Here is a 57,671-nt window from a genome sequence, read left to right as displayed (position 1 = left end):
TGCGGCTGGCGATCACGATCACCGGCATCGTCATCAGCGCCAGCGTCAAGCCGCCGACGAGCGGGCTCGCCTGGCACAGGCCGAACCAGTTGATGAACACCGCGAGCGCGAGCAGGCCGAAGATGATCGACGGCACCGCGGCGAGGTTGTTGATCGACACTTCGATCAGGTCGGTCCAGCGGTTCTTCGGCGCATATTCTTCCAGATAAAGCGCCGCGAGCACGCCGGTCGGAAAGGCGATGAGGAAGGCGATGAAGATCGTCAGCACCGACCCCTTGAGCGCACCCCAGATGCCCGCGACCGCGGGATCGGTCGCGTCGGCGTTCTTGAAGAAGGGCCAGTGGATGCCGGTCGACAGCTTGCCGTTCTTCTCCAGCGCATCGACGCGCGCTCCGAGCTCGCCGCGCGCGCCTTCCTTCGCCATGATGTCGACTTCGGACGCGGCGGGCAGTTCGAACACGGTCGTGCCATCGAGCAGGTCGGGATCGGCCTTGATCGCGCTGCGCACTTCCTTCCACGCATTTTCGCTGATCAGTTCGGCCCCGCCGTCGCCCAGCGCCTCGTCGGCGGCAAAGGCGACGATGTCGGCAAGCCCCGCGTTCGCGATCACCTGATCGGCGTCCGCGTCGCCCAGCCGCGCTTTGTCGATCGTCAGCGGCATGCCCACGAAATCGACCGGCACCGCGACATGCGTATAGGTAAAGCCGCGCGCGCCGTTGCCGACCATCACGAACAGCAGGAAGGCGAGGAAGGCGCCCGACAGCAGCACGGCGCCGAGCCCCATCAGCTTGAAGCGGCGTTCGGCGGCATAGCGGCCCGCGATGCGCTTCTGCATCGCCGCGCCCTTCCAGTCGGTGGGGGAAGTTTCCCTATTCATATGCTTCCCGATATTTCTTGACGATGCGCAGCGCGACGATGTTGAGCAGCAGCGTGACGAGGAAGAGGACGAGGCCGAGCGCGAAGGCCGCGAGCGTCTTGGCGCTGTCGAACTCCTGATCGCCGGTGAGCAATTTCACGATCTGCGCCGTCACCGTGGTGACGCTGGCAAAGGGGTTGGCGGTCATGTTCGCCGACAGGCCCGCCGCCATCACCACGATCATCGTCTCGCCGATCGCGCGGCTGATCGCGAGCAGGATGCCACCCATCACGCCGGGCAGCGCGGCGGGGATCAGCACCTGACGGATCGTCTCGTTCGGCGTCGCGCCCAATGCCAGCGATCCGTCGCGCATCGCCTGCGGCACCGCGTTGATGCTGTCGTCGGCCATCGAGGAGACGAAGGGGATGATCATCACCCCCATCACGATACCCGCGGCGAGCGCGCTTTCGGTGCTCGCGTTCGGGATGCCGAGCATCACCGCGAATTCTCGCAGCGCCGGCGCCACGGTCAGCGCGGCAAAATAGCCGTAAACCACCGTGGGCACGCCCGCGAGTATCTCGAGCAGCGGCTTCACCCATTTGCGCACCGCCGGCGCGGCATATTGAGTGAGGTAGACTGCGGTCATCATGCCAATGGGAATGGCGACGATCATCGCGATGATCGCGCCGATCAGCACCGTGCCCCAGAAGAGCGGAATGCCGCCGAAGGTGTCGGGCTGCGGCGCGCCGCTCGTCGGCGCCCAGGTCGTACCGAACAGCAGCTCGGCGGGCGAGACGAGGCGGAAGAAGCGGATCGATTCAAAGAGCAGCGAGAGCACGATGCCGAAGGTCGTCAAGATCGCGACGAGCGATGCGAGCAGCAACAGCAGCATCACGATCTTTTCGACCCGCGTGCGCGCCCGGAAATCGGGGCGGATGCGCGTGAAGGCGTAAAGCCCGCCCGCCAGCGCGAGCGCGAGCATTGCCGCGATGCCGATCCACGCATATTTATGGCTCGCATCGGCATAGGGCTTCACCAGCGGCGCCGCGGCGGGCAGCCGCACGTCGGCCTGCCGCCCCTGCGCGACATTGCGCGCATCGGACAGGATCGCGCCGCGCTCGAACCCGAACTCGGGCAGGCTCTGCGCGGCCTCGCTCGTCAGCACCTGGTTCGTGATCAGCGCCGGCGACACCGACGACCAGACCGCGAGGAACAGCGCGGCGGGCGCGAACAGCCACAGCGCGACATACCAGCCATGATATTGCGGCCGCGAATGGAGTTTCGCCGCCGCGCGGCCGGCGAGCAGGCTCGACCGCGCGCGGCCGGCCAGCCAGCCGATCAGCGCGAGGCCCGCGATCAAAAGCAAAAGGGCGGCGGCGTTGAAGGTCACTCGATCTTCATCCGGTCAAACCTTCGTCATTGCGAGCGAAGCGAAGCAATCTCCAGCTATCGCAATAGCCGGGCGAGAGCTGGAGATTGCTTCGTCGCTACGCTCCTCGCAATGACGATCATGAAAAAATCGGCGGCCGGACCGGGCGAACCCGCCCGGCCACCAAGCGGGAGGTAAGCTATTTCAGCTCCGCACCATCCAGCGCGGTCATATTCTTGCCGTTCGCCGCCGCGGCGTCGGCGACCGTCTTCGGCGACACGATCAGACCCTTGGCGTTGAGGTATCCGCCTTCGCCCGCGCCCTTCAGGAACTCGGCGACATATTCGGCGAGGCCGGGGACGACGCCGACGTGCGCCTTCTTCACGTAGATATAGAGCGGGCGCGAACCGGGGTAGCTGCCGTCGGCGATCGCCGCATAGGTCGGCGCGACGCCCTGGACCGGCACCGCCTTGATCTTGTCCTTGTTGGCATCGAGATAGCTGAAGCCAAAGATGCCGAGGCTCGTCGGGTTCTTGTCGAGCTTCGAGATGATCAGGTTATCATTCTCGCCCTGCTCGACATAATAGGGCGAACCGCGCAGCGTCGTGCACACCGCCTCATGCTTCTCGGCATCGCTTGCCTTCAGCGCCTTCATCTCCGCATTGGCGTCGCAGCCGGTACCGAGGATCAGTTCCTTGAACGCATCGTAAGTGCCGCTCGTCGACGGCGGGCCGAATACCGAGATCGCGACCGCGGGGAGGGCGGGGTTCACGTCCTTCCACGTCTTCGCGGTGTTGGGCTTGCCATAGGGGTTCGCCGCGAGCGCCTTATAGACGTCCTCTTCGGTCAGCTTGAAGCCCGGGCCGCGCGCCGCTTCGCCGAGCGCGATGCCGTCGATGCCGATCTGGACTTCGACGATCTCCTTCACGCCGTTCGCGACGCAGCTGTCGAATTCTTTCTTCTTGATGCGGCGCGATGCGTTCGCAATGTCGGGCGTGTCGCCGCCGACCCCGGTGCAGAAACGCTCGAAACCGCCGCCGGTGCCCGTGCTGTCGATCTTCGGCGTCTTGTTGCCCGTCGCTTCGGCGAACTTCTCGCCGACCGCGGTGGCAAAGGGATAGACGGTCGAGGACCCGACCGCGCTGATATAATCGCGCGCGCCGCCGCCCGAAGACGCCTGATCCTGGCACGCGGAAAGCGCCAGCGCGCACGTCGCCGCACCAGCGATAAGACCGAATTTTTGGAACATCGGGAAATCCTGTCGGGGGTCGTTACCGAACCAAGCCACCACCCCCGCGGCGACTCGCTGAGCCGCCAATGGGGGTTTTGTGTGACGCGTTTGTGACAGGGAGTGTCATGGAAGTGTCATGGACCGTGGACGAAATGGTCCGCGAAATAGGAGGCGGATCGGCGCTCGTTCAAACGTCTATTCCTATCGAGGCCTCTCGGCCTCTGGATGTCGGGAGTGAGGCGTTGAAGGAATTATCGAATTTCGAGGCGGAAGTGCTCGCAACTTTTGTCGGTCGAGGATATCCCGACCACGGGCTCCTTGCGCTCGGGATGATGATGGGCCGCAGGCTGTTGCCCACGGTTCCGGTTTGCGGCGGCGGCCTTCTCGCCTTCCTCGCCGGACGAAACGGCTTCGGAGCGGAAGATAGCGACATGATCCTAATCACCGGCCACGTCATCCTCACCCCCGAGCATCGCGGGCGCATGATCGCGCTCGGCGTCGAGCATAGCGCGCGGTCGCGGGGCGAGGCGGGGTGTCTGGCGCATCATTGCCATGTCGATGTCGAGAACCCCGACCGGCTGATGTTCGTCGAGGAGTGGGAGAGCGTGGACGCGGTCCGCGCCCATTTCGCGCTGCCCGCCTCGCGCGCCTTCGTCGCCGACATGCGCGCGCTGTCGCCCGCGCCGCCGGTGATGCGCATTTATGCCGCCGAGGATGTCACTGCGAAGCTGATGGGGTGATGGCTCCCCTCCCGCCTGCGGGAGGGGTTGGGGGTGGGCATGCACCGTTTCAGATACCCACCCCGCTGCGACTAGCGAACGAGTTCGCAAGTCTCGCTGCCCCTCCCGCAAGCGAGAGGGGGTTTGCTTACTTCCCCAGCAGCGGCGCCAGATACTGCCCGGTGAAGCTGCGCTTTTCCTTCACTACCTGCTCGGGCGTGCCAGCCGCGACGATCTCACCGCCCTTGACCCCGCCTTCGGGGCCGAGGTCGAGGATCCAGTCGGCGGTCTTGATGACGTCGAGATTATGCTCGATCACCACGACGCTGTTGCCCTGATCGACCAGCGCCTGCAGCACCTCGAGCAGCTTGCGGACATCCTCGAAATGCAGCCCCGTCGTCGGCTCGTCGAGGATATAGAGCGTCTGCCCGGTCGAGCGGCGCGACAGCTCCTTGGCGAGCTTCACCCGCTGCCGAAGGCGTCATCACCACCGGCCGGGCGCGCCTTGGACAGCTCGGTCACCAGCTTGATGCGCTGGGCCTCGCCGCCCGACAGCGTCGTCGCCTGCTGCCCGACCTTGATGTACCCCAAGCCCACGCGGACGAGCATCGCCATCTTGTCGCGGATCGCGGGCACCGCCTTGAAGAAGTCCGCCGCGTCCTCGACCGTCATGTCGAGCACGTCGGCGATGCTCATGCCCTTGAACTTCACCTCCAGCGTTTCGCGGTTGTAGCGTTTGCCGTGGCACGTCTCGCACGTCACATAGACGTCGGGCAGGAAGTGCATCTCGATCTTGATCAGCCCGTCGCCGGTGCAGGTTTCGCAGCGCCCGCCCTTGACGTTGAAGCTGAAACGCCCCGGCTTGTAACCGCGCGCCTGCGCCTCGGGCAGCCCCGCGAACCAGTCGCGGATCACGGTGAAGGCGCCGGTGTAGGTCGCGGGGTTCGAGCGCGGGGTGCGGCCGATCGGCGACTGGTCGATGTCGATCACCTTGTCGCAATGTTCGAGGCCGGTCAGGCTGTCGTGCGGCCCCGCGACCATGCGCGCGCCGTTGAGCGTTCGCGCCGCGCTGGCATAGAGCGTGTCGATGATCAGGCTCGACTTGCCGCTGCCGCTGAGGCCGGTGACGCAGGTGAAGGTGCCGAGCGGGATCTTCGCGGTGACATTCTGCAGATTGTTCGCCCGCGCGCCCTTGAGCACGAGGTCGAAGCCGTTGCCGGGGCGGCGGTGCGCCGGCACCTCGATCTTCTTCGCGCCGGTCAGATACGCCGCGGTCAGGCTCTTCTTGTTCGCGAGCACCTGTTTCAGCGTGCCTTGCGCGACGATCTCGCCGCCATGGACGCCCGCGCCGGGCCCCATGTCGACGACATAATCGGCGTGGCGGATCGCATCCTCGTCATGCTCGACGACGATGACGGTGTTGCCGAGGTCGCGGAGCCGCTTCAGCGTCGCGAGGAGGCGGTCGTTGTCGCGCTGGTGGAGGCCGATGCTCGGCTCGTCGAGGACGTAGAGCACACCCGACAATCCGCTGCCGATCTGCGAGGCGAGGCGGATGCGCTGGCTCTCGCCGCCCGACAGCGTGCCCGAGGTGCGGTTGAGGTTGAGGTAATCGAGCCCGACATTGTTGAGGAAGCCGAGCCGCTCGTTGATCTCCTTGAGGATCGCCTTGGCGATCTGCTTCTGCGTGTCGTTCAGCTTCTCCTCGAGCGTGCCGAACCAGTGGAGCGCGTCGGCGACGCTGCGCCGCGCCGACTGGCTGATGTCCTCGCCCGCGATCTTCACCGCGAGCGGTTCGGGGCGCAGGCGCGCGCCGTGGCACGTCTCGCACGGCTGCGCGGTCTGATATTTGCTCAGTTCCTCGCGCATCCACGCGCTCTCGGTCTGCAGCATGCGGCGATTGAGGTTGCCGATGACACCTTCGAACGCCTTGTGCGTCGTATAGGTGCGCTTGCCGTCCTTGAAGGTCAGCTCGACCGGCTTCCCTCCGCTGCCATAGAGGATGATCAGTTGAACTTCGCCGGGAAGGTCTTGCCACGGCGTCGTCAGATCGAAACCATAGGCTTTGCCGAGGCTTTCGAGCACCTGCATATAATAGGGGGAGGGCGGGTTCGATTTCGCCCACGGCACCACCGCGCCCTTCTTGAGGCTGAGCGCATGGTTGGGGACGACGAGGTCGGGGTCGAACTCCTGCCGCTCGCCGAGCCCGTCGCATGCGGGGCAGGCGCCCTGCGGCGCGTTGAAGCTGAACAGCCGCGGCTCGATCTCGGCGATCGTGAAGCCCGACACCGGGCAGGCGAATTTCTCGGAGAAAATCAGACGGTTGGCGGGAATGCCCGCGCCCTTCATCGCGCCGCCGGTGTCTTCCTCCTCGCGCCCCGGCACGGGACCGTCGGCGAGGTCGATATAGGCGAGACCTTCGGCAAGTTTCAGCGCGGTCTCGAAACTGTCGGCGAGGCGCGTTTCGAGGCCCTCGCGCACCGCGACGCGGTCGACGACCACCTCGATGTCATGCTTGTATTTCTTGTCGAGCGCCGGGGCGTCGCCGATTTCGTAAAACTCGCCATCGATGCGGACGCGCGTGAAACCGTCCTTCTGCCACTGCGCGAGTTCTTTTCGATACTCGCCCTTGCGGCCGCGCACGACGGGGGCGAGCAGATAGGCGCGCGTGCCCTCGGGCAGTTCCATCACGCGGTCGACCATCTGGCTGACCGTCTGCGCGCTGATCGGCTCGCCGGTGGCGGGCGAATAGGGAATGCCGACGCGTGCCCACAGGAGGCGCATATAGTCGTAGATCTCGGTCACCGTCGCGACGGTGGACCGTGGGTTTCTGGACGTCGTCTTCTGCTCGATGCTGATCGCCGGCGATAGCCCGTCGATATGCTCGACATCGGGCTTCTGCATCATTTCGAGGAACTGGCGCGCATAGGCGGACAGGCTCTCGACATAGCGCCTTTGCCCCTCGGCATAGATGGTATCGAAGGCGAGCGATGATTTGCCGCTGCCCGACAGGCCGGTGATGACGATCAGCGCGTCGCGTGGCAGGTCGACGTCGACGCCCTTGAGGTTGTGCTCGCGCGCGCCGCGAACCGAAATATGGGTGAGACTCATGGGAGGGGTTTGTTCCAGATTTGTTCTGATGGCGCAAGAGCGGTTTGCGCCCGTTCGCCGCATAGATAGGAGGCCGGATGCAAGGCCGCAATGCGGTCGTTTCCACCAACCCCACAAAGGCTTCGACCAGCGTCGGGCCGCTCGCTTGACCCTCCGGCGCGGCGGGCGGACAATTATGGTCATGCGCGCCGCTCGATCCGGCGGCGCCGGGGAACGGGAGCTGGGAATATGAAGGATTTCACTTCGAGCGTCGCGGGACTGGCGATTGCGGTGGCGCTGGTCGCGACGCCCGCGATAGCGAACAATATCGATGCGCGGGGCGCACTCAAGGCTGCAGCGGAAACGGGCGAGGGAGGGGCCTCGGCGGAAGGTTCGTTGACGGCGCTGACTTTTGGCAAGTGGGGCGTCGATCTGGACGCGCGCGACACGATGGTGAAGCCGGGCGACGATTTCGACAAATATGCCAACGGCCGCTGGTTCGCGCGGACCGAAATTCCGGCCGATCAGGCCTCGGCGGGGGTCGATTACGACGTCTATAACCTGACCCAGCGCCAGCTTCGCCAGCTTGTCACGAGCGCGCCGGCCACGAGCCAGGTCGGCGGCCTTTACCAGAGCTTCATGAACGAAGCGCGGGTCGAGGCGCTCGGCGTCAAGCCGCTGATGGCCGACATCGCCGCGGTCGCCGCGATCGAGGACAAGAGCGCGATGGCGCGCTTCATGGGCGGCACGCAGGGCGGCTTCGGGTCGTCGATCGTCAGCGGCGGCCCCTATGCCGACACCGCCGATCCGACGGTCAATCTATTGTGGTTGGGGCAGGCGGGGATCGGCCTGCCCGAGCGCGACTATTATCTCAATGACAGCTTCAAGCCGCAGCGCGATGCCTATCGCGCCTATATCGCGCGGACGATGAAGATGACGGGCAATACCGATCCCGAGAAAGCGGCCGACGCGATCATGGCGTTCGAGACCGAAATCGCCAAGGTCAGCTGGGCGATCGCCGATCGCCGCGACATCGGCAAGATCAACAATCCGATGTCGTCGGACGAACTCGCCGCCTATGCGCCGGGGTTCGACTGGACGGCGTGGTTCGAGGGCGCCGGCATTGCACCGCAGAAGCGGATCATCGTCAACGAAAAGACCGCGGTGCGCGACATCGCGGCGCTCTATGCCACGACCCCGCTCGACACGATCAAGCTGTGGCAGCAGTTCCACGTCGCCGACAATGCCGCGCCCTATCTCGACAAGGCGTTCGTCGACAGCCGTTTCGAATATACGAAGGCGCTGAGCGGGGTGGGCGAACTGCGCCCGCGCTGGAAGCGCGGGTTGACGCTCGTCGACGGCAGTCTCGGCGAGCTCGTGGGCGAAACCTATTCGAAGCAATATTTCCCGGCGAGCGCGAAGGCGAAGATGGAGGCGCTTGTCGCGAACCTGAAGCTTGCGATGGGCGATCGAATCCGGGCCAATAGCTGGATGGCGCCCGCCACGAAGGATGCGGCGCTCGCCAAGCTCGCGAAGATGGATGTGATGGTCGGTTACCCCGACAAATGGCGCGACTATTCGGCGCTGAAGATCGACCCCGCCGACCTTTACGGAAATGTGAAGCGCAGCGCCGCCTTCGAATATGCCTATGCGCTGTCGGACCTGAACAAGGCGGTCGATCGCAAGAAGTGGGCGATGAACCCGCAGGAGGTGAACGCGTACAACGGCGGGCTCGAGAACAAGATCGTGTTCCCGGCCGGCATTTTGCAGGCGCCCTATTTCAGCGAGAGCGTCGACGATGCGGTCAATTACGGCGCGATCGGCGCGGTGATCGGCCATGAAATCACCCATGGGTTCGACGATCAGGGCCGCAAGATCGATGCCGAGGGTGCGGTGCGCGACTGGTGGACGGCGGAGGACGCGGCGCGCTTCGATGCCCAGGCGAAGGCGTTCGGAGCGCAATATGCGACCTATGAAGCGGCGCCCGGCGCCTTCATCAATCCCGAGTTGACGATGGGCGAGAATATCGCCGATCTGGCGGGGCTCGAGGTCGCATATGACGCCTATCACCGCTCGCTGGACGGCAAGGATGCGCCGGTGATCGACGGGCTGACCGGCGATCAGCGTTTCTTCCTCGCCTTCGCGCAGGCGTGGCGCGACAAGGCGCGCGAGGATGCGATCAAGCAGCAGGTGGCGAGCGACCCGCACAGCCCCGCGCGCTGGCGCATCATCGGACCCGTGCGCAACGTCGATGCGTGGTACAAGGCGTTCGGCGTCGAAGCGGGGGCGAAATATTATCTGAAGCCCGAGGCGCGCACGAAAATCTGGTAGTCCTGAGACCCCTTTCTCAGGATCGGGCGGGGGCGGCTTCGCGCCGTCCCCGTACCGCCATCACGGTCAGCGACAGCGCGGCCCCGGCGATGACGAACAGCGCCGGGAAGCCGCCGAGCACCGACATCATGCGGATGCCGTCGATGCCGCCGCTCGCCACGAGCACCAATGCGACCAGCCCGACGGTGACGCCCCACACCGCCTGGACCCACAGGGGGGCCTCGGGGCGTTCGGGCGAGATGCCGTGCGTCGACAGCGCGCTCATCGCCGAGACATTGGCGTCGGCGCCCGCCACGTAAGAGAGGAAGATGGCGAAGAGCACGATCGCCGCGACGACCGGGCCGCCGCCGAGAGCGCTGAACAGGCGGAACAGCACGGGGTCGGGGCCCTGCGCGGTGAGGATCGCATAGAGGCCGGCGCCGCTTTGCTGGTCGAGCGCGATCGTCGCGCCGGCGATGGCCGTCATCCACACTGCGCCGAACAGCGAGGGCAGGATCAGGTTGTAGAGGATGAAGGCGCGGACGCTGTAGCCGACCGCGAGGCGGCCGAGGAAGAGCGCGGTGACCGGCGCCCAGGCGAACCAGTTCGCCCAGTTGAAGATCGTCCATTGCCGGTGCCAGCCCGTGTCGACGTCGAGGCCGAGGTTGCGGGGGAGGAAGGTCTGGAAGTAGTCGAAGGTGCCGCGGAGCGCGAGGGCGAGCATGTCGGCGGTTGGGCCGGCGAGGAGGACGAAGGCGATAATTGCGAAGAAAATCCAGGTATTTAGCACCGACAGGCCGGCGATGCCTTTTTGCAGGCCGGTCGCCGCCGAGATGAGGAAGCTCGCGACGATCGCCGCCGCGATCGCCCAGCGCAGCGCGGTGCCGCCGTCGAAACCGCCAATCCCCTCGATCCCGCCGGCGAGCGCGAGCAGGCCGGCGCCGAGCGAGGCCGCCATGCCCGCGACGAGCGCGTAGAGGCAGATGATGTCGATGCCGGTGCCGACCGGCCCGTGCGCGCGCCGGCCGAGCAGCGGGACGAACAGCGACGACAGGCTGAACGGTTCGCGGCGGTTGTAGTAGACGAGCGCGAAGGCCAGCCCGGCGACGGTGTAGATGGCATAGGGCGTCAGCGTCCAGTGGAGGAACATCGTCGACATGGCGAAGGTCGCGGCGGCGTCGCTGCCGGGTTCGAGCCCCAGCATCGCGGGCGGATCGTTGAGGTGGAACAGGGGCTCGGCGGCGCCCCAGAAGAGGATGCCGGTCGCGATGGTGGTGCAGAGCGTCACCGCGAACCAGCGCCAGCGCGAGAGGATGGGCGCGGCGTCCGGCCCCCCGATGATCCGCCCGCCGAGCGGCGAGAGCGCGATGCCCGCGAGCAGAGCCAGAAAGCCGACCCCGGCCCAGGCGAAGAGCGGCGAGAAATTGCGCAGGATCCAGTCGTTGACCGCCGTCTCGGCCGCGACGAAGGCGGGCCCCTGCCACAGGCTGAGGAGGACGGCGACGAGCAGCACCGCGAGCGGGGTGAAAAAGACCGGGCGGTTGAGCGGATGCTTCGGGGGTGCTGGCAAAGAGTCGGCCGATCGGACAGGGGGGACGGACCCAGCATGGCGGCAGCCCCGCGCGAGGTCAAATCGGCGGGAACGGTCCACCGGGCCGCGCGTTCGACCGCCGGAACGGATGATTTGAAGGAGTGACTTCGATGACCAGAAGCATTTGGGCGGCGACCGCCGCTTTCGCGCTGCTCGCGTCGGGGCAGGCCATGGCCTGGCAGACGCCCGAGCCGGCGCCCGCACCAGCAACCGAGCCCGCACCCGCCGCCGAAGAAAAGGCGCCCGACGGCACGACGGCGGAGGAGCGCGCGAACACGGCGCGGCTCAACGCCGAACAGGCGGCGCAGGCGCGCACCGATAATACAATCTACGCGCAGGAAGTGTCGGCGCAGCAGCAGCAGGTGGCGCACGACCAGCAGGTCTATGCCGATGAAACCGCGGCCTATGAGGCGGAAAAGGCGCGCGTCGCGGCCATGTCGGCCGAAGAGCGGATCAAATGGGAAGCCGATGCCGCGGCGTGCAAGGCGGGCGACACGACGCGCTGCGCGCCGCCGGCGGTCACGCCGCCGAAGTAGGGGCTGGGAGGTAGGGGCTGGAGAGCGGCCGTTTTTAATCGTCATCCCGGCGAAGGCCGGGATCCCGCCGTCTCGGCCTGACGCACGGGCGAGATCCCGGCCTTCGCCGGGATGACGGGAGAGTGGCGACGCCTTTCATCCAAACGGTCGAGAGAGCTTCGGTCGAGCCTAAGCCCCTCCCCTGAAGGGGAGGGGCTTGATTCCGGGTCGACGTTCGGCGTCTCGATCCGCGGAGCGGGATCGGGAAAGCGGCCGCCATATCGGTAGCCGTCGTCGGCCGGCTCGGGGACCGGTTCGGGGGGCAGCGGCGCGTCGGTATCGACCGCGCCGAGTTCGCGGAAGGCGCTCTCCATCCTCGACTCGCGTTCGGCGCGCAGCCGGGCCGCGACGCCATAGCTGTCGGGGCAGGCGAAACACGGGGCGGCGGTTTCGCCCTGCGGCAAGCGTGCGTCGGGATTGGCGCTGTACCGCGCATAAGAACCGGGATCGCCGCCGCCGCGCGCTGCCGCGAGCGGTTCGGCACTCTCTTCCCCGAGCAGCACCCCGGCGAGCACCCCCGCGAGCGTGAGCAACAGCAGACGGACCAGCCGTTCGCCGCCGCGCCGACTCGTCGCGAAAGATAATTTCCTCGGCACGCAGGCATTTCGCCATGATCGGATGCCCGATGCAAGTCCGGCGCCATGATATTGCCCCGCCGCCGGCCATTCGTCGACAGATGGACGCGCTTCGTCCGCAAATCGAGCGGCCGTTTGCTCCGATCGATCCAAAGATGAATCCCATGACGTCCAGGGGGTATCACCCGTGTTGCGGGATATCGGAAGACGGTCTCCCCGGTCCGCCAGCCGGTATCCCGCATCCCTTGTAAGAGAGGACTCCCCCATGGCGAAATTTTCCCTGATGCTGCTGGCCGTGCCGCTGGCGACAGCCGGCATAGCGGCCCCCGCTTTCGCAGAGGACGATGTGCGGAGCGTTACCGTATCCTATGACGATCTCAACCTGTCGAGCGAGCGCGGCCGCGAACGGCTGACGACCCGCGTCAAGATGGCGGTCCGCAAGGTTTGCGGCGTGCCGGGCCGCGCCACGCTGCGCGAGCGCGCCGCCGAAAACGCGTGCAAGGCGCATGCGATGCGCGACGCCGAAACCAAGCTTGCGGCGCTGTTCAACGGCGGCGGCACGCGGCTGGCCGACCAGGGACCGGTGGTCGTTTCCGCTCCCTGACGCTAAACGGCCGTATGTTGTCCCAAGAAGGCGGTCATGCCCCGGCGGCATGGCCGTCTTTTTTCGGCCGGTAACGGACATTGCGCTTTAATATATCCGTTCGCATCGAGCGAAGTCGAGATGTCCCTCGGGCCAGGCGCTACATCGATGGGTGTCTCGACTTCGCTCGACACGAACGGAACAAGGGAACATCCGCTGCGGACGGGTTGCTGCCGTCTCTTTATTCGTCACCCCGGACTTGATCCGGGGTCCATTCTCGCAGCGTTGAAAGAATGGATCCCGGATCAAGTCCGGGATGACGAATGTCTGAGATCGACCGGAAGGCGACGCTTCGTATCTTATAACTCGTCATTCCCGCGAAAGCGGGAACCCAGTGTGGGGTCAGCCGACGCATGCGCTGGGTTCCCGCTTTCGCGGGAATGACGAAGGTAGGGAATGGCCGCTCCCCACCCCAAAGTGGCCCTTTCATGGCCGCCTTTTCGTCAGGCGTGCATGATCGCCTTGACGTCGTGGAGATAGGTACGGCCGATGCGGTGGACGCCGCCTTCGCCCAGGTCGACGCTCCACGCGCCGTCGCCATGATGCTTCAATCCGACGATCCCGTCGCGGCGGATCATCTTCGACCGGTGGATGCGCATGAACTGGTCGGGGTTCATGCGCGCTTCCAATGACTTGATCGTCTGGTGGATGAGCCAGCTGCGGCCGCCGACGTGGAGGCGCATATAGTCGCGCTCGGCCTCGATCAGATCGACCTGACCTGCGTCGATGCGCAGCATCTCGCCGCGGTTCTGGACCCAGAATTCGTTGATCCACTTGCTTTTTTGCGCGGGCGCTCGCTCGGTCGCGCGCCATTCGCGGACGCGCGACAGCGCGCGCGCGAGGCGATCGGGCGATACGGGTTTGAGCAGATAGTCGACCGCGGCGACGTCGAACGCCGCGACGGCGTAGCGGTCGAAGGCGGTGACGAAGACGACCGCGGGCGGATTGTCCATTCGCTCGATCGCCGCGGCGACCTCCAGCCCGTTGAGATCGGGCATCGCGATGTCGCAAAGCAGGAGGTCGGGCGCGAGCGCGTCGACCATGCGCAGCGCCGAGGCGCCGTCGCTCGCGGTGCCGACGAGCGAAATGCCGTCCTGCTGCCCGGTCAATATCTGGAGCCGCTCGATCGCAAGCGGTTCGTCGTCGACGATCAGGGTGCGAAGCGTTTGCAGCATGGTCAACAAACCTCCCGTGACAAGGGCAGCCAGAGCGACACGACGAAGCCGCCGCCGTCCGACGGACCCCATTCGCAGCCCGCGGTGGGGCCGTAGCGCGTGAGCAGACGCTCGCGGACATTGCCAAGGCCGAGGCCGGTGCCCGAGTTCGGAACCGGCGCCCTGGGGTCGATGTCGTTTTCGATGCGCAGGATGAGCAGCCCATATTCGGCGCTGGCGGAGAGGCGGATCGCGATTTTCCCCTTGCTGGGCGCGACGCCATATTTGATCGCATTTTCGATGATCGGTTGCAGAATCAGCACCGGGACGCACGCATTTTTCAGCTCGTCGGGCATCGTCACCTCGACCTGGAGCCGGTCGGGAAAACGCGTCTGTTCGATGTCGAGATAGAGGCGCTGAAGCGCGATTTCCTCGTCGAGGCTGACGAGCTGTTCGGGGTCGACGGCGAGACTCGAGCGGAGGAAGGAGGAGAGGTTCATGATCATCGTCTCGGCCTCGCTCTTCGACCCCTTGAGCACGAGGGTCGACAGCGAGTTGAGCGTGTTGAACAGGAAATGCGGATTGACCTGGTAATGGAGCGCGCGGAGCTGCGCGGTCTGCGCTTCCATGCGGAAATGATTGGCGCGCCGTTCGACCGCGCGCATCTCGTTGGCATAGCCGAAGGCGACGTAGAGCGCGGCCCAGACGGCAAAGAAGAAATACCAGCGGATCGAGCTGTCGAGGATCAGCACCATTTCCCACGCGACGGGGAATTTCGACTGCACTTCCTCGATGATCTTGGCGGTGTCGGGGGCGGGGAACCAGTAGAAGAAGACAAACAGGTTGATCGTCGCATAGACGACGACGAGCGGGATCGCCGCGCCCATCGCGGCGGCGAGGCGCGCGCCGAAGCTCTGCGGCTGGGCACGCTGGAGCAATTGATAGAGGACGAAGGTGCATAATATGCCCGCGACGACGACGATCGCGCGGCGGCCGGCATAGGACCATTGTTCGGGCGCGCCCGTCAGCATCGCGAGGCCGGTGGTGATCAGGAAATAGATCAGCCACATCGCGATGATCGACCCGATCGCGACGCGCGGATTGACGCGGGCGTCGGAGGCGCGCCAGTCGGGCGCCGCCGCCAGCATTTTCGCGCGCTGGTCGCGCAGCGCGTCTTTGCGGTTCGTCACATTCATTGACGATGCTTTAGCGGCAAAAGCCGGTCGATGGCTAGCGGGCGCCGGGCCGCCAGTCGAAGCGGCGCGGGCCTTGGTCGAAAGCGGGCGCGATCATTCTTTTCTGGATCGTCATCCCGGCGAAGGCCGGGATCTCGCCGTCTCAGCCTGACGCACCGGCGAGATCCCGGCCTTCGCCGGGATGACGATTCAGGAAAGCAGGGTCATGCTCTACGCACCCGGTTGCGGCAGCGCGCGGCGCCAGTTGCCGCGCCGGTAGATCGCCCACGCCATCGCGAGCGAGGCGAGTGACGACAAGGGAAAGCTCCACCAGAGGATGTCGCTGCCCACCGCCGGATAGAAGAAATAATAGATGCCGAGGCGGATCGGGAACATCGACAGAAAGAGGATGACCAGCGGCGGCACGACCGAGCCGTTGGCGCGCAAGGTGCTGATCAGCACGATCGTCGTGCCGAAGGGCAGGAAGGTCCAGGTCGCGATCAGCTGGATATTGCGCGCGACGTCGATCGCCGGGCTTTCGCTGCCGAGGAAGAGCGCGAGCGCGGCGCGGTCGAAAGCGAGGAGCAGCAGGATCAGCACGCCGGTCATCGCGAGGTTGATCGCGATGCCGCTGTTCGTCACCGACGCGACGCGGTCCCACCGATTCGCGCCAATATTCTGCGCCGCCATCGAGCTGACCGCCGCGCCGACCGCGAGCGCGGGCATCTGGATATAGTTCCACAGCTGGAGCGTCGCGCCATAGGCGGCGGCGGTGACGAGCCCCTCGCGGTTGACGAGCCCGACCATCACGAGCCCGGCGCCCGAGATGACGAGCATCTGCGCGCCCATCGGCAGGCCGCGGCCGATGATGAAGCGCAGTTCCCCGGCGCTGGGGAGCAGATAGGCGAGCTCGCGCCCGCGCAGGCGCAGCACATGATCCCTGGCGTAGAACCAGGCGAGCATCGCGGCGAGGCTGATCGTTCCGGCAATCGCGGTCGCGAGCGCGCTGCCCGTGATGCCGAGCCGCGGGAAGGGGCCGAGGCCGAGGATCAGCACCGGGTTGAGCAGGATGTCGAGCCCGACCGACAGGATCATGAAGCGCAGCGGCGTCACCGCATCGCCGGCGCCGCGCGAGGCCATCATCAGCGTGACCATCAACATGCTCGCGGGAATCGCGATGAAGGTGACACGGAGATAGTCGTGCGCGAGCGCGAAGGCTTCGGGCGGGGTTTCGAGCAGCCGCAGGATCGCGTCGGACGCGAACCAGCCGACCCCCGCGATGACGAGCGAGAAGAGCAGCGCGAGCCCCACCACGCCGCCGGTCGCGCGGCGCGCGGCGTCGACGTCGCCGCGGCCGATCGACTGGCCGATGAGCACCGTCGCCGCCATGCCGAAGCCGAAGAAGGCGCCGAACATCAGGAACATGATGATGTTCGCATTGGCGGTCGCGGCGAGCGCGGCTTCGCCGAGGAATTGCCCGACCCAGATCGAGTTCACCGATCCCGAGAGCGTCTGGAGGATGTTCGACGCGAGCGTCGGCAGCGCGAAGAGGATCAGCGTCTTGGTGATCGGGCCTTGGGTGAGGTCCATCCGCCCGCCGCGCGCGGTCTGGCGCGGCGGGACCGGGCTCGCGGTGGGGTCCGCCGCCGCCGCGACGGGTGTCGGCGTGACGGGGCTTTCGCCGTCCGTCACCCCAGGCGGGCCAGGGCGGCGGTCAGGCGGTCGGCTTCGGCCTCCTTCGCGGCATGATCGGCGCGGGCCTTTTCGACCGCTTCGGGCTTGGCGCGCTCGACGAACGACGGGTTGTTCAGACGGCCCGCGAGGCCATCGCGTTCCTTCTGCGTGCGCGGGGGCGCCTTGGTGATGGGCTCGCGCACGGCGCCGATGTCGATCACGCCTTCGAGCGGGACGGTAATGGTCTCGCCCTCGACGACGAGCTGAGCCGAGGCGCCGGCGGGAGCGGGGTCGAAGCGGACGCTTTCGAGACGCGCGAGGCGGTCGAGCTGCGCCGACAGCTTGTCGGTGCGGGGCTTGAGCGATGCCGGGAAATGCGCGGTCAGGCGCGCGCCGGGGGGGAGGCCGAGTTCGGCTTTGGCGGTGCGCAGCTCGCTGACGAGCTTGATCAGCCAGTCGATATCGGCGCTGGCGTCGGCATCCTTTTCGGCAGCCGGCGCGGGCCATTTGGCGATGATCAGCGGATAGTCGGCGCGGTCGCCGAGCCCCGTCCACAGTTCTTCGGTGATGAAGGGCATGAAGGGGTGGAGCATGACGAGGATCTGGTCGAGCACCCAGCCGGCGACGGCCCTGGTCTCGTCGTCGATGCTTCCCTTGATCAGTTCGAGATACCAGTCGCAGAAGCGGTCCCAGGCGAAGCTGTAGATCGCGTTCGCGGCCTCGTCGAAGCGATAGGCGGCGAAGGCGGTCTCCATCGCGGCGACGGTGTCGGCGACCTCGCCGATGATCCAGCGGTTGACCGGGAGCGTCGCGGGCGGCGCTTCGAGGCTGGTCGAGGCGGCGATGCCGTTGGCTTCGCAGAAACGCGCGGCGTTCCAGAGCTTGGTCGCGAAGTTGCGATAGCCCGCGAGGCGCGCGTCATCCATCTTGATGTCGCGGCCCTGGCTTTCCATCGCGCTCATGAAGAAGCGCAGCGCGTCGGCGCCATACTGGTCGATCAGGCCGAGCGGGTCGACGACATTGCCCTTCGACTTCGACATCTTGGCGCCGTCGGGCGCGCGGACGAGGCCGTGGAGATAGAGCGTCTTCCAAGGGACGTCGCCCATGAACTCCATCCCCTGCATCGCCATGCGCGCATCCCAGAAGAAGAGGATGTCGAAGCCGGAGATGAGGACGTCGTTGGGATAGTGGCGCTTGAGCAGCTCGGTGTTTTCGGGCCAGCCCAGCGTCGCGAAGGGCCAGAGCGCCGAGGAGAACCAGGTGTCGAGGACATCCTCGTCGCGGTTGAGCGCGACGCCCGCGCCGGCTTCGGCCTGCGCTTCCTCTTCGGTCTCGGCAACGAAGATGCGGCCGTCCTCGGCATACCAAGCCGGAATCCGGTGACCCCACCAGAGCTGGCGCGAGACGCACCAGGGCTGGATATTCTCCATCCAGTTGAAGAAGGTCTTTTCCCATGTTTTGGGGACGATGTTGATGCGTCCGTCGCGCACCGCCTGCATCGGCGGCTGCGCGAGCGTTTCGGCGTCGACATACCATTGGTCGGTCAGCCACGGTTCGATCACCACGCCGCCGCGGTCGCCGAAGGGAGTCTGGATCGTGCGCGGCTCGGCGTCATGCTCGTCGCCGTTCTTGTCGATGTGGGGGATCAGGAAGCCGGCTTCCTTCATCCGCGTCACGACGAGTTCGCGTGCGCCGTCGACGCCGTCGCGCTTGAAGCGGTGGAGGCCGAGATATTCGTCGGGGACAAGGCCGTCGGCGGTCTGGATGACGTTGGCGTCGCCGTCGAACATGTTGAGCATTTCGCCGGGCTTGAAGCCCGCGCGCTTGCCGACGTCGAAGTCGTTGAAGTCGTGCCCCGGGGTGATCTTGACGGCGCCGCTACCCAATTCGGGATCGGCATGTTCGTCGGCGACCACCTTGAACCGGCGGCCGGTGATCGGCTGGAGGATGTCCTTGCCGATCACGCTCTTGTAGCGCGTGTCGTCGGGGTGGACGGCAACCGCCATGTCGGCGAGCATCGTTTCGGGGCGCGTCGTCGCGACCTCGATATAATCGCGGCCGTCGTCGAGCGTCACGCCGTCGGCGAGCGGATATTTGAAGTGCCAGAAGCCGCCCTGCACCTCGTGCGTCTCGACCTCGAGGTCCGAGATCGCGGTCTTGAGCTTGGGGTCCCAGTTCACCAACCGCTTGTCGCGGTAGATCAGGCCTTTTTTGTGCAGATCGACGAAGACCTTGACCACCGCGCGGGTGAAATGCGGGTCCATCGTGAACTGCTCGCGGCTCCAGTCCATCGAGCAGCCGAGGCGGCGGAGCTGGCCGGTGATCTGGCCGCCGCTCTCCGCCTTCCACTGCCACACCTTGTCGATGAATTCCTCGCGGCTGTAGTTGGTGCGCTTGTCCTGCCGCGCCTCGAGCTGGCGTTCGACGACCATCTGCGTCGCGATGCCGGCATGGTCCATGCCGACGACCCACAAGGCATCCTTGCCGCGCAGGCGCTCGTAGCGGACGAGCACGTCCTGCAGCGTGTTGTCGAGCGCATGGCCGATGTGCAGCGCGCCGGTGACGTTCGGCGGCGGGTTGACGATCGTGAAGGGGGTCGCGTCGGGACGATCCGGGCGGAACAATCCACGGCTTTCCCACTCATGGGCCCATTTCGCCTCGATAGCGGCGGGATCGAAGGTTTTTTCCATCGGCATAGCCGGGCGCCTTTGCCAGCAGGGGGGCGAGGCGGCAAGGGGGAACGCGTACGCACCCTCGCATCGCGCATCGCGCGAATTGAAAAGTCGTGTGCTCCCGCGGAGGCGGGAGCCCATCTCCGGTTGGTGCCATTCAGAACCGGCAGGAGATGGGTCCCCGCCTTCGCGGGGACACGGTGGAGTTTTGGGGTTAGCGGGTCCTACTTCTTCAAATGCTCACCCAGCCAACCCAACACCGTCCGGTGCCACTGGACGCTGTTCGCGCCCTTCAGCACCCAGTGATTCTCGTCGGGGAAGACGAGCAATTGCGACGGGACGCCGCGGCGCTGGAGCGCGGTGAAGGCGGCGAGGCCCTGGCTGTACGGGATGCGGAAATCCTTTTCGCCGGTGATCACCAGCATCGGGGTCTTCCACTTGGCGACATGGTTCACCGGGTTCCATTTTTCGGGGTCGGTGCGCTCCCACCACGGGCCGCCATGATCCCATTCGTCGAACCACAGCTCCTCGGTCTCGAACGCCATGGCGCGCAAGTCGAAGACGCCGTCGTGCTGGACGAGGCATTTGAAACCGTCGGTCCACTGGCCCGCGATCCAGTTCATCATATAGCCGCCGTAAGAGGCGCCGAGCGCGCAGGCGTTGGCGATTTCGAGTTGCGCATCCTGCTGGCCCGCGGCGGCGAGGCCGAGCTTGAGGTCCTCGAGCGGCTTGCCGCCCCAATCCTTGTTGATGCTGTCGGTGAAGGCTTGGCCGTAGCCGGTCGAGCCGTGGAAATCGACGGTGACGACGCCATAGCCCTGCTGCGCGAAGAGGCGAGGGTTCCAGCGCGTCGACCAGCTGTTGCCGAAACTGCCCTGCGGGCCGCCATGGACGATGAAGGCGACCGGCAATTTGCCGGTGCTGTTCGCGGGCTTCAGGATCATGCCCCACACCGTGTCGCCGTTCGCGCCGGCGAACCGGATCTTTTCGAGCTTGACCGGATCGAATTCGGCGAGCGTCGCCGCGTTGACCGCGGTGAGCTGGGCGACCTTGCCCCTGGCATCGCGGACGAACAGGTCGGTCGGCGCGAGCGCGCTGTTGCGCGAATAGAGCAAAGCGCCGCCGGGCAGCGGGGTGACGTCGCCGATATTGCCTTCGAAGGCTTCGGGCGAGGCTTTCAGCCGTTCGACCTTGCCCGTCGCGGCATCGACGCGGAACACCGGATGTTCGAGCGTGTCCTGCGCGGTGACATAGAGCGACTTGCCGTCGGGGGCCCAGGCGATCGAACCGACCGAGCGGTCCCACGCGTCGGTCAGCTTGCGCGTTTCGCCGCTTTCGAGGTCGCGCAGCATCAGCACGAGGCGGTCGGCCTCATAGCCCGGGCGCGCCATCGCGGCATAGGCGAGCCATTTGCCGTCGGGCGACGGCGTCGGGAAAGTGTCGGTCGCCTGATTGTCCTGCGTGAGGTTCGCCGGCATCATCCGGCTGTCGACGCGCCAGCTGTAGATGTCGAGATTGGTCGACATCGGCTCGTTGCGGTCGGCCTTGCGCAGCGTGAAGAAGATGGTGCGGCTGTCGGCGCCCCACGCGAGTTCCTCGCCGCCGCCGAAGGGTTTGGAGGGGGTGTCGCCGATCAGGCCGGCGTCGGCCGGGCGCGGGGCGGTCGCCTTGCCGCCCTCGAGGTTGAAGACGAAGGGGCGGCTGTAGGTGCCGGGGGTTTCCCAATGATCCCAATGGCGGACGAAGCCCGCGCCGTCCTTGTAGAGACGGCCGGTGCCGGGGCCGGGAAGCGCGCCCTTGTCCTTCGCCTCGCAGCCGAAATCGGTGCATTCCTTCGGAATGTCGCCCCAGGCGAGCAGCTTCGTCGCGTCGGGCGAAATCTTGAAGCCCGCGACGTCGGCCTGCGTATCGGTCACCTGCGTCGCGGCACCGCCCGCCTTCGGGTCGATGCGCCAGACCTGATCCTTGCCCGAGGCGTTCGAGAGGAAATAGAGGAAACCATCCTTGTCGAAGGCGGGCGAGGTTTCGTTCTTGCCTGCGGTGTCGGCTACCGGGGCCGGTTTCGCATTTCTGGCATTGCGGTCGACGAGCCAGAGGCCGGTCGAACGCTTGTAGGTTTCGCCCTCGGTCTCGGTCATCTGGAACACGACCCAGCGGCCATCGGGCGATGCCGTCGGCGCGGCGACGCGCTTCAGCGTCGCAAGGTCGACCTCGGTCATCGGGCGGGCCATGGCGGGGGTGGAAAGGGCGGCGGCGAGCGCGATCGCGCTGGTGAGAAGATGGTTTCGCATGAAAGCGGTTTAGCTGCGCGGCGCGTGTGTTCAAGCCGTTACGTCGCCAAGTTGCGTCTATGATGTCTGTTTTGGGGTGGGGAGCGGGCGTTGCCTATAACCGTCGCCCCCGCGAAGGCGGGGGCCGCCAGCGGCCTTAATCAGCGGTGCCCACGTAAACCGACAGCGGCCCCCGCCTTCGCGGGGGCGACGGCTAGTTTCGGTCGGTTTCAGCCCCTCGTCATCCCGGGCTTGACCCGGGATCCCGCTTTTTGGGGCATCGACCGGTCTTCGGCATCAAGCGGGACCCCGGATCAAGTCCGGGGTGACGAATAAATAGACGGCAGCAATCGGTCGGTTCCAGACAATCGTCGTCCCCGACTTGAAAAGCCCGACCAGTCGAGCCGCGTCGCGCCAGCGGGCGCCTGTCCGCACGGTCCGACCGCCTTGATCCGCTCGGCCTCGATGGCGATGCCAGGAGGGATGCCGACGATCGCGGCGCTCAGATGGCGGTATCGAAGGCGTTGCACTGGCGCGGGTCACCCGTCTGCAGGCCGCGGCGCAGCCAGCTCATGCGCTGCTCGCTCGTCCCGTGGGTGAAGCTTTCGGGTACGGGGCGCTGCCCCGCCGAGCGCATCAGCGTGTCGTCGCCGATCGCATTGGCGGCGCGCATCGCTTCCTCCATATCGCCGGCCTCCATTACCGACTGGCCGTCACGCGTCTTCGCGCGGGCCGCCCAGACGCCGGCGTAGCAGTCGGCTTGCAGCTCCATGCGGACTTGCAGCGCGTTGCCTTCGGCCTGCGAGCTTTGCCCCTGCGCGCGCCGGACCTGATCCGAAATGCCGCTGAGCGTCTGGATATGGTGACCGACTTCGTGCGCGATGACATAGGCCTGCGCGGCATCGCCGGCGGCACCGAAACGCTGATCGAGTTCGCGGAAAAAACTGGTGTCGAGATAGACGCCCTGATCGGCGGGGCAATAAAAGGGACCCATCGCCGACTGCGCGGGACCGCAGCCCGAGCGCCTGGTCGACTGTTCGTAGAAGTTGAGGGTCGGCTTCTGATAGCCGTTGATCAGGCCGCCCCACACGGTGTGCGTCGAGCGGAAGACGTTGCAGGCGAAGCGTTCGGCCTCGGTGTCGCAGGCGACCGCAGGGCCGCCGCGGCTGTCGGCCATGGGGTCGGCGGTGCCGCCGCCGCTGCTCAGCATGTTGGCGCCGGGGCCGAGCAGGAAAAAGGCCGCGACCCCGAGAATGAGGATCGTGCCGCAGCCCATCTTGCGCCCGAGCAGCATCGGCAGGATCGCGAAGAGCAGACCCCCGAGCCCGCCCCCGCCGCCGCCGAAGCCGCCGCCTCCGCCGCGCCCGAGGTCGCGAATGTCATCACCGAGACCGGAATCATCGTCGAGGCGCATGGGGTTTCTCCAGCGGGAAAAGTCTGTTTCGATCGCGTTGTGACACCGGCATCGGGCAATTGGAAGGGGCTTCGGCGCGCGGGAGGATTGCAATGAACCGTGCTGCGGTGCAACATGGGTGTCGCTCCCAGCCAGAGGATCGCCCCCGAGTCCATGCCCCGCCGAGCCGCCCGTGCCGCCCTTCCGCTTCCCGACCTCGTCGTGCTCGTTCTGCAGGGCGGCGGCGCGCTCGGTGCGTTTCAGGCGGGGGTGTATGAGGCGCTGATCGATCTCGGCATCGAACTCGACTGGGTGGCGGGGATTTCGATCGGCGCGGTGAATGCCGCGATCATCGCGGGGAACGAGCGCGACCAGGCGGTGGGCAAGATGCGCACCTTCTGGGAGGGGGTGTCGTCGGCGCTGCCCTCGCTGCCGACCCCCGACAATGACTGGGCGCGCGAATGGTCGCATATGGCGGCGGCGGGGCAGGTGATGGCGTTCGGCGTTCCGGGCTTCTTCATCCCGCGCTTTCCGCCACCCGCCCTCGCTGAGCGGCAGACGCCCGAGGCGGTGAGCTTCTATGACACGAGCCCGCTGGTCGCCACGCTCGACCGGCTGGTCGACTGGGACCGGGTGAACCGGGGCAAGGTGCGGCTGTCGGTCGGCGCGGTGGCGGTCGAGACCGGGAATTTCCGCTATTTCGACACGACATGCGACACGATCGACGCGCGGCACATCCTCGCGTCGGGCGCATTGCCGCCGGGGTTGCCGCCGGTCGAGATCGACGGGACATGGTATTGGGATGGGGGCCTCGTGTCGAACACCCCGCTCGAACATGTCGTTGCGGCGGCGAACGACGACATGCTGGTGTTCCAGGTCGATCTGTTCCCCGCGCGCGGGCAGCGCCCGCACGACCTCGAGGAAGCCTGGTCGCGCGAGAAGGATATCCGCTTTTCGAGCCGGACGCGGCGGATTTCGGACGGGCTGGTGCGGCGGCGCAAGGAGCATCGGCTGATCGACCGGATGCTCGCGAAGCTGCCCGAGGAATTCGCCGATCTTGCCGAAGTGAAGGCGGTGCGGCGCATGGTCGAGTGCAAGGCGCTCAATGTCGTGCAGCTGATCCACGAGCCGCCCGCGTGGCAGACGGGCGCGCGCGACTTCGAATTTTCGCGCTCGACGATGGAGGTCAACTGGGCGCTCGGCCGCGACGCGGTCGAGGCGGCGATGAAGGACGGCCATCTGCTCGCCGAAAGCATCGCCGAGGGCCGGTCGGACAGCTTCGCCGTGCAATCGGACGGGCTGAAGCCGAAACCCGGCGGCCTCGACTGAATCAATTCACCACCGAAAGAAGGACTCCCCCAATGCGCCTCAAAGGAAAGACCGCCCTCGTCACCGGATCGACCTCGGGAATCGGGCTCGGCATCGCCAAAGCCTTTGCCGCCGACGGCGCCGACATCATCATCAACGGCTTCGGCGACGCCGATGCGATCGAGGAGGAGCGCAAGGAGCTGGCGGCGATCGGCGGCGGGAAGGCCGCCTATGACGGCGCCGACCTGACCAAACCCGAAGAGATCGAGGCGATGTTCAAGCGCGCGGAGAAGGATTTCGGCGGCGTCGACATCCTAGTCAACAATGCGGGGATGCAGTTCGTCTCGCCGGTCGAGGATTTCCCGGTCGAGAAATGGGACATGATCATCGCGCTCAACCTGACCGCGGCCTTCCACACGATCCGTCACGCCGTGCCCGGGATGCGCAAGAGGAGATGGGGGCGGATCATCGGCACGGCATCGGCGCACTCGCTCGTCGCCTCGCCGTTCAAATCGGCCTATGTCACCGCGAAGCACGGGCTCGCTGGGCTGACCAAGACGGTCGCGCTCGAGGTCGCCGACGCCGGGATCACGGTCAATTGCATCAGCCCCGGCTATGTCTGGACGCCGCTGGTCGAGAACCAGATCCCCGACACGATGAAGGCGCGCGGCATGACGCGCGAGCAGGTGATCAACGACGTGCTGCTCGCGGGGCAGCCGACGAAACAGTTCGTCACCGTCGAACAGGTCGCGGCGCTCGCGTCCTTCCTGACCCGTGCCGAGGCGGCGAACATCACCGGCGCCAACCTCAGCGTCGATGGCGGCTGGACGGCGGCCTGACCTGCTCCGCCCTTGAGCAATCTCCTTTGCGCCCCTAAGGTTAACCATCGAGGGGTCGGGGAGAAACAGAGAATCATGGGTCGCACCATATGGGTTTTTGCGGTGGCGCTGGGCGTCACCTTGAGCGCGTGCCGCACGATGGTTCCGGCGATGCCGCCATCGGCGGCCGACACGCCGCCGCCCGAGGCGACGGGCGGCTGGCGCGCGACCGCGACCGATGCCGACAAGGCGCGGATCCGCGGCTGGTACGGAAGCTGGCGGGCGGCGCTCGCCGACGCGCGCGCCAAGGGGTTCGGCGCCGACATCGACCGCGAGGGCGCGCTGCTCCAGCCGACGGCGGCCTTGCCCAATCCGCACTTGCCCGCGGGCGAATACCGGTGCCGGACGATCAAGATCGGCACGCAGGGACGCGGGACCCTCGGCTATATCGCCTATGACTGGTTCCGCTGCCGCGTCGCCGCCGAGCAGGGGCTGTCGAGCCTGACCAAGCTGTCGGGGTCGCAGCGCCCCGTCGGCCTGATCTTTCCCGACAATCTGAAGCGCCAGGTCTTCCTCGGCACGCTCGAACTCGGCGACGAGAAGATGGCGATCAACTATGGCAGCGACCGGATGCGCGACATGGCGGGGCTGGTCGAACGGATCGGCGACAATCGCTGGCGGCTCGTGCTGCCCGCGCCGGCGTATGAATCCTTGCTCGACGTGATCGAACTGGTCCCGGCGGGCTGAGGCGATGTTGGATTGCGACGAAGCCAGATTGAAGCACTCCGTGCTCCCGCGAAGGCGGGAGCCCATCTCCGGTGGGCGTCATTTTGAACCGGAGGGAGATGGGTCAGTATCGGGTTGACCATGCCCCGCATGGTCAAGGATCGTCCGGGGGACGATCCGACCCGATGCTCCTTCGCGGGGACACGCAAATTTATAGAGAAGCCGTCCGCGCAAGGACGATCACGCCATAAGACAGGGGAAAGACGATGCGGAATTTGTGGACGGGCGCGGCGGCGCTGGCCTTGACGGTATCGGGCGCGATGCCCGCGGCGGCGCAGGCGCTGCGCGGCGAGGTCGAAACGCAGATGCCGTCGCTGATGGCGATCTACAAGGATTTGCATGCCCACCCCGAACTCAGCTTCATGGAGGTCCGCTCGGCGGGCATCCTCGCCGCGGAGGCGCGCAAGCTGGGCTTCAAGGTCACCGAGAAGGTCGGCGGCACCGGCGTCGTCGCGGTGATGGAGAACGGCCCCGGCCCGGTGGTGATGGTGCGCGCCGACATGGACGGCCTGCCGGTGACCGAGCAGACGGGCCTGCCCGGCGCGTCGAAGGTGCGCGTGACGACCAAGGAAGGCGTCGAAACCGGCGTCATGCACGCGTGCGGCCACGACACGCATATGACCGCCTGGATCGGCGTCGCGCGGCTGATGGCGGCGAACAAGGACAAATGGTCGGGCACGCTGGTGATGATCGGCCAGCCCGCCGAGGAACGCGGCGCGGGGGCGCGGATGATGCTCGAGGACGGGCTCTATACGCGCTTCCCGAAACCCGAATATGTGCTGGCGTTCCACGATGCCGCGCAGTTCCCCGCGGGCAAGATCGGCTATACGCCGGGCTATGCGCTCGCCAATGTCGATAGCGTCGACATATTGGTGAAGGGTGTCGGCGGCCACGGCGCCTATCCGCAGGCGACGAAGGACCCGATCGTGCTGGGGAGCCGGATCGTCGGCGCGCTCCAGACCCTGGTGTCGCGCGAGGTGAGCCCGCTCGACAGCGCGGTGGTCACCGTGGGCAGCTTTCACGCGGGTGCGAAGCATAATATCATTTCGGACGAGGCGCGGCTGCAACTGACGGTGCGCAGCTATACCGACGCGGTGCGCGATCATCTGCTCGACGGCATCGCGCGCATCGCGCGAGGAGAGGCGATCGCGGCGGGGATTCCCGAGGACAGGATGCCCGTGGTGTCGGTGCAGAAGGACGAATATACGCCCGCGACCTTCAATACGCCCGAATTCACCGAGGGCATGGCGGCGTTCCTGAAAACGAACTTTGGCGACGAGCGCGTCGTGAAGATGCCGCCGGTGATGGGCGGCGAGGATTTCGGCCGTTTCGGGCGCGAGGACAAGAGCATCAAGAGCCTGATCATCTGGGTCGGCGGGGTGCCGCAGCCCGAATATGACGCGGCGAAGAAGGAAGGCCGGACGCTGCCGAGCCTGCATTCGCCTTTCTGGGCGCCCGACGCGCCGGCGGTGATCTCGACCGCGACCGAGGCGCTGACCGCGATGACGATGAAGCTGATGGGGAAGAAATAAGGGATCGTCCGCTTTCGGCCGGAAGCGGACGTTGAGTATCTCATAATTTCGTCATTCCCGCGAAAGCGGGAACCCAGAGCGTGCGTCGGCTGACTTCACACTGGGTTCCCGCTTTCGCGGGAATGACGAAGGTAGGGAATGGCCGCTTCCCACCCCAAAGCAGCCATCGCGCTGTAAAAGGCCTTTCCTGCAATATCCGGCTATGCCAGCCTACATTCCGGCTCGTTCAATTGGTGGTCAAAAACGATCGCTACCTGGATTGTGGAAGTCGCCACGGCGGTGCGCCTCCACCGCGTCGCACGGCGCAAATCGGGAGGTGCATGAGGCTGGTCTTTCCTGAATTTCGGATATTATTGATCCGCCAGACGGGATGAACTGATCAGCGAGCCCCGCCGCTTCTCTCACGCCCGGTCTGGCCCTGCTGCCGTTTTCCAATTAAATTGGGATGGACCTGTTGGAGCGGCTGTGGTGAGCGAAAGACATGTCTGCCAATGAACCTGCTCCCGGCTTGTCCGCATGCCTTACCGACCGGGAAATGGAAATTTTGCGCCTGTTGGTCGCCGGGCATACCGTCAAGACCATCGCGGCGCGTCTGGGCCGTTCGGAAACCTCGATTAACGAGCGGCTGCGCTCCGCCCGCCGCAAGACGGGCGTCGGCAGCAGCCGCGAATTGGCGCGGCTGCTGGACCGCCAAAAAACTTGTGACGAAAATATCGATCTTTCGAGCCAGCACTCCTCGGTGAAGGATTTGGCGCACACCGCAACCATTGGGGTTCGCGGATCGAAAGGAATGATCGTCATGCTCATTGCAATACCCCTCGCGGCGGCTGGATTAATGGTCGCGACCGCCCCTTCGGCCGATCAGGCCGGAACAGCCGACGCCGTTTATAGCGCTGCATCCGAGCCGCTGCCGCTGGTCGGAAGCTGGTCGCTGGACGCTTCGGCCATGCCCGAGAAAGAACGGCCGCAACGGGTGACGATGACGTTTCGCGCATCGCAGGACGGCAAATGGACAACGCGGGTCGAAATCGTCGCGCCCGACGGCTCGCGCAAGCATGCCGAATCGACCGCCGCGCTCGATGGCGTCGCCGTACCGGTCACCGGCAATATGGATTTCATCGACAGTGTCGCTCTGCGTCAGCCGGCGCCCGACACATTGGTGATGACGCTGGGCAAGGCGGGCGCGCGGGTGTCGACGCGCGTTTATACCGTCGCCAAGGATATGAAATCCATGACCGAAACGATTGTGTGGTCGAGCGACAAGCTTCAAAGGCTGGAAACGACGCATTTTAATCGCGTTTCCTGATCGCGACCGGCAGGCATCCCCCCAATCTTCGTCACCCCGGATCAAGTCCGGGGTGACGAAGAAACCAGATTCATTCTCGTCACCCCGGGCTTGACCCGGGGTCCCGCTCCTCATCCAATCAGGCGATCGAACAAATCCAGCCAATCGGGATTGCCACGTTCGATCAACTCGAATTTCCAGTGACGGTGCCAGCGTTTGAGACGCTTTTCGTGCGCGATACAGGCGGCGATGTCGTCGCTTCGTTCGGCCCAGACGAGACGGGTGAGGTTGTATCTGGCGCAAAAATCGGAACCGTCGCCGGTTCGATGCTGGTGGATGCGAGCGGGGAGGTCTGCGGTCACGCCGACATACATCGTGCCGCGGTAGCGGTCGGCCATGATGTAAATCCAGCCGCCTTTAGTTTCGCGATCCATGACGAAGGGATGATTCAAGCGGGACCCCGGGTCAAGCCCGGGGTGACGGTGGTTGGGGCTTTGCTTCGGATCCTCGGTCATTCCCCCGTGAAAGCGGCAAAGCTGCCGCCACGGCCTGTCCCTTCGGTAAAGCGTTTCGCGCCCGCCGCCGCGCCTTCGCGCAAGGGGGCGACGCCGGCGTGGGCTTCGTGGGCGAGGGCGCCTTCGATGTCGAAATCCCATTGGCGGTAGGCGCTCAGCCGGTCGCTGTTCATGCAGATTTGCGGGAAGGCGGCGATCTGTTTCGCGAGCTTGACCGCGGCGGCAAGCGCGGTGCCGTCGGCGACGACGCGGTCGGCGAGACCGATACGCTGCGCTTCGGCGGCATCGACCGCGCGGCCGGTCAGGATCATGTCGAGCGCGCGGCCCTGGCCGACGATGCGCGGCAGGCGGACGGTGCCGCCGTCGATCAGCGGCACGCCCCAGCGGCGGCAATAGACGCCGAAGACCGCGCTTTGGGCGGCGACACGCAGATCGCACCAGAGCGCGAGTTCGAGCCCGCCGGCGACCGCATGACCCTCGACCGCGGCGATCACCGGCTTTTCGAGCAGCATCCGCGTCGGGCCCATCGGGCCGGGCCCGTCGGGGTCGTAGCGGCTGGTGCCGACCGCGCCGAGGTCGAAGCCCGCGCAGAAATGGTCCGAGCTGCCGGTGAGGATGGCGACCTTCGCATCCTTGTCGGTCGCGAAGGCGGTGAAGGCGTCGCGCAGCATGTCGGCGGTCGCGGGATCGACCGCGTTGCGCTTCGCCGGGCGGTCGATCGTGACGATCGTGACGGGGCCGTCCTTTGCGATGGTGACGCTCATCATGCTTGCTCCTTCACCCGATGCAGCGTGGCGCGGCGCGCGGGGACTTGCAAGCGGCGGGCGGGCTTCCTAAATAATAAGTCATGCGGGCCGGGCCCCTCTGGCGTCGGCGGGACATATCCCGCCACGTGATGTCGGACCGCATCGGGTGACACCGATGCTTGCGGCCCTTTCTCCCCCCTGTTTCGAGGGTTTCGGCATCGGCGTCACCTGCTTGATCTTGCAATCAGGAGGCCCTTTTCGATGATTTTCCATCCCAATTTCTATCGCCTGACCCAGCTCCATCGCCAGCTCGACGATGCCGAGCGGCGCGAGGCGCGCCGTCGTGGTAGCGATCCGTTCCGGCTGCTGCGGCTGAAGACGCTGAAGCTTGCGGTGAAGGAGCGGCTGGCGACGTTGACGCTGCGGCCTTCGCTGCGCCCGGCGCTCGTTCGCTAGATCGCGATAAAAAGCCGTGTGCTCCCGCGAAGGCGGGAGCCCATCTCCCGCCGGTGCAAGATGGAACCGGCCGGAGATGGGTCCCCGCCTCGGCGGGGACACGCGAATTTTTCAAACGCTTCATTCCGATCTGCATATCCAGGGACTATCATCATGGAATTTCTGTTCGCCGACTGGCTGGGCACCCCGGCCTGGTTCTGGCTTGCCTTCCTCGCGCTGGTGATTGCACTCACCGCCTTCGACCTCGGTTTCCTCAACAAGGAGAATAAGGAGATGGGGATCGGCGAGAGCTTGAAGCTCTCGGCGCTCTACATCGGCATTGCGATGGCGTTCGGCGCGTGGGTGTGGGCCGCGAAGGGCGGCGAGGCGGGGCTGCAATATTACACCGGCTTCTTCATCGAGAAGGCGCTGTCGATCGACAATATCTTCGTCATTTCGCTGATCTTCGCGACCTTCGCGATCCCGCCGCGCTTTCAGTATCGCGCTTTGCTCTGGGGCATCGTCGCGGTGATCGTGCTGCGCGGGGTCATGATCGCGGGCGGCGCGGCGCTCGTCACCGAATACGGTTGGGTGCTCTATATCTTCGCCGCCTTCCTGATCTTTACCGGCGTGAAGATGCTGTTCGCGAGCGATACGCCGATGGACGTGAAGGGCAATCCGGTCGTCAAATGGCTATCGCGGCACATTCCGCTTACGCATGAACTGCACGGCGAGAAATTCTTCGTGCGCGTGGCCGATAAGAAGTCGGGTCGGATCGTGCTGGCCGCGACGCCGCTGTTCCTTGCGCTCGTCGTGATCAACCTTGCGGACCTCGTCTTCGCGGTCGACAGCGTGCCGGCGATCTTCGCGATCACGACCGATACGTTCATCGTCTATACGTCGAACATCATGGCGATCCTCGGCCTGCGCGCGCTCTATTTCGCGCTGTCGGCAATGGTGCATCGTTTCCATTATCTCAAATATGCGCTGGCGCTGGTCCTCGTCTTCATCGGGTCGAAGATATTCGTCGCCGATTTCATCCTCGACGGCGACAAATTCCCGCCGCTCGTCAGCCTTGGCGTGACGGTCGCGCTGATCGCGGGCGGGATCATCTGGTCGCTGGTCAAGACGCGCGAGGAAGGGAGGGCTCTGCCGCACTAAGCCCATTAAACTGACGATGTACGCCAAAAATGTCCGCCGGAAGCGCAAAGGCTTCCGGCGGACAGGCTTTCCTCCCCAGGAAAGCTCGGGAGGCGCGGGACATTTGTGCAAGGCGTCCCGCGCCGAGAGGGGTGGCGCGAGGGGTTGCAACGGGGCCCCTCGCGCCGAACTCGTTACGCGGCGAACTGGTTCATCGTATTGTCCTTGCCCGCGGCCTTGAGCGCCGCTTCGCCGGCGAAATATTCCTTATGGTCGTCGCCGATGTCGCTTCCGCTCATATTCTGGTGCTTCACGCAGGCGATGCCCTGACGGATCTCCTTGCGCTGGACGCCCTTGACGTAGCCGAGCATCGCTTCATCGCCGAAATATTCCTTGGCGAGATTGTCGGTCGACAGCGCCGCCGTGTGATAGGTCGGCAGGGTGATCAGGTGGTGGAAGATGCCCGCGCGCTTCGCCGCGTCGCGCTGGAAGGTGCGGATGCGGTTGTCGGCCTCTTCCGACAGATCGGTGTCGTCATAGTCGGCGCTCATCAGCTTGGCGCGGTCATAGGCGCTGACGTCCTTGCCTTCGGCCTGCCAGCTGTCGAACACCTGCTGGCGGAAGTTGAGCGTCCAGTTGAAGCTCGGCGAGTTGTTGTAGGCGAGCTTCGCGTTGGGGACGACTTCGCGGATGCGATCGACCATGCCGGCGATCTGTTCGATGTGCGGCTTTTCGGTCTCGATCCACAAGAGGTCGGCGCCGTTCTGAAGGCTGGCGATGCAGTCCATCACGCAGCGGTCCTCGCCGGTTCCGGGGCGGAACTGATAGAGGTTCGAAGGCAGGCGCTTCGGGCGCATCAGCTTGCCGTCGCGGTTTATGAGGACGTCGCCGGGGTTGCCCGCGCCCTCGACCTCTTCGCAATCGAGGAAGCTGTTATAGCGGTCGCCGAGGTCGCCGGGCTCCTTCGAGAAGGCGATCTGCTTGGTCAGGCCCGCGCCGAGGCTGTCGGTGCGCGTCACGATGATGCCGTCCTCGACGCCAAGCTCCATGAAGGCGTAGCGGCAGGCGCGGATCTTCGCGATGAAATCCTCGTGCGGCACGGTGACCTTGCCGTCCTGGTGGCCGCACTGCTTCTCGTCCGAGACCTGGTTCTCGATCTGGAGCGCGCAGGCGCCGGCCTCGATCATCTTCTTGGCGAGGAGATAGGTCGCCTCGGCGTTGCCGAAGCCCGCGTCGATGTCGGCAATGATCGGCACGACATGCGTTTCATGATTGTCGATCGCGGCCTGAACCTGCTTCGCCTTGAGCTCGTCGCCCTCGGCGCGCGCGGCGTCGAGGTCGCGGAACAGCATGCCCAGTTCGCGCGCGTCGGCCTGACGCAGGAAGGTGTAGATTTCCTCGATCAGCGCCGGAACGCTGGTCTTTTCGTGCATCGACTGGTCGGGCAGCGGGCCGAATTCGCTGCGCAGCGCGGCGATCATCCAGCCCGAGAGATAGATGTAACGGCCCTTGACGGTGCCGAAATGCTTCTTGACCGAGATCATCTTCTGCTGCGCGATGAAGCCGTGCCAGCAGCCCAGCGACTGGGTGTAGTTGGCGGGATCGGCGTCATAGGCGGCCATGTCGGCGCGCATGATGCGCGCGGTGTAGCGGGCGATGTCGAGGCCGGTGCGGAACTTGTTCTGGGCGCGCATGCGGGCGATGCTTTCGCCGCTGATGCCGTCCCAGGTGCCGTCATAATCGCGGATGAGGCGGCCGGCCTGTGCCATGTCTTCCTGATAGCCCATCGTCTTGTCCTTCGCTCTGCCCCGTCGGGGGCGTGAAGAGGTGATGGGGTCAAATTGACGCCCGATGCGGCGAAAGGGAAAAGATTTGTCAATAATATTTGTGAAATATGGCGGTTAGGTGTAAATCGGCGTGTAAATTAGTAAAGAAAGTTACAGGTGATGGCGGAGCGGCGGGTGTTTGCGGGGCCGGCGGTGCGCAAGGTACGGCGCGAGGCGGGGATGACGCAGGCGGCGATGGCCGAGGCGCTCGATATTTCGCCGAGCTATCTCAATCTGATCGAGCATGGACAGCGGCCGCTCTCCGCCACCGTGATCGTGCGGCTGGCTGAACGCTTCGGCTTCGATGCGGCGAAGCTGGGGGCGGAGGAGGTGCCGGGCGGGCTTGCGGGCCTGCGGCGGCGGCTCGCCGATCCGCGCTTCGCCGACCTCGGTATCGGCGCGCAGGAAGTCGAGGAGTGGCTGCAGAGCGCGCCTGCGACCGCCGCGGCCTTTGCGCGGCTGTTCGATACGGCGCCCGAGGGACGCGCCGAGGCCGAAGGCGATGCGCCCGAAGTGGCCGCGGTGCGCCGGGCGATCGAGAAATGGCGCAACCATTTTCCCGACCTCGACGCGCGCGCCGAGGAACTGGCCGACGAACTGCGGCTCGCGGGCGGCGACCTGTACGGGACCATTTCGGAGCGGCTGCGCACGCGGCACCAGCTCGGCATCCGCATTTTGCCCAGCGACGTGATGCCCGACCGGCTGCGCTGGCTCGACTGGCACGCGCGGCAATTGATGCTGAACGAACTGCTCCGCCCCGCGTCGCGGACCTTCCAGGCGGCGGCGACGCTCGCGCAGATCGAGGCGAAGGGCGAGATCGATGCGCTCGTCGCGGGGGCGGAATTTGCCGAGAGCGCGGCTGCGCGGCTGTTCGAGCGCCATCTGATCCACTATTTCGCCGCGGCGCTGATGATGCCCTATGGCCGCTTCCTGCGCGCCTGCGACGCGACGGGATACGATATGCTGCTGCTCCAGCGTCGTTTCGGCGCGGGTTATGAGCAGGTCGCGCACCGGCTGACGACGCTCCAGCGCGTCGGCGCGCGGGGGCTGCCCTTTTTCATGCTGCGGATCGATCGCGCGGGGCAGGGGAGCAAGCGTTACGCGGGGGCGAGCCAGTCGCCGCTCGTCGATGGCGACGCGCGCTGCCCGCTGTGGGGCGTGCATGAGGCGTTCGCGCGGCCGGGCGAGGTGGTCGCCGATCTCGTCGAACTGGAGGACGGGTCGCGCTGGTTCACGCAGTCGCGCTCGGTCGCGGCGCCGGGGGCGACCGGCAGCGGGACGCCCGCGCGCTTCGCCGTTTGCGTCGGGGTCGATGCGAAGGTGGCGGCGCCGCTGATCGCCGCGCGCGGAATCGACCTGATGCGTAGCCCGGCAACGCCGGTCGGGCTAGGCTGCCGCCGCTGCACACGCACCGGCTGCGTGCAGCGGTCGATGCCGCCCTTGGGGCGTCCGCTGCGGTTCCGCGAGGGCGAGCGCGGGGTCAGCGCGTTCGATTTCGCGGGGGATTGAGGCCGGCGGTCCGCTACCCGGCCGCTTAAAGTGACACATGGCGTGCCGTAACCGGAGAGGTGCGTGTCTGTCAGGCGGCCGCAGTGGGACCCGAAATGCTTGTACGAATAGAACCAAAGGACGCCGAAATCGGCATGTTCGTCCACGCCTTCGAAGGGTCGTGGTTCGATCATCCCTTCTGGCGGAGCCATTTCCGCGTCGAGACCGCCGAACAGCTCCGGCGCATTCGCAATTCGGGCGTCGCGGCGCTGATGATCGATGCCGATCGCGGGCTTGCTCCGCCGGCGCATCGCGACGCGGAGAGGAACGACGATGCTCCGCGCCGCAAGCCCTCTCGACCCGGGCGGACGTCGTTGGCCGATGCCTTGAAGCCCCGGTCCCGAACGGCCTTCGCGGCGCCCGATCCCGGGGATCGCGCCGCGCCGCGTCCCCGAAGGGGCTATGCGGGCGAATGCCGCCGCGCGAAGCGGGCGATCGACCGGACGCGCGTCGCGGTGACCGAGATGTTCGAGGCGGCGCGGCTGGGCCGGGCGATCGAAGTCAGGCGCATGGTGCGCCTCGCGAGCGCGATCGGTGCGTCGATCGAGCGCGATGCCAAGGCGCTGATCAACCTCGTCCGGCTCAAGGAAAAGGACGAATATACCTATCTCCACTCGGTCGCGGTCTGCGCGCTGATGATCAATTTCGCGCGCCACCTCGAACTCGATGCGCAGGAGGTCGAGGATATGGGGGTCGCGGGGCTGCTCCACGACGTCGGCAAGGTCGCGGTCTCGGACGATATATTGAACAAGCCCGGCGCGCTGTCGAAGGGGGAGATGCGATCGGTCCGCGAGCATCCGGACGCGGGGCACCGCCTGCTCGAAAGCTCGCCCGGCACGCCCGCGCTGGCGCTCGAACTCTGCCTGCGGCACCATGAGAAGGTCGACGGCACTGGCTACCCCGGCGGGTTGAAGGGCGACGCGCTGTCGCTCGCGGCGCGGATGGGCGCGATTTGCGACGTTTATGACGCGGTGACGTCGAACCGGCCGTACAAGCGGGCGTGGACGCCGTGTGAGGCGCTGACCGAGATGCGGAAATGGGCCGGGCACTTCGATCCCGCGCTGCTCGACCGCTTCGCCGACAGTTTGGGCATCTATGCCGCCGGGACGCTGGTTCGGCTGTCGACGGGCGAGTTGGGGATCGTTGTCGGAAGCGCCGGCGAGGCGTTCGAGGACGTCGTCGTGCGCGCCTTTTTCGACTGCGACGCGCTGAGCGAAATCGAGCCCATCGACCGCGCGGTTGCGCCGTCGGCGGAGCATCCGCGGATCGTGGGCCGCGACAGCCCGGCCCTCTGGCGCTTCCTCGATTGGGAGGTTTTGCGCGGCCGCGTGCTCGCGGCAAACGTCGCGCCGGCGCTCTAGGAGCGCGACCAGTTCAGACTGACTTTCTCGTCATCCCGGCGAAGGCCGGGATCTCGCCGTCTCGACCTGACGCACCGGCGAGATCCCGGCCTTCGCCGGGATGACGATTCGGTCAAATAATCATGCGCCAGGCCGTTCGCCGCCTCTCGGTCCGTCCTCCCCGCATCCTTTCGCGCGCCGGATCGTTGATCCTGCTCGAACCTGCGAGGACAAGCATTTGAAACGCATATTCATTCTTCCGTGCCTGTTGTTGATCGCCGGCTGCAATGCGGCGCCCGAGGGCGCGGATTCGAGCCAGAAGCCCACGGTCGCGGCCGATGCCGACAGTTTGCGCTTCGAGGATGCCAAAACCGACGCGGCGCCTTTTGCCGAGCCGCCAATCCTTCGCGCGCAGGTGCTTCTCGACCGTCTTGGCTTCTCGCCCGGCGTGATCGACGGGAAGGAAGGGCAGTCCTATGTCGCGGCGCTTCGCGGTTTTCAGGAAGCACGCGGTCTCGCGGTGAACGGCAGACTCGACGCCGCAACCGAACAGGCATTGCAACAGGGGCGCACTGCCCCGGCGACGCGGATGGTCGTCATCCCCGCCGGTTTCGCGAAGGGGCCGTTCGTTCCGGCCTTCCCGAAAGACGCTGCCGAGCAGGCCAGATTGCCCGCGCTCGGCTATCGCAATCTCACCGAAGCTCTCGCCGAGCGTTTTCATACGACGCCCGAAACACTGGTCGCGCTCAACAGTCCGGCGACGCTGGTCGGCGCGGGGCGCCCCTTTCGCGTTCCGAACATCCCCGATGTCGATGTTCCCAAGACGGGTGAGGACCCGCGCGGGTGGAACGGCACGCTGGAACGGCTGGGCGTCGCGCCCGACCAGCTTGCCGCGGCAAAGATCGTCGTCGACAAGGCGGAAGGCGTGCTGAAAGTCTATGACGAGGGCGAGAAGCTCGTCGCGCAATTCCCCGCGACGATGGGCAGCCGCCGCGACCCGTTGCCGATCGGGACGTGGAAGATACAGGGCGTCAGCCGCAACCCCGACTTTCACTATAATCCCAAGCTGTTCTGGGACGTGAGCAACGACAAGGATGCGGTGATGCTGAAGCCCGGGCCGAACAGCCCGGTCGGCGTCGTGTGGATCGACCTCAACAAGCCGCATTACGGCATTCACGGAACGAGCGAGCCGCACACGATCGGACGCGCCGAAAGCCATGGCTGCGTACGGCTGACCAATTGGGACGCCGCGCGCGTCGCGCAGATGGTCAAACCCGGAACGCCGGCGATCTTCCGGAATTAGGAACAGACCCGGGCGGCGCTTCGCCCGCCGCGGCGAGCGAAGCGCCGGATATGCGTCAGGCCTTTTGCGCGGCGACCCAGCGGTCGATGACGCCCGCCAGCACCTCGATCGGCATCGCGCCCGCCGACAGGGCGGTGTCGTGGAAAGCGCGCAGGTCGAACTTGTCGCCGAGCGCGGCCTTGGCTTTCTCGCGGATCGCGACCCAGCGCGTCTGGCCGACCATATAGCTCGTCGCCTGGCCCGGCCACACGCAGTAGCGTTCGATTTCGGTCACGTTCGACCCTTCGGGCGTGCCGAGCGCGTCGTTGTAATAGGCGATCGCCTTCTCGCGGCTCCAGCGATAATGGTGGAGGCCGGTGTCGACGACGAGGCGCGCGGCGCGGAACATGTAGCTTTGCAGATAGCCGAGCTGGCCCCACGGGTCATTTTCATAGACGCCCATCTCGTCGGCGAGCTGCTCGGCATAAAGGCCCCAGCCTTCGGTGTAGACCGAGTAAGCGGGGAGGCGGCGGAGGCGCGGGATGCCCTCGGCCTCCTGCGCGAGCGCGATCTGGTGGTGATGGCCCGGCGTCGCCTCGTGATAGGTCAGCGTCGGCAGCGTCCACGACGGATTTTCGGCGGTGTCGCGCAGGTTGATATAATAGGCGCCGGGGCGCGAGCCATCGAGCGCGGGGATCTGGTAATAGCCGCCGGGGGCGCCGGCCTCGATCTCGGGCGGCACGCGGCGGATGTCGACCTTGGCCTTCGGCAGCCGGCCGAAGGCTTCGGGCAGGCGGCGCTGCATTTCCTGGATCTGTTCGTTCAATTTGGCGATCAGGTCGGCCTTGCCCTTGTCGGTGTTGGGATAGAGGAAGCGCGGATCCTTGCCGAGGGTGCGCATCCGCTCGGCGACCGTTCCCTTGGTCATCCCCTGCGCCTTGAAGATCGCGTCGGCGCGCGCGCTGAGCGCGGCCATGCGGTCGAGGCCGAGCTTGTGGACTTCTTCGGCCGACATGCCCGTCGTCGTCGCGAAGCGCAGCGCATAGGCGTAATATTCGTCGCCCTTGGGCAGCCGCCAGACGCCGGCATCGTGCGTCGCGCGCGGGCGCACGGCGGTGAGTTCGGCGGCCTGACGGCGCATCGCGGGATAGATTTTGCCTTCGATGATCGCGGCGCAGCGTGTCGCCCAGTCGCCGGGGATGCCGGCGGTCTTGGTCTTGAGGTTCTTCGTCAGGATATTGGCGTCGGGCGCGGGTTTCCAGATATTGTCGAACAGCGCGAGCGTGCGGTCGATGACGAAATCGGGCGGGATGATCCCGGCGGCGTGGTCGGCCTTGATACGGCCCGTTTCATTGTCGAGCTGGACCGCGAAATCGTTGCAGCGCGACAGATAGGCCTCGGCATCGGCGGCGTTCGCGATGCTGTGCTGGTTGACGAGGAAATCGGGGATCGAGCGATAGGTGCCGCTGAGCTGGGTGACCGGATGCGGTTCGGGCCAGCTGTGAAGGCCGTAATCGAAGGTGTCGTACGCCTTGACATAATGTTCCCACGGGCCGCGGAAGGTTTCGTAATTGACGAGATCCATACCCGAGAGTTTCGCGGGGTCGATCGTCTTCAGTTCCTTGAGGCCGGTGCGGTAAAGCTCATGGCCGCGTTCGATGCCCGCGGGCGAGCGGTCGGCGAGTTTCGCCTTCGATGCGGCGCGGTCGCCCTTGTCGAGCCCGAGCGCGGTCGCGAACTCGGGGTCCTGATCGACGAGCATGTCGTAGATGCGCTCGTAGATCGCGGTCAGCCGCGCGCCTTCGCTGCCGGGCGCGGCCGATGCCGCGCGGGCGGGCGAACGCAGGACGGCGAGCAGCGAGGACGCGGCCGCGGCGGCCAGCAGGGTACGACGTTCGAGCATGTTCGGTTCTCCGAGCGATAGAATGTGGCGCGCGCCGATCGGCACACGATCGGTGTATTGTTATAGCAAGTCACCGGCGGCGCAAGAGGCGGATGCGATTTCAGGGCGCGGAGCGATACGGATTTCGGGAAGGGGTGAAGGACAGGGCAAGTTTCGAACGCAAGCCGACCTATCTTCATCGTCACCCCGGACTCGATCCGGGGTCCATTCACGCAAAATCAGGGAAGAATGGATCCCGGATCAAGTCCGGGATGACGAAAGTGGGAAATGGCGGTTCCCCCACTCAAAACTGCCGGATGCGTCAGGCGTCGGTAAGATCGAGAAGCGTGCGCGCGTCGAGGCCGATGCGGCGCATCTGCTGCGCGACCGGGGGCCAGATATTGGCGAGGAAGTCGGCGCGCATCAGGTTGCGCAGCCGTTCGGTGGCGCCCTCGGCGACGAACATGCCCACCCCGCGCTTGACCGTGACCAGCCCTTCGTCCTGAAACGTCTGATACGCCTTCGCGACGGTCAGCGGGTTCGCGCCTTCCTCTGCGGCGAGCGAACGCACCGAAGGAAGCATGTCGCCATCGCGATAGGTGCCGTCGAGGATCGCATTGGCGATGACGTCGCGCAGACGTTGGTACACGGGTTTGGACTGATCGAGCATGCCGCCTTAATGCCATAAGACAGCAGCACAGTCAAATTGGGCTAATTACAATTCGGGTTCAAAAACTGAAACTAAATTTCCCAGCCGCGGACGACGTCATCATATTCGGGACGCGGACGCTCGTCGAGGTCGCGTGAAGCGGTGCCGAAAAAGAAATAGCCGGCAATCCGGCCGCCTTCGCCGGCGCCGAACGCTGCCGCGACCTCCGGGCTATACGCCGCCCAGCCGGTGAGCCAGCTGCCGACGAAACCATGTGCATGCGCCGCGTGGAGCAGGTTCATGCCGACCGCGCCGGCCGACAGCTGTTGTTCCCACACGGGAATCTTCGCGCCGGGGACGGGGGTCGAGATCAGCACGAGCAAGGCCGGCGCTTGATGCGCGAACTGGTCGAGCGCCGAGAGGTCCATGCCCGCCGCGCCGGGATTTTCGGCGATCCACGCCTGTTTGAGCAGCGCCGCGAAGGCGTCGCGCTGCCCGTCGGCGATCGTGACGATCCGCCACGGTGCGAGCTTGCCATGGTCGGGAGTGCGCAGCGCGAGCGCGATGATGTCATGGAGCTCCGCGGCGTCGGGGCCGGGCGCGACCATGTCGCGCGCCTTGCCCGAACGGCGGGTAGCGAGATGGGCGAGAAGCGAGGAGGCGTCGTTGAACATGGTGCGCCATGTGGGCTTTTCAGCGCCCTTGCGCAAGTGTTGCGAACGGTTCGCAACAAATTCCGGCCCGATCGCGATGGTTTCGCGCGCAATTAGATTCTTCCCATACGCAATTTTGACGCTAGTGTTACGGCCATCTGCCCCGTTTCCGGGGCCAACATCATATTCCAGGGAAGGGTCGCCATGACCAAAGCCTATGCCCAGCACGGGGATGCCGCCGGGACGTTTCTCGGCCACCCGAAGGGCCTGTTTGTCCTCTTCTTCGCCGAAATGTGGGAGCGTTTTTCCTATTACGGGATGCGGGCGCTGCTGATTTTCTACCTCACCAAGCACTGGTTGTTTTCGGACAGTGAATCGGGGGTGATCTATGGCGCCTATACGGCGCTCGTCTATATCACCCCGGTGCTCGGCGGCTATCTCGCCGACCGCTGGCTGGGGCAGCGCAAGGCGGTGGCCTATGGCGCGGTCCTGCTGACCTTCGGCCATTTCATCATGGGTTTCGAGGGCGACGGCGGGCAGGATCCGGCGAGCCTCAACATCTTCTGGCTCGCGCTCGCCTTCATCATCGTCGGCTCGGGCTTCCTGAAGGCGAACATCTCGGTGATCGTCGGCCAGCTCTATCCGCGCACCGACGTGCGCCGCGACGGCGCCTATACGATCTTCTACATGGGCATCAATCTCGGCGCCTTCCTCGGCTCGCTGCTTTGCGGCTATCTCGGTGAAGTCTATGGCTGGTCCTATGGCTTCGGAGCCGCGGGCTTCGGCATGCTGCTCGGCCTGATCGTTTTCATCTGGGGCAAGCCGCTGCTGCTCGGCCGCGGCGAGCCGGAGGATCCGGCGAAGCTGGCCGCGCCGGTGATGGGCATCAAGTTCGAATGGCTGCTCTATATCATCGGTCTCGTCGCTGTCGGCGTCTGCTGGTGGATGGTGCAGAATCAGGCGCTCGTCGGCACGCTGCTCGGCGTCGCGGGGGCAATCCTCGTCGCCTATGTGCTCTTCACCGCGGTCGTGAAGCTGCCGTCGCAGGACCGCGACCGCATCTTCGCCGCGATGTTCCTGATCCTCGGCTCGATCCTCTTCTGGGCGCTGTTCGAGCAAGCGGGCTCGTCGCTGAACCTCTTCGCCGACCGCTATGTCGACCGCGCGGGGGTTCCGGCCTCGGTCTTCCAGTCGCTCAACGCCGGCTATATCGTCCTTTTCGCGCCGCTGTTCGCCGCACTCTGGACCTGGCTCGGCCGCCGCGGGTGGGAGCCTTCGGCGCCTGCCAAATTCGGCCTCGCGATGCTCCAGCTCGGGCTCGGCTTCTTCGTGCTCAAATGGGGCGCCGAAGCCGCGGGCATGGAAAATGCGACGCCGGTGCTGTTCATCTTCCTCATCTATCTGCTCCACACGACGGGCGAGCTCTGCCTGTCGCCGGTAGGCCTGAGCGCGATGAACCGACTGGCGCCCGCGCATATGGCGTCGCTGATCATGGGCACCTGGTTCTTCGCATCGGCGACCGGCAATTTCACTGCGGGGCTGATCGCGGCGGCGACGGGGTCCGAAAAGGCGAGCGGGGAGGGCGCGGGCAAGGCGCTCGTGCTCGACGTCTATCAGACGATCGGCCTGTGGGCGGTCGGCTTCGGCGTCCTCGTGATCGTGGTGTCGCCGCTGATCAAGAAGCTGATGCACCTCGACACGCTGCGCGATGCCGAGGACCTCGCCGGACAAAATGAGCTCGCCGAGGCGCAGGCGGCCGGCGTTCATCCCGAAGCCAAGGGGGCGTAATCCATGATCAAAGGTGTGAGGGGCAGCCTGCTGGCTGCGGTGTCGCTGGCGCTCGTCGGCTGCGCGGCGACCGGCAAGGAAACCGCGTCGGCGAGCGACAAGCCCGCCGAGAAGCCCGCGAAGTTCAACAAGGATCCCTATCCGTCGACCTACAAGGGTTATCCGACGCGGCTGACGGTCGTGAAGGGCGTCACCATCTTCGACGGCGAGGGCGGGCGGATCGACAATGGGTCGATCGTGATGTCGAGCGGCAAGGTGGACCGGATCGGCGGGCCCGATATGGAATTGCCGACCGACGCCGATGTGATCGACGGCACCGGCAAGTTCCTCACCCCCGGGATCATCGATATTCACAGCCACCTCGGCGATTATCCCAGTCCCAGCGTCGACGCGCATTCGGACGGCAATGAGGCGACGTCGCCGACGACGCCCGAAGTCTGGTCCGAACATAGCGTGTGGCCGCAGGACCCGGGGTTCAGCCGCGCGCTCGCCAACGGCGGCGTGACGAGCCTGCAGATATTGCCGGGCAGCGCCAACCTGATGGGCGGGCGCTCGATCACGCTCAAGAACGTCCCGTCGCGTACGGTGCAGGGCATGAAATTTCCTGGCGCGCCCTATGGCCTGAAAATGGCGTGCGGGGAGAATCCGAAGCGCGTTTACGGGAACAAGGGCCGCGCGCCTTCGACCCGCATGGGCAATTTCGCGGTCAATCGCGCGACCTGGGCGAAAGCGGTCGCGTACAAGAAGAAGCTCGACGACGGCAAGGCGGTCGACCGCGACCTCGCGATGGAAACGCTCGCGGGCGTGCTTGCGGGCGATATTCTCGTCCACAATCACTGCTACCGCGCCGACGAGATGGCGCTCGTTATCGATATGTCGAAGGAATTCGGCTACAAGGTGTCGACCTTCCACCACGCGGTCGAGGCGTACAAGATCGCCGACATCCTCGCGAAGGAGGGCATCTGCTCGGCGATGTGGGCCGACTGGTGGGGCTTCAAGATGGAAGCCTATGACTCGGTGCCGGAGAATATTCCGCTCGTCTATAATGCCGGCGCCTGCACGATCGTCCATTCGGACGATGCGAACCAGATCCAGCGGCTGAACCAGGAAGCCGCCAAGGCGCGCGCCGCGGGGCGCCGTATCGGCATCGACGTCAGCGACGAAGTGGCGTGGACCTGGCTGTCCTACAATCCGGCGAAGGCATTGGGCATCGCCGACCGGACCGGCAGCCTGAAGCCCGGCAAGATGGCCGACGTCGTGCTGTGGAACGGCAATCCGTTCAGCGCCTATACGCGCCCCGAAAAGGTGTGGATCGACGGCGCGCTGATGTTCGACGCCAAGGATCCGAAGCGGCGGCCGGTGAGCGATTTCGAGCTGGGCCAGCCCGGCGAAGGAGATGTGAAATGAGTGCTCTCCCGAACCTCCTTTCCATTCTCTCCCGTGCCCCTGCGAAGGCAGGGGCCCATCTCCGGTCCTGTCGATATGAAACGAACGGTGGTGAACCGATGAGAGCACAGGTGATAGGCCCCTGCCTTCGCAGGGGCACGGTGCAAGCGGGATTGGGAAGCGTATTGGCGGCCGTCCTGGCGCTCACCGCTCCCGCCGCGGCGCAGGACGTCGCGATCACCAATGCGAAGCTCGTCATCGGCGACGGCAGCACGCCGATCGAGGGCGGCACCGTCGTCGTGCGCGGCGGCAAGGTCGTCGCGGCGGGCGCGGGCGTCGCGGTTCCCGCGGGTATCGAGCGCGTCGATGCCGAGGGCCATTATGTGACGCCGGGCATTGTCGCGGCGTTCAGCCGCGTCGGGCTGGTCGAGGTCGATGCGGTAAGCGGCACCAACGACCGCTCGGCGCCGCGCACGCGCTTTTCGGCGGGGCTCGACATCGCCCCCGCGCTCAATCCGATGGGCTCGCCGGTCGCGGTCAACCGCGCGGCGGGGGTGACGCGCGCGATTGTCGCGCCGGGCGGCAGCAGCAATTTGTTCGCCGGGCAGGGCGCGGTGGTCGATCTGGCCGACGATATGGACATGGTGACGCGCCCGCGCGCGCTGCAATATGTCGCGTTCGGTGAGGATGGCGCGTCGAAGGCGGGGGGCAGCCGCGCGGCGACGTTCCTCCTCTTCCGCGAGCAACTGCTCGCGGCGCGCAGCTATGCGCGCAACCCCGCGGCGCTCGCCGAGTGGGGTAATGATGCGATGATCCAGCGCGCCGACGCCGACGCGCTCGTGCGCGTGATCGACGGAACGACGCCGCTGTTCGTGCGCGTCGATCGCGCGGTCGACATCGTCAATGTGCTGAAGCTGAAGAGCGAATTTCCCGCGCTGAAGCTCGTACTCGTCGGCGCGACCGAAGGCTGGCTCGTCGCGCGCGAGATCGCGGCGGCGAAGGTGCCGGTGCTCGTCTCGCCGCTCACCGACCTGCCGTCGAGCTTCGAACAACTCGGCGCGACGCAATCGAACGCGGGGCGGCTCAAGGCCGCGGGCGTCGATGTGTCGGTCGGCGTGTTCGACGACGATGACGCACACAAGATGGGCTATGTCACGCAATATGCGGGCAATCTCGTCGGCCTGACGCGCGTGCCGGGGGCGAGTGGGCTGAGCTGGGATCAAGCCTTCGCTTCGATCAGCAGCGTGCCCGCGCGCGCGGTGGGCATGGAGGCCAGCATCGGATCGCTACGCCCGGGCCGCGCCGGCGACGTCGTGATCTGGGACAATGATCCGCTCGAGCTCGGCAGCCGTCCGACCGCGGTGTGGATCGACGGCAAGGCGCAGTCGCTGACGACGCGGCAGGATCGCCTGCGCGACCGGTATCGGACGCCGCAGGAAGGCGCGTTGCCTAACGCATACGACTGGTAGGAGAGGGCAGGCGTTTCATCGTCTGCCTTCCCCTGCATCGGTGGTGACGTAGTTTGTCCTTGAAAGGTTCATTCCCTTCCTCGTCACCCCGGACTTGATCCGGGGTCCCGCTTGTCACCCTCGCTGAGCGGGACCCCGGATCAAGTCCGGGGTGACGAAGAAAAGCAAATCATGCCTTGCCTTTCAAACCAGGTCACCATTCCCGCACCCTCTATGTTGACACTGTTACCTTTGTCGCGGATGATGTCGGCGAAACTGCTTCGAGTCGTCGCTGGGCAGGGCGGTCGATCGCGATTGCACGAATGAGGAGAGTGTCGATGCAACCGATGTCGCTCTTGATCGTCACCTGCGTCCTGTTCGTCGGGTCGCACCTCCTCCTGTCGCACCCGCTGCGCGCCGGGCTGGCGGGGCGGCTGGGCGAGCGGGGGTTCCAGATCGTCTACTCGGTGATCGCGATCGCGACCTTCATCCTGATCGTGCAGGCGTGGCGCGGCATGCCGCCCGAGCCGCCGCTGTGGGCGGTGGGAGACGGGCTGTGGGCGCTCGCCTCGCTGATCGTGTTGATCGCGAGCATATTGTTCATGGGATCGCTGATCGGCAATCCGGCGCTGCCCGCGCCGCATGCCGCGAGGGACGCGGCGGCCGCGCCGCGCGGCGTGTTCGCGATCACGCGACATCCGATGATGTGGGGCTTCGCTTTATGGGCGCTCGCGCATGTCATCGTGATGCCGACGCCGGGCCAGATCGTCTTGTCGGCGACGATCGCCTTCCTCGCGCTCGTCGGCTCGGCGGGGCAGGATGCGAAGAAGGCGCGGCTGATGGGCGAGGCGTGGCGCGGATGGGCGGCGCGGACGAGCTTCGTCCCCTATGCGCGGCAGCTCGCGGGCGCGGCGCCGTGGCGCGAGACGATTCCGCGCGGGCATGCGCTGTTTGGGGGGATCGTCCTGTGGGCGGCCGCGACTTGGGCGCACGGGGCGCTCGGGTATATGGTCGCGGGCATCTGGCGCTGGGTGGGGTAGACGGGGCGTCTTTTCAATCCGCCGCCCCCGCGAAGGCGGGGGCCGCCGTCGGTTTACGCGGGCGCCGTTGGCATATTGGAGGGCTTCCCGCTTGGCTAAAAAAAGGGGCCGCAGTGCGACCCCTTTTGTTGTTTCCTTGAGGGATCGCCTCAGCGCTTGTCGACGGGCACGAACGGGCGCTGCGCCGGGCCGGTGTAGAGCTGGCGTGGGCGGCCGATCTTCTGCGCGGGGTCCGAGATCATCTCGTTCCACTGCGCGACCCAGCCGACGGTGCGGGCGAGCGCGAAGAGCGCGGTGAACATCGTCGTCGGGAAACCGATCGCCGACAGGATCACCCCCGAATAGAAATCGACGTTGGGGAACAGCTTCTTTTCGATGAAATAGGGATCGCTCAGCGCCATTTCCTCGAGCTGCAGCGCGACCTCGAAAACCGGATCGTTGACCTTGAGCGCGTCGAACACTTCGCGCACCGTCTTCTGCATCACGGTCGCGCGGGGGTCGTAATTCTTGTAGACGCGGTGGCCGAAGCCCATCAGGCGGAACGGATCGTCCTTGTCCTTCGCGCGCGCGATATATTCGGGGATGCGCTCGGGGCGTCCGATTTCGCGCAGCATATTGAGCGCGGCCTCGTTCGCGCCGCCGTGCGCGGGGCCCCAGAGGCAGGCGATGCCCGCCGCGATGCACGCGAAGGGATTGGCGCCCGACGAACCCGCGAGGCGGACGGTCGAGGTCGACGCATTCTGTTCGTGATCGGCGTGGAGAATGAAGATGCGGTCGAGCGCGCGCTCGACGGCGGGAACGACCTCATATTCCTCCGCCGGAACGCCGAAGGTCATGCGCAGGAAATTGCCCGTGTAGCTGAGGTCGTTGCGCGGATAGACGAAGGGCTGGCCGACCGAATATTTATACGCCATCGCCGCGATCGTCGGCATCTTCGCGATCAGCCGGTGGCTCGCGACCATGCGCTGGTGCGGATCGTGGATCTCGGTCGAGTCGTGATAGAAGGCGCTGAGGGCGCCGACGACGCCGCACATGACGGCCATCGGGTGCGCGTCGCGGCGGAAGCCGCGGTAGAAGGTCGCGAGCTGCTCGTGCAGCATCGTATGGCGTGTGATCGTGTTGTCGAATTTCGCGAGTTCGTCGGCGTTCGGCAGTTCGCCGTTGAGGAGGAGGTAGCAGACCTCCATGAAGCTCGAATGTTCGGCGAGGTCGCCGATCGCGTAACCGCGGTGGAGAAGCACGCCTTCGTCGCCGTCGATATAGGTGATCTGCGATTCGCAGCTCGCGGTCGAGGTGAAGCCGGGGTCGTAGGTGAAGGCGCCGGTCTGGGCGTAGAATTTGCGGATGTCGACGACGTCGGGGCCGACGGTGCCCGACAGGACAGGGCTGTCGACGGTCTTGTCGCCCAGCGTGATTTTTGCGGTGTCGGTCATATTTTGTTCCCTGTTCTGACGGCGGGGAGAGTTGAGTGGCTACGCCCCTGCCGGATAATGTTGCGCTGCGTCAAGTCGCGCCAGACTGACATCGCGTCCGAGCAACAGCAGCACGTCGAAAATTCCCGGGGAAACGGTTCGGCCGGTTAGCGCCGCGCGCAAGGGTTGTGCCAGCTTGCCGAGCCCCAGTCCGGCGGCTTCGGCCTCTGCGCGCACGGCGGCATCCAGCTCTTCTGTCGTCCAGTCGTCGAGCCCGCGCAGCCGCTGTGTCACGGCGGCCAGCAGGCCTTCGGGCGAGGCCTTTAGCACCTCGGCCGCCTTTTCGTCCACCGGCAACGGATCGCCATGGAAGAGGAAGGTCGCGCCGTCGGCGATTTCACCCAGCGTCTTGGCGCGCGGTTTGAGCGCGTCCATCGCGCGCGTCAGCAGGTCGCGGTCGAGGCCGTCGAGCGCGCGGCCGACCAGCTTTTCGACGCGCGGGGCGACGAGACGGGCGAGGCGCGCGTCGTCGGCTTCGCGCAGATAATGGCCGTTGAGATTCTCGAGCTTCTTGAAATCGAAACGCGACGGCGAGCGGCCGACATGGTCGAGGTCGAACCACTCGACCGCTTGGCTACGGCTGATGATTTCGTCGTCGCCATGCCCCCAGCCGAGGCGGAGGAGATAATTGTTCACTGCTTCGGGCAGATAGCCCATCTCGTCGCGATAGGCGTCGACGCCGAGCGCGCCGTGGCGTTTCGACAGCTTCGCGCCGTCGGCGCCGTGGATCAGCGGGACATGGGCATAGACGGGCTCGCGCCAGTTCATCGCACGCAGAAGCGCGAGTTGGCGGAAGGCGTTGTTGAGATGGTCGTCGCCGCGGATCACGTGGGTGACGCCCATGTCGTTATCGTCGACGACGACGCTGAGCATATAGGTCGGCGTGCCGTCGCTCCGCAGCAGGATGAAATCGTCGAGCTCGGCGTTCTGGACGGTGACCTCGCCCTGCACCTTGTCGGCGATCGTCACCGCGCCGTCCTGCGGCGCGCGCAGGCGGATGACGTGCGGCGCCGCGGGGTCGCCGTCATCGCGGTCGCGCCACGGGCTGCGCACGCGGAAGGGCTGGCGCTTCTCCTGCGCCTCGGCGCGCATCGCGGCGAGTTCGTCCTGCGTGAGGTAGCAGCGATAGGCCTCGCCCTTCGCGAGCAGCTCGTGCGCGACCTCGGCGTGACGCGGCGCGCGCGCGAACTGGAACACCGTCTCGCCGTCCCAATCGAGATCGAGCCATTGCATGCCGTCGAGAATCGCGTCGATCGCGGCGTCGGTCGAGCGCGCGCGGTCGGTGTCCTCGATGCGGAGCAGGAACTTGCCGCCATGGTGGCGCGCGAAGAGCCAGTTGAACAGCGCGGTACGCGCGCCGCCGATATGCAGATAGCCGGTCGGCGAGGGGGCGAAGCGGGTCACGACGTCGGTGCCCGTCGCTTCAGGCGTCGCTTCGGCCGAGATGCTTTGGTTTTCGGTTGCCACCGGGGCCTCTTTCACTCACTTTGCCGCCCGGTTGGGCGGGGATCGGGGGTGCCCCTAGCATGGCGACAGGGCAGCTTCAAACGCCCATTGCAGGGGCGCCGGCTCGCTTCGGCAGTCGCGCCCTCGACGCGATCGAGGCGCGGCTGGAGGCCGAGCGTGAGCGGATCGGCCTGTGGCTGCCCGTCGCGCTGGGGGCGGGAATCGGCGCCTGGTTCGCGCTGCCCGCGGCGATGCACTGGATCGGGGGGCTGCTGGTACTGGCGGGCGGGGCGCTCGCCGGATGGCTGATCGGCTGGCATCGCCGGCTCGGGCGCATGATGATCGCGGGGTGCGGGATGGTCGCCGCGGGGCTTTTGCTCGTCTGGCTGCGCGCGGTCTGGGTCGCCGCCCCGGTGCTGGCTGCGCCGGCGACGACCGAATTTTCGGCGATCGTCGAACGCGTCGAGCCGCTGCCCGCAAAAGGGAAGATTCGCATTCTCGCTCTGCCGCAGCGGCGGAGCGACCTGCCGCCGCGCGTGCGCCTGACGCTGCGCGGCGAGCAGGCGGCGGGCCTCGCCGAGGGCGAGGCGATCGGGGTTCGTGCGCGGCTGATGCCGCCGCCGGTCGCGAGCCTGCCCGGCGGCTATGATTTCGCGCAGCGCGCCTGGTTCGACGGCATCGGTGCGGTCGGGACGGTGCTCGGCGAGGTTGCGCGCGCGCCGGGGCGCGGCACGGCGCGGCCGTCGGTGCGTGTGCGGCCGAGCGCGCATATCCATGGGCAGATCGAAGGGTCGGCGGGGGGCATCGCGGCCGCGCTCGTCACCGGCGATCGCGGCGCGATTTCCGAGGCCGACGAGGAGGCGATGCGCCGCAGCGGGCTGGCGCATTTGCTGTCGATCAGTGGGCTGCACGTCACCGCGGTCGTCACTTTTGCGATGCTCGCCGCGATGCGGCTGCTTGCGCTGAGCCCGCGGCTCGCGCTCGCGGGCATTGTCCTGCCGCTCGCGGCGGCGACGGGGGCGCTTGCGGGCGGGGGCTATACATGGCTCGCGGGAGCCGAGGTGCCGACGCTGCGATCGTTCATCGCCGCGCTGCTCGTGCTCGCCGCCTTGCTGATGGGGCGCGAGGCGCTGACGCTGCGGCTCGTTGCCGCGGGGGCGCTGATCGTGCTGGTCTGGCGGCCCGAGGCGCTGGCGGGCCCGAGCTTTCAGCTGAGCTTCGCGGCGGTAACGGCGATCATCGCGCTTCATGAGAGCCGGCGGATGCAGGCGTTCATGGCGCGCCGCGAGGAGCCGTGGTTGTTCCGGCTGGGACGCGGCGTGGCCGGATTGCTGATCACCGGGCTCGTCGTCGAGGTCGCATTGGCGCCGATCGCGCTGTTCCATTTCCACAAGGCGGGACTCTACGGCGCGCTCGCCAATGTCGTCGCGATCCCGCTCACGACCTTCGTCATCATGCCGTTCGAGGCGCTCGCCTTGCTCTTCGACAGCGTCGGCCTCGGCGCGCCTTTGTGGTGGATTGCCGAGCAGGCGTTGCGCGCACTGATCGCGCTGGCGCATGGCGTCGCCGAGGCGCCGGGCGCGGTTGCGACGCTGCCGAGCTTTCCGCCTTGGGGCTTTGCGCTCGCGGTCTTCGGCGGGCTGTGGATATTGTTATGGCAGACGCGCTGGCGCCGGGCGGGGGCGGTACCGCTGGCGGTCGGGATGGCGGCGCTGCTCGCCGCGCCGCGCCCCGGCCTGCTCGTCACCGGCGACGGGCGGCATATCGCCGCCGCACTGCCCGATGGCGGCTATGCGCTGCTGCGCGACCGGGCGGGCGATTATGTTCGCGATACGGTTGCCGAGGCGGCGGGGGTCGATGCGCCGCTTCTGGCGCTCGCCGACCTCGATCATGTCGAGTGCAATCGCGATTTCTGCCGCTGGGCGCAGGGCGAGGGCGTGGCGCGGCGGATCGTCCTCGCCTCGCGCGGGCGCGACCGGATCGAGGGCGCCGACATGGCCGCTGCGTGCGCCGCCGCCGACGTCGTGATCAGCGACCGCTGGCTACCGCGCGAATGCACGGGGCGCTGGATGACGATCGACCGCGACAGCCTTGCCGAAACCGGCGGGCTGGCAATCTATCTGGGCGAAGCGCCGGAAGCCGTCGCCACGCTGAAAGCGGGCGACGAGCATCCGTGGCGCCGGCCGCAGCAGCTTAGTGGTAACGACGAAGCAGTCCCGACAGCCGCCCTTGCACGATGACGCGCTCGGCGGGGTAGCGTTGCGGTTCATAGGCGCTGTTGGCGGGATCGAGCCGGATCATCTGGCCTTCGCGGCGGAAATATTTGAGCGTCGCATCCTGTCCGTCGACGAGCGCGACGACGATGTCGCCCTCGCGCGCGGTGCTCGCCTTCTGGATCAGCGCATAGTCGCCGTCGAAGATGCCCGCCTCGACCATCGAATCGCCCGACACTTCGAGCGCATAATGTTCGCCCGAGCCGAGCAGCGCGGCGGGGACGGCGAGATTGTTGTGATCTTCGAACGCCTCGATCGGCACGCCCGCGGCGATCTTGCCGTGCAGCGGCACTTCGACGATGTCGTTCGCCGCGATCGGCCGCATCGCGGGCGGGCTCTTGCGCAGCGGGACGATATTGTCGCGATCGTTGCGCACGGCGGGCTTCGCCGCTTCGGGCACCTTGAGCACCTCGAGCGCGCGGGCGCGGTTGGGTAGGCGGCGGAGAAAACCCCTTTCTTCCAAGGCACTTATCAGCCGGTGGATGCCCGATTTCGACTTGAGGCCGAGCGCCTCCTTCATCTCCTCGAACGAGGGCGAAATGCCGCTCGCGTCGAGGCGCTGCTGGATGAAGTGGAGCAGTTCATGCTGCTTCGCGGTCAACATCGGTCGTTCTCCATGATGCCATATCGGACATAGGGAGAACGATAGTGGAACAAATCGGAACTTGTCAAGCGATGACGATATAGTCCGCTGCCGCGCCGGCCGCGCGCGCGCGGGCGCCGATGTCGCGGATCAGCAGCGCATTGGCCGAGGCGAGCGGCAGCGTGCGGCCGCTTTCCTGCCCGATCATGGGGATCAGCCGGCCGCTTTCGAGTCGCGCGCGCAGATAGTCGCGGCGTGTCCCGCCCTCGCCGAGCGGCGCGGCGAGCGGTGCGCGATGCACCGCGGGCAGCGGATCGGCCGCCCCGGCGAGGTGGCGGACGAGCGGCAGCAGGAACAAGGTCGCGGTGACGAAGGCCGAGGAGGGATTGCCGGGCAGGCCGAGCAGCACCGCGTCGCCGAGCGTTCCGGCGATCAGCGGCTTTCCGGGCTTCATCGCGATCTTCCAGAAATCGAGCCGCCCGCCAGCGTCGTCGAGCGCGCCGCGGACATGGTCGTGATCGCCGACCGACGCGCCGCCGACGGTGACGATGACGTCGTGACGTCGTGCCAACTCCTTGAGAATGTTCGCGAGCTTCGCGCGGTCGTCGGGGGCATGAAGGGGCAGGACGGGCGCGGCGGCTTCTCCGGCGAGCATCGCGGCGAGCATGACGCCGTTGCTGTCGGGGATGCGGCCGGGCGCGAGCGGGCGTCCGGGCGGGACGAGTTCGTCGCCGGTCGTGACGATCGCGACGCGCGGGCGGCGGCCGACGGCGAGCTGGCCCGCGCCGCTCATCGCCGCCGCCGCGATGGCGCCGGGGGTCAGGCGCGTGCCCGCGGGCAGCAGGCAATCGCCGGCGGCGAAATCGGCCGCGCGGGGCCGGACATGGCGTCCGCGCGCGCCGGGGCCGTCGCGCGTCAGCGTCAGCGCGTCGCCATCGCGCGCGACATCCTCCTGCACGATGACCGTGTCGGCACCGGGGGGGAGCAGCGCGCCGGCGAAGATACGCATCGCTTCGCCGGGGCCCACGCTGCGGCCGGGCGCGGCGCCCGCGGCGCTTTCGCCGATAACGGTCCACGGGCCGGGCAGGTCGTCGAAGCGGATCGCATAGCCGTCCATGGCGGAAAGCGGTGCTTCGGGCTGGTCGCGCAGCGCGACGACATTGTCCGAAAGATGGCGTCCAGGCGATTCGGAAAAGGCGATATTCTCGCTGCCGAGCGGTTCGCGTAGCGCGAGGAGCCGCGCCTGCGCCTCCTCGACGGCGAGCAGGCCGCTCATTCGGCGCGCCAGTCGCCCGAGCGGCCGCCGCTTTTTTCGAGGAGGCGGATGTCGCCGAGCACCATCGCGCGGTCGAGCGCCTTCGCCATGTCGTAAAGGGTGAGGAGCGCGACCGACGCGGCGGTGAGCGCCTCCATCTCGACCCCCGTCGGCCCCGTCGTCTGCGCGACGGCAGTAACCGCGATACCCTTGTCTTCCCACGCGAAATCGACGCCGATCTTGGTCAGCGCGAGCGCGTGGCAGAGCGGGATGAGGTCGGCGGTGCGCTTCGCCGCCATGATCCCGGCGATGCGCGCGGTCGAGAGCACGTCGCCCTTGGGAGCGTTGCCGTTGCGGATCGCTTCGAGGGCCTCGGGTGACATGGCGATGCGGCCGCCCGCGACGGCGCGGCGCTGCGTCGCGGGCTTGGCGCCGACGTCGACCATGTGCGCGGTGCCGGTCGCGTCGAGATGAGTCGGTTTGGGTGTCATTGCCGGAGGACGGAAGCAAGGCGGCGGGCGAAAGGCAAGGGGGATGGGGGGCGGGCTGGTAGTTGCTTTAACGATTATCGTCACCCCGGACTTGATCCGGGGTCCATTCGCACGGGCGTCGGAAGAATGGATCCCGGATCAGGTCCGGGATGACGAATGTCTGAGACCGACCGATTGCGGCCTCTTACATTGTCATCCCCGCGAAAGCGGGGACCCAGAGCGTGCGTAGGCTGATCCCGCACTGGGTTCCCGCTTTCGCGGGAATGACGAAGGTAGAGAACGGCAACTCCCCACCCCAAAGCGGAAATCGCCCGTCAGCCTTCCAGCAGCGCCCTGGTTGCCGCCGTGACGTCGTTCTGGCGCATCAGGCTTTCGCCGACGAGGAAGGCTTTGACGCCGCTTTCCGCCAGTCTTTGACAGTCGGCGTGGCTCGCGATGCCGCTTTCGCCGACGAGCAAAGTGCCCGGCGGGACAAGCTTCGCGAGGCGTTCGGTGACGGCGAGGTCGGTTTCGAAGCTTCTGAGGTCGCGGTTGTTGACGCCGATCAGGCGCGATTCGAGCCGCGAGAGCGCGCGGTCGAGTTCGGCTTCGTCGTGAACCTCGACCAGCACGTCCATGCCGCGTTCGAGCGCCGCGGCCTCGATCTCGCGCATCGGGCCGTCGTCGAGCGCGGCGACGATGATCAGGATCGCGTCGGCGCCGATCGCGCGGGCTTCGGCGACCTGCCACGGGTCGACCATGAAATCCTTGCGGAGCACGGGGAGGGGGCAGGCGGCGCGCGCGGCGACGAGATAATCCTCATGCCCCTGAAAATATGACGCGTCGGTCAGCACCGACAGGCAGGCCGCTCCGTGCACCGCATAGGCGCGGGCGTGGTCCGGAGGGTTGAAATCCTCCCTTATCAATCCCTTGGACGGCGATGCTTTCTTGATTTCGGCGATCAGCCCGAAGCCGCCGGCGTCGATCTTCGCCTGAAGCGCCTTCGTGAAACCGCGAACCGCGCCGGCGTCGATCGCATCGAGATCGGAGACGGAGCGTAGCGCACGGCGCTCGGCGACTTCTTCGGCCTTGGTCGCAAGTATCTGGGTTAGCTTGTTCATTTATAGGCGATCCAGCAATTGAGCAGCGCGTTGGCGAGGCCCTTGTCGATCGCCTCGGCGGCTTCCTCGACGCCTTCGAGCAAGGTCGCGGCGGCGCCCGCGACGACGAGCGCCTCGGCGGCGTTGTAGAGCACCGCGTCGCGATAGGCGCCGGGCTCGCCCTGCAGCAAGCCGCGGAGCGCCCTGGCGTTATATTCGGCGTCGCCGCCGCGGATTTCGGCGAGCGAGCGCGTCGGCAAGCCCGCGTCGGCGGCAATGCTGCGCTGCATCCTTACGCCCTCGGGTGTCACCACTGCGACCTCGTTGCCGCCCGCGAGCGACAGTTCGTCGAGCCCCTCGTCGCCCGAGATGACGCGCGAATGGTCGGTGCCGAGCCGGTGGAGCGCCTCGGCATAGACGGGGACATAGGCGGGGCGGGCGATGCCGACGAGCTGGCGCGTGACGCGCGCCGGATTGGCGAGCGGGCCCATCAGGTTGAAAATCGTCCGCCGCCCGATCGCCTTGCGGATCGGCATGATGCGCTTCATCGCCGGATGGCGCGTGCCCGCGAAGAGGAAGCAGATGCCGAGGTCGGCGAGCTGCTCCTCGGCCATGCGGTCGGCGCGCTCCATGTCGAGGCCGAGCGCCTCCAGCGTATCGGCGGCGCCCGATTTCGAAGAAGCAGCGCGGTTTCCGTGCTTTGCAACCGGAACCTCACACGCCGCGACGACGATCGACACCGCGGTCGAGACGTTGAGCGTATGATGGCCGTCGCCGCCGGTGCCGCAGACGTCGATCGCGCCCGCGGGGGCGTTTATGGGGATCAGCCGGTCGCGCATCGCTTCGGCCGCGGCGGCGATTTCGACCATCGTTTCGCCGCGGTCGGACAGCGCGATCAGAAATTGGGTGACCTGCTCGTCGCTCGCGCCGCCGTCGAGCATCGTCGCGAATGCATCGGCCGCCTCGTCGTGATCGAGCAGCGCCGAGGGGTCGGGGAAGGGACCGAAGCGGCTCATGCCGCCTTGCGCTCGCCCGCCGGCAGCCCCGCGATCTTCAGGAAATTGGCGAGCATCGCGTGGCCGTGCTCGGTCGCGATGCTCTCGGGATGGAACTGGACGCCGTGGATCGGCAGATCGGCGTGGCGGAAACCCATGACCGCGCCGTCGTCGCTCGTCGCGTTGATGACGAGATCGGCGGGAATGTCGACGACCTCGAGGCTGTGGTAGCGCGTCGCCTGAAAGGGCGAGGGCAGGCCCGCGTAAAGCCCGCTGCCGTCGTGGCAGACGGGCGAGGTCTTGCCGTGCATCAGATGGCCGCGCTGGACGGTGCCGCCGAAATGCTGCCCGATCGCCTGATGGCCGAGGCAGACGCCGAGCAACGGACGCCGCGCGTCGGCGCAGGCGGCGACGAGGTCGAGGCTGATGCCCGCCTCGTTCGGCGTGCAGGGGCCGGGCGAGATCAGGATCGCGTCGGCGCCTGAGCCAAGGGCCTCTGCCGCGGTGAGCGCGTCGTTGCGTTCGACGCGCACGTCGGCGCCGAGCTCGATCAGATAGTGAACGAGGTTGAAGGTGAAGCTGTCATAATTGTCGATGACGAGGATCATGGGAGGGCGCACTAACCGCTTTGCTGGGGTTGGGGAAGGGATAGAAGCTTGTGAAGCCGCAAACCCAGCTTCGTTGGCCGGGGAAGGTCGAAATCTCATCGGCGAGATCCCGGCCTTCGCCGGGATGACGGGAATCAGGTGGAGCGGTTATATCGTCTATCGCCCGATCTGCGCCGCCTTGTCGCGCAAATCCGCCGCGGCCTGCTGTCTTCCGCGCTTGTCGAGCAGCCCGGCGTAAAATTCCATGATTCCCGCATTCAGCGGCTGCAACCGATAGGCGCGGTCGATCAGCAGCAGCGCGCGCGCATCGTCGCCCTTCGCCGCCCAGGCGCGCGCCAGTTCGCGCAAGGTCACGACGTCGCGGTCGCCGATCCGCCGCCGCACGCGCTCGAAATGCGCGATCGCCCGGTCCCAATGTTCGAGGTCCATCGCGAGATGCCCGGCGAGCCGGTCGGCGGCGATGCTCGACGGCTGCCCGTCGCGCAGCGCCAGAATAGCGGCGCCCGATCCGGCGACGTCGCCCGCGCGGTAGAGCGCGTTGGCGAGGCGCAGCGTCGTGCGCTCGCCCGCGTCGATCGCGCGCGCGGCGCGAAACGCCTCGACCGCGAGGGCGAACCGCCCGCCCGCGAGCGCCGCGTCGCCGAGCAGGATATGCGCGTCGGCGACGCCGCGGTTCGCGTCGCGCAGCCGCGCCGCGCGGGCGATCGCGCGCGCGCTGTTGCCGCTCGCAAGCTCGGCGGCGATCGCCGGAATCGCCTTGGCCGGATC

Annotated in this window: 45 protein-coding genes and 1 pseudogene (2 of these 46 cut by a window edge); 19 read left to right on the top strand and 27 right to left on the bottom strand. The window is 66.5% G+C overall.

Features of this window, described 5'->3' with window-relative positions; all coding sequences use genetic code 11:
* The 3 genes from pstA to QZL87_RS10700 form a co-directional block, all read right to left on the bottom strand.
* A protein-coding gene (pstA, locus tag QZL87_RS10710; protein WP_295319129.1) for a phosphate ABC transporter permease PstA crosses the window boundary here: on the bottom strand, positions 1–877 show its 5' portion. The gene continues 380 nt to the left of window position 1, outside the view; 877 of the gene's 1,257 nt are visible here — the first part of the coding sequence; the start codon lies at positions 875–877; the stop codon falls past the left edge of the window.
* Positions 870–2,246: a phosphate ABC transporter permease subunit PstC gene (gene pstC / locus QZL87_RS10705; protein WP_295319124.1), complete on the bottom strand. Its 1,377-nt coding sequence runs from the start codon at positions 2,244–2,246 to the stop codon at positions 870–872. Before pstC ends, pstA begins: the two co-directional genes overlap by 8 nt.
* 178 nt (positions 2,247–2,424) lie before the next feature.
* Positions 2,425–3,474 (bottom strand): substrate-binding domain-containing protein, encoded by a 1,050-nt coding sequence (locus QZL87_RS10700; protein ID WP_295319123.1) that lies wholly within the window; start codon positions 3,472–3,474, stop codon positions 2,425–2,427.
* A gap of 413 nt (positions 3,475–3,887) precedes the next feature.
* Between QZL87_RS10700 and QZL87_RS10695 the strand changes: the two genes are divergently transcribed.
* On the top strand, positions 3,888–4,196 hold the full coding sequence (locus QZL87_RS10695; protein WP_295319121.1) for a putative quinol monooxygenase: 309 nt from the start codon (positions 3,888–3,890) through the stop codon (positions 4,194–4,196).
* 127 nt (positions 4,197–4,323) lie between these two features.
* Here the strand turns inward: QZL87_RS10695 and uvrA are convergent.
* Positions 4,324–7,283: pseudogene (gene uvrA, locus QZL87_RS10690) on the bottom strand (excinuclease ABC subunit UvrA).
* 228 nt (positions 7,284–7,511) lie between these two features.
* Here uvrA and QZL87_RS10685 point away from each other — a divergent pair.
* Entirely contained in the window at positions 7,512–9,593 is a 2,082-nt protein-coding gene (locus QZL87_RS10685) for a M13 family metallopeptidase (protein ID WP_295319119.1), read from the top strand.
* A gap of 16 nt (positions 9,594–9,609) precedes the next feature.
* Here QZL87_RS10685 and QZL87_RS10680 read toward each other — a convergent pair whose 3' ends face one another.
* Positions 9,610–11,142 (bottom strand): BCCT family transporter, encoded by a 1,533-nt coding sequence (locus QZL87_RS10680; RefSeq protein WP_295319118.1) that lies wholly within the window; start codon positions 11,140–11,142, stop codon positions 9,610–9,612.
* A gap of 131 nt (positions 11,143–11,273) precedes the next feature.
* On the opposite strand from QZL87_RS10680, the gene QZL87_RS10675 reads away from it, so the two are divergent.
* Positions 11,274–11,699 (top strand): hypothetical protein, encoded by a 426-nt coding sequence (locus QZL87_RS10675; protein ID WP_295319117.1) that lies wholly within the window; start codon positions 11,274–11,276, stop codon positions 11,697–11,699.
* Between the two features lie 41 nt (positions 11,700–11,740).
* On the opposite strand, the gene QZL87_RS10670 is transcribed toward QZL87_RS10675, so the two are convergent.
* Complete coding sequence (locus QZL87_RS10670; protein WP_295319115.1) at positions 11,741–12,334, bottom strand: hypothetical protein; 594 nt, start codon at positions 12,332–12,334, stop codon at positions 11,741–11,743.
* A gap of 244 nt (positions 12,335–12,578) precedes the next feature.
* Here QZL87_RS10670 and QZL87_RS10665 point away from each other — a divergent pair, with 244 nt between their 5' ends.
* Positions 12,579–12,917 carry a UrcA family protein gene (locus QZL87_RS10665; protein WP_295319114.1) on the top strand — a complete coding sequence of 113 codons (339 nt, stop codon included), beginning with the start codon at positions 12,579–12,581 and terminating at the stop codon, positions 12,915–12,917.
* A 482-nt stretch (positions 12,918–13,399) separates the two neighbouring features.
* Here QZL87_RS10665 and QZL87_RS10660 read toward each other — a convergent pair whose 3' ends face one another.
* The 6 genes from QZL87_RS10660 to QZL87_RS10635 all read right to left on the bottom strand — a co-directional run bounded on the left by QZL87_RS10660 (position 13,400) and on the right by QZL87_RS10635 (position 23,315).
* Positions 13,400–14,131 (bottom strand): response regulator transcription factor, encoded by a 732-nt coding sequence (locus QZL87_RS10660; protein ID WP_295326842.1) that lies wholly within the window; start codon positions 14,129–14,131, stop codon positions 13,400–13,402.
* A 2-nt stretch (positions 14,132–14,133) separates the two neighbouring features.
* Positions 14,134–15,306: a histidine kinase gene (locus QZL87_RS10655; protein WP_295319113.1), complete on the bottom strand. Its 1,173-nt coding sequence runs from the start codon at positions 15,304–15,306 to the stop codon at positions 14,134–14,136.
* A 210-nt stretch (positions 15,307–15,516) separates the two neighbouring features.
* On the bottom strand, positions 15,517–16,977 hold the full coding sequence (locus QZL87_RS10650; protein WP_295319111.1) for an MATE family efflux transporter: 1,461 nt from the start codon (positions 16,975–16,977) through the stop codon (positions 15,517–15,519).
* Positions 16,974–19,655, bottom strand: coding sequence for a valine--tRNA ligase (locus tag QZL87_RS10645; RefSeq protein WP_295319109.1), 2,682 nt, complete (start codon positions 19,653–19,655; stop codon positions 16,974–16,976). Before QZL87_RS10645 ends, QZL87_RS10650 begins: the two co-directional genes overlap by 4 nt.
* Positions 19,656–19,855: 200 nt before the next feature.
* The gene (locus QZL87_RS10640) at positions 19,856–21,922 is read right to left on the bottom strand and encodes a S9 family peptidase (protein ID WP_295319108.1); all 2,067 of its coding nucleotides are present in this window, start codon (positions 21,920–21,922) and stop codon (positions 19,856–19,858) included.
* Between the two features lie 481 nt (positions 21,923–22,403).
* Positions 22,404–23,315, bottom strand: a complete 912-nt coding sequence (locus QZL87_RS10635; RefSeq protein ID WP_295319106.1) for a neutral zinc metallopeptidase — start codon at positions 23,313–23,315, stop codon at positions 22,404–22,406.
* 153 nt (positions 23,316–23,468) lie between these two features.
* Here QZL87_RS10635 and QZL87_RS10630 point away from each other — a divergent pair, with 153 nt between their 5' ends.
* The 5 genes from QZL87_RS10630 to QZL87_RS10610 all read left to right on the top strand — a co-directional run bounded on the left by QZL87_RS10630 (position 23,469) and on the right by QZL87_RS10610 (position 29,044).
* Positions 23,469–24,623 carry a patatin-like phospholipase family protein gene (locus QZL87_RS10630; RefSeq protein ID WP_295319104.1) on the top strand — a complete coding sequence of 385 codons (1,155 nt, stop codon included), beginning with the start codon at positions 23,469–23,471 and terminating at the stop codon, positions 24,621–24,623.
* A 32-nt stretch (positions 24,624–24,655) separates the two neighbouring features.
* Positions 24,656–25,441, top strand: coding sequence for a 3-hydroxybutyrate dehydrogenase (locus tag QZL87_RS10625; RefSeq protein WP_295319102.1), 786 nt, complete (start codon positions 24,656–24,658; stop codon positions 25,439–25,441).
* Positions 25,442–25,516: 75 nt separating this feature from the next.
* Positions 25,517–26,167, top strand: coding sequence for a DUF4893 domain-containing protein (locus QZL87_RS10620; protein WP_295319100.1), 651 nt, complete (start codon positions 25,517–25,519; stop codon positions 26,165–26,167).
* A gap of 245 nt (positions 26,168–26,412) precedes the next feature.
* Positions 26,413–27,738, top strand: a complete 1,326-nt coding sequence (locus QZL87_RS10615; protein WP_295319098.1) for an amidohydrolase — start codon at positions 26,413–26,415, stop codon at positions 27,736–27,738.
* 481 nt (positions 27,739–28,219) lie between these two features.
* Positions 28,220–29,044 (top strand): helix-turn-helix transcriptional regulator, encoded by an 825-nt coding sequence (locus tag QZL87_RS10610; RefSeq protein ID WP_295319096.1) that lies wholly within the window; start codon positions 28,220–28,222, stop codon positions 29,042–29,044.
* Between the two features lie 110 nt (positions 29,045–29,154).
* On the opposite strand, the gene QZL87_RS10605 is transcribed toward QZL87_RS10610, so the two are convergent.
* Both QZL87_RS10605 and QZL87_RS10600 read right to left on the bottom strand, forming a co-directional pair.
* A complete protein-coding gene (locus QZL87_RS10605; protein WP_295319094.1) occupies positions 29,155–29,457 on the bottom strand; it encodes a GIY-YIG nuclease family protein in 303 nt (100 codons plus the stop codon).
* A gap of 77 nt (positions 29,458–29,534) precedes the next feature.
* Positions 29,535–30,302: a crotonase/enoyl-CoA hydratase family protein gene (locus QZL87_RS10600; RefSeq protein WP_295319092.1), complete on the bottom strand. Its 768-nt coding sequence runs from the start codon at positions 30,300–30,302 to the stop codon at positions 29,535–29,537.
* 243 nt (positions 30,303–30,545) lie between these two features.
* Between QZL87_RS10600 and QZL87_RS10595 the strand changes: the two genes are divergently transcribed.
* Both QZL87_RS10595 and QZL87_RS10590 read left to right on the top strand, forming a co-directional pair.
* Positions 30,546–30,740: a DUF465 domain-containing protein gene (locus QZL87_RS10595; protein ID WP_295319090.1), complete on the top strand. Its 195-nt coding sequence runs from the start codon at positions 30,546–30,548 to the stop codon at positions 30,738–30,740.
* Between the two features lie 153 nt (positions 30,741–30,893).
* Complete coding sequence (locus tag QZL87_RS10590) at positions 30,894–31,880, top strand: TerC family protein (RefSeq protein WP_295319088.1); 987 nt, start codon at positions 30,894–30,896, stop codon at positions 31,878–31,880.
* A gap of 173 nt (positions 31,881–32,053) precedes the next feature.
* Here QZL87_RS10590 and QZL87_RS10585 read toward each other — a convergent pair whose 3' ends face one another.
* Positions 32,054–33,646 (bottom strand): isocitrate lyase, encoded by a 1,593-nt coding sequence (locus tag QZL87_RS10585; RefSeq protein ID WP_295319085.1) that lies wholly within the window; start codon positions 33,644–33,646, stop codon positions 32,054–32,056.
* A gap of 159 nt (positions 33,647–33,805) precedes the next feature.
* Between QZL87_RS10585 and QZL87_RS10580 the strand changes: the two genes are divergently transcribed.
* From QZL87_RS10580 to QZL87_RS10570, 3 genes are all read left to right on the top strand, one after another.
* Positions 33,806–35,194: a short-chain fatty acyl-CoA regulator family protein gene (locus QZL87_RS10580; RefSeq protein WP_295319083.1), complete on the top strand. Its 1,389-nt coding sequence runs from the start codon at positions 33,806–33,808 to the stop codon at positions 35,192–35,194.
* Positions 35,195–35,289: 95 nt separating this feature from the next.
* Positions 35,290–36,594 carry an HD-GYP domain-containing protein gene (locus QZL87_RS10575; protein ID WP_295319081.1) on the top strand — a complete coding sequence of 435 codons (1,305 nt, stop codon included), beginning with the start codon at positions 35,290–35,292 and terminating at the stop codon, positions 36,592–36,594.
* 217 nt (positions 36,595–36,811) lie between these two features.
* The gene (locus QZL87_RS10570) at positions 36,812–37,876 is read left to right on the top strand and encodes a L,D-transpeptidase family protein (protein WP_295319080.1); all 1,065 of its coding nucleotides are present in this window, start codon (positions 36,812–36,814) and stop codon (positions 37,874–37,876) included.
* Positions 37,877–37,931: 55 nt separating this feature from the next.
* Here QZL87_RS10570 and QZL87_RS10565 read toward each other — a convergent pair whose 3' ends face one another.
* The 3 genes from QZL87_RS10565 to QZL87_RS10555 form a co-directional block, all read right to left on the bottom strand.
* Positions 37,932–39,758, bottom strand: coding sequence for a DUF885 family protein (locus QZL87_RS10565; RefSeq protein WP_295319077.1), 1,827 nt, complete (start codon positions 39,756–39,758; stop codon positions 37,932–37,934).
* A gap of 301 nt (positions 39,759–40,059) precedes the next feature.
* On the bottom strand, positions 40,060–40,407 hold the full coding sequence (locus tag QZL87_RS10560; RefSeq protein WP_295319075.1) for a GntR family transcriptional regulator: 348 nt from the start codon (positions 40,405–40,407) through the stop codon (positions 40,060–40,062).
* A 71-nt stretch (positions 40,408–40,478) separates the two neighbouring features.
* Positions 40,479–41,060, bottom strand: coding sequence for a nitroreductase (locus QZL87_RS10555; RefSeq protein ID WP_295319072.1), 582 nt, complete (start codon positions 41,058–41,060; stop codon positions 40,479–40,481).
* A 183-nt stretch (positions 41,061–41,243) separates the two neighbouring features.
* On the opposite strand from QZL87_RS10555, the gene QZL87_RS10550 reads away from it, so the two are divergent.
* The 4 genes from QZL87_RS10550 to QZL87_RS10535 all read left to right on the top strand — a co-directional run bounded on the left by QZL87_RS10550 (position 41,244) and on the right by QZL87_RS10535 (position 46,701).
* Positions 41,244–42,827: a peptide MFS transporter gene (locus tag QZL87_RS10550; RefSeq protein ID WP_295319068.1), complete on the top strand. Its 1,584-nt coding sequence runs from the start codon at positions 41,244–41,246 to the stop codon at positions 42,825–42,827.
* Between the two features lie 3 nt (positions 42,828–42,830).
* The gene (locus tag QZL87_RS10545; protein WP_295319066.1) at positions 42,831–44,234 is read left to right on the top strand and encodes an amidohydrolase; all 1,404 of its coding nucleotides are present in this window, start codon (positions 42,831–42,833) and stop codon (positions 44,232–44,234) included.
* A gap of 164 nt (positions 44,235–44,398) precedes the next feature.
* Positions 44,399–45,682 carry an amidohydrolase family protein gene (locus tag QZL87_RS10540; protein WP_295319063.1) on the top strand — a complete coding sequence of 428 codons (1,284 nt, stop codon included), beginning with the start codon at positions 44,399–44,401 and terminating at the stop codon, positions 45,680–45,682.
* A 317-nt stretch (positions 45,683–45,999) separates the two neighbouring features.
* Positions 46,000–46,701 carry an NnrU family protein gene (locus QZL87_RS10535; protein WP_295319061.1) on the top strand — a complete coding sequence of 234 codons (702 nt, stop codon included), beginning with the start codon at positions 46,000–46,002 and terminating at the stop codon, positions 46,699–46,701.
* Positions 46,702–46,850: 149 nt separating this feature from the next.
* Here the strand turns inward: QZL87_RS10535 and QZL87_RS10530 are convergent, their stop codons facing one another.
* A complete protein-coding gene (locus tag QZL87_RS10530) occupies positions 46,851–48,134 on the bottom strand; it encodes a citrate synthase (protein ID WP_295319058.1) in 1,284 nt (427 codons plus the stop codon).
* A 39-nt stretch (positions 48,135–48,173) separates the two neighbouring features.
* The gene (gene gltX / locus QZL87_RS10525; RefSeq protein ID WP_295319056.1) at positions 48,174–49,640 is read right to left on the bottom strand and encodes a glutamate--tRNA ligase; all 1,467 of its coding nucleotides are present in this window, start codon (positions 49,638–49,640) and stop codon (positions 48,174–48,176) included.
* A gap of 59 nt (positions 49,641–49,699) precedes the next feature.
* Here gltX and QZL87_RS10520 point away from each other — a divergent pair, with 59 nt between their 5' ends.
* Entirely contained in the window at positions 49,700–51,859 is a 2,160-nt protein-coding gene (locus QZL87_RS10520; RefSeq protein WP_295319053.1) for a ComEC/Rec2 family competence protein, read from the top strand.
* Here QZL87_RS10520 and lexA read toward each other — a convergent pair.
* The 7 genes from lexA to QZL87_RS10485 all read right to left on the bottom strand — a co-directional run.
* Positions 51,813–52,496 carry a transcriptional repressor LexA gene (gene lexA / locus QZL87_RS10515; RefSeq protein ID WP_295319049.1) on the bottom strand — a complete coding sequence of 228 codons (684 nt, stop codon included), beginning with the start codon at positions 52,494–52,496 and terminating at the stop codon, positions 51,813–51,815. The genes QZL87_RS10520 and lexA overlap by 47 nt on opposite strands.
* 64 nt (positions 52,497–52,560) lie before the next feature.
* Entirely contained in the window at positions 52,561–53,751 is a 1,191-nt protein-coding gene (locus QZL87_RS10510; RefSeq protein WP_295319045.1) for a molybdopterin molybdotransferase MoeA, read from the bottom strand.
* Positions 53,748–54,221 (bottom strand): cyclic pyranopterin monophosphate synthase MoaC, encoded by a 474-nt coding sequence (gene moaC, locus QZL87_RS10505; protein ID WP_295319042.1) that lies wholly within the window; start codon positions 54,219–54,221, stop codon positions 53,748–53,750. Before moaC ends, QZL87_RS10510 begins: the two co-directional genes overlap by 4 nt.
* 314 nt (positions 54,222–54,535) lie before the next feature.
* Positions 54,536–55,321: an indole-3-glycerol phosphate synthase TrpC gene (trpC, locus tag QZL87_RS10500; protein ID WP_295319039.1), complete on the bottom strand. Its 786-nt coding sequence runs from the start codon at positions 55,319–55,321 to the stop codon at positions 54,536–54,538.
* A complete protein-coding gene (trpD, locus tag QZL87_RS10495; RefSeq protein WP_295319037.1) occupies positions 55,318–56,316 on the bottom strand; it encodes an anthranilate phosphoribosyltransferase in 999 nt (332 codons plus the stop codon). The genes trpC and trpD overlap by 4 nt, the downstream gene beginning before the upstream one ends.
* Entirely contained in the window at positions 56,313–56,903 is a 591-nt protein-coding gene (locus QZL87_RS10490; RefSeq protein ID WP_295319035.1) for an aminodeoxychorismate/anthranilate synthase component II, read from the bottom strand. The genes trpD and QZL87_RS10490 overlap by 4 nt, the downstream gene beginning before the upstream one ends.
* 156 nt (positions 56,904–57,059) lie before the next feature.
* On the bottom strand, positions 57,060–57,671 hold the 3' portion of the coding sequence (locus QZL87_RS10485) for a tetratricopeptide repeat protein (RefSeq protein ID WP_295319032.1). The gene runs 1,236 nt beyond the window's last position; only the last 612 of its 1,848 coding nucleotides appear in the window; its start codon lies beyond the right edge, outside the window — the gene reads right to left on this strand; its stop codon occupies positions 57,060–57,062.

The organism is uncultured Sphingopyxis sp. (genome assembly GCF_900078365.1).
Classification (GTDB): domain Bacteria; phylum Pseudomonadota; class Alphaproteobacteria; order Sphingomonadales; family Sphingomonadaceae; genus Sphingopyxis.
This window is presented reverse-complemented; position numbering and strand designations above follow the sequence as displayed.

What these genes read in the sequence shown, in the direction of transcription:
- QZL87_RS10590 (WP_295319088.1), top strand. Translation starts at nt 30,894, where the DNA reads ATGGAATTTCTGTTCGCCGACTGGCTGGGCACCCCGGCCTGGTTCTGG.
- QZL87_RS10685 (WP_295319119.1), top strand. Translation starts at nt 7,512, where the DNA reads ATGAAGGATTTCACTTCGAGCGTCGCGGGACTGGCGATTGCGGTGGCG.
- QZL87_RS10610 (WP_295319096.1), top strand. Translation starts at nt 28,220, where the DNA reads ATGTCTGCCAATGAACCTGCTCCCGGCTTGTCCGCATGCCTTACCGAC.
- QZL87_RS10620 (WP_295319100.1), top strand. Translation starts at nt 25,517, where the DNA reads ATGGGTCGCACCATATGGGTTTTTGCGGTGGCGCTGGGCGTCACCTTG.
- QZL87_RS10595 (WP_295319090.1), top strand. Translation starts at nt 30,546, where the DNA reads ATGATTTTCCATCCCAATTTCTATCGCCTGACCCAGCTCCATCGCCAG.
- QZL87_RS10665 (WP_295319114.1), top strand. Translation starts at nt 12,579, where the DNA reads ATGGCGAAATTTTCCCTGATGCTGCTGGCCGTGCCGCTGGCGACAGCC.
- QZL87_RS10640 (WP_295319108.1), bottom strand. Translation starts at nt 21,922, where the DNA reads ATGCGAAACCATCTTCTCACCAGCGCGATCGCGCTCGCCGCCGCCCTT.
- QZL87_RS10510 (WP_295319045.1), bottom strand. Translation starts at nt 53,751, where the DNA reads ATGAGCGGCCTGCTCGCCGTCGAGGAGGCGCAGGCGCGGCTCCTCGCG.
- QZL87_RS10520 (WP_295319053.1), top strand. Translation starts at nt 49,700, where the DNA reads ATGGCGACAGGGCAGCTTCAAACGCCCATTGCAGGGGCGCCGGCTCGC.
- moaC (WP_295319042.1), bottom strand. Translation starts at nt 54,221, where the DNA reads ATGACACCCAAACCGACTCATCTCGACGCGACCGGCACCGCGCACATG.
- QZL87_RS10535 (WP_295319061.1), top strand. Translation starts at nt 46,000, where the DNA reads ATGCAACCGATGTCGCTCTTGATCGTCACCTGCGTCCTGTTCGTCGGG.
- QZL87_RS10555 (WP_295319072.1), bottom strand. Translation starts at nt 41,060, where the DNA reads ATGTTCAACGACGCCTCCTCGCTTCTCGCCCATCTCGCTACCCGCCGT.
- QZL87_RS10625 (WP_295319102.1), top strand. Translation starts at nt 24,656, where the DNA reads ATGCGCCTCAAAGGAAAGACCGCCCTCGTCACCGGATCGACCTCGGGA.
- QZL87_RS10490 (WP_295319035.1), bottom strand. Translation starts at nt 56,903, where the DNA reads ATGATCCTCGTCATCGACAATTATGACAGCTTCACCTTCAACCTCGTT.
- QZL87_RS10600 (WP_295319092.1), bottom strand. Translation starts at nt 30,302, where the DNA reads ATGAGCGTCACCATCGCAAAGGACGGCCCCGTCACGATCGTCACGATC.
- QZL87_RS10675 (WP_295319117.1), top strand. Translation starts at nt 11,274, where the DNA reads ATGACCAGAAGCATTTGGGCGGCGACCGCCGCTTTCGCGCTGCTCGCG.
- QZL87_RS10585 (WP_295319085.1), bottom strand. Translation starts at nt 33,646, where the DNA reads ATGGGCTATCAGGAAGACATGGCACAGGCCGGCCGCCTCATCCGCGAT.
- QZL87_RS10530 (WP_295319058.1), bottom strand. Translation starts at nt 48,134, where the DNA reads ATGACCGACACCGCAAAAATCACGCTGGGCGACAAGACCGTCGACAGC.
- QZL87_RS10560 (WP_295319075.1), bottom strand. Translation starts at nt 40,407, where the DNA reads ATGCTCGATCAGTCCAAACCCGTGTACCAACGTCTGCGCGACGTCATC.
- QZL87_RS10700 (WP_295319123.1), bottom strand. Translation starts at nt 3,474, where the DNA reads ATGTTCCAAAAATTCGGTCTTATCGCTGGTGCGGCGACGTGCGCGCTG.
- QZL87_RS10550 (WP_295319068.1), top strand. Translation starts at nt 41,244, where the DNA reads ATGACCAAAGCCTATGCCCAGCACGGGGATGCCGCCGGGACGTTTCTC.
- QZL87_RS10545 (WP_295319066.1), top strand. Translation starts at nt 42,831, where the DNA reads ATGATCAAAGGTGTGAGGGGCAGCCTGCTGGCTGCGGTGTCGCTGGCG.
- trpD (WP_295319037.1), bottom strand. Translation starts at nt 56,316, where the DNA reads ATGAGCCGCTTCGGTCCCTTCCCCGACCCCTCGGCGCTGCTCGATCAC.
- trpC (WP_295319039.1), bottom strand. Translation starts at nt 55,321, where the DNA reads ATGAACAAGCTAACCCAGATACTTGCGACCAAGGCCGAAGAAGTCGCC.
- QZL87_RS10565 (WP_295319077.1), bottom strand. Translation starts at nt 39,758, where the DNA reads ATGCTCGAACGTCGTACCCTGCTGGCCGCCGCGGCCGCGTCCTCGCTG.
- QZL87_RS10580 (WP_295319083.1), top strand. Translation starts at nt 33,806, where the DNA reads ATGGCGGAGCGGCGGGTGTTTGCGGGGCCGGCGGTGCGCAAGGTACGG.
- QZL87_RS10645 (WP_295319109.1), bottom strand. Translation starts at nt 19,655, where the DNA reads ATGCCGATGGAAAAAACCTTCGATCCCGCCGCTATCGAGGCGAAATGG.
- QZL87_RS10635 (WP_295319106.1), bottom strand. Translation starts at nt 23,315, where the DNA reads ATGCGCCTCGACGATGATTCCGGTCTCGGTGATGACATTCGCGACCTC.
- QZL87_RS10605 (WP_295319094.1), bottom strand. Translation starts at nt 29,457, where the DNA reads ATGGATCGCGAAACTAAAGGCGGCTGGATTTACATCATGGCCGACCGC.
- QZL87_RS10615 (WP_295319098.1), top strand. Translation starts at nt 26,413, where the DNA reads ATGCGGAATTTGTGGACGGGCGCGGCGGCGCTGGCCTTGACGGTATCG.
- QZL87_RS10655 (WP_295319113.1), bottom strand. Translation starts at nt 15,306, where the DNA reads ATGAATGTGACGAACCGCAAAGACGCGCTGCGCGACCAGCGCGCGAAA.
- lexA (WP_295319049.1), bottom strand. Translation starts at nt 52,496, where the DNA reads ATGTTGACCGCGAAGCAGCATGAACTGCTCCACTTCATCCAGCAGCGC.
- QZL87_RS10575 (WP_295319081.1), top strand. Translation starts at nt 35,290, where the DNA reads ATGCTTGTACGAATAGAACCAAAGGACGCCGAAATCGGCATGTTCGTC.
- QZL87_RS10695 (WP_295319121.1), top strand. Translation starts at nt 3,888, where the DNA reads ATGATCCTAATCACCGGCCACGTCATCCTCACCCCCGAGCATCGCGGG.
- QZL87_RS10660 (WP_295326842.1), bottom strand. Translation starts at nt 14,131, where the DNA reads ATGCTGCAAACGCTTCGCACCCTGATCGTCGACGACGAACCGCTTGCG.
- QZL87_RS10630 (WP_295319104.1), top strand. Translation starts at nt 23,469, where the DNA reads ATGCCCCGCCGAGCCGCCCGTGCCGCCCTTCCGCTTCCCGACCTCGTC.